This is a genomic window from Rhodopirellula europaea 6C, from assembly GCF_000338295.1.
GTDB lineage: Bacteria > Planctomycetota > Planctomycetia > Pirellulales > Pirellulaceae > Rhodopirellula > Rhodopirellula europaea.
The window spans coordinates 1-57,671 of sequence record NZ_ANMO01000074.1; the positions used below are offsets into that span (position 1 = coordinate 1).

Below are 57,671 nucleotides of genomic sequence, written 5' to 3' on the forward strand. Positions count from 1 at the left end.
GGGGCGATGAGAGGAAGTGATAAGCACCAGAGTAGAACAGTTGTCCCAAACTGTTCCGTCGGGAAGCGATCAACTTCCAAGTCTCATCGCACCGAGTTTACTTTCAAGCGATCGCGTACGCGGTGCAACAACGCTGCCTCTCCCAAGCCGGCCCCGTCCGGGGCGATGTGGCGTGATCGCAATGTGGGGCGAGGTGATTGCAAATTGCAAAATGGACATTGCAAATTGGCAATCGCAGGTCGGTGAAACAGGTGGCTTGCCAGACCGGAAATACTTTGCAATTTGCATTGATCAATTTGCACTTTGCAATCCACCCACCGCGTCCTCACGACTGCCCCGCTCGGGGCAACAAGCTACATCCTCGGCAAGTAATTCCGAAGGTAGTCGTGACTTTGTTTGAGGGCTCGAATTCGATTCTCGATCGAACCTTCGTAGGACCGGTCTTCGACTTCGACGCAGACCGGTCCGCTGTACTCGGTGTCGGTCAGAATCGAAAAGAACTGACCCCAGTCGACTTGACCAAGGCCCGGTAGCTTCGGAGTGTGCCACTCATTTGGATTGGCAAACACTCCGACTTGGTCGAGCATGACTTGGTCAACACGAACATCTTTCGCGTGGACATGAACCAATCGATCGGCGAAGGCTCGCATTGGTGTCAGGTAATCCATGTGCATGAACACTGGATGTGAGGGATCGTAGTTCAGCCCGAAGTGTTCACTTGGGAACGTTTCAAACATTCGTCGCCACACTGCCGGACTGATCGCCAAGTTCTTTCCGCCAGGCCATTCGTCGTCACCGAAGAACATGGGGCAGTTTTCGATGCCGATGCGAACATCGAATTTTTCGGCCGCTGCGATGATTGGTCCCCACACGTTTTCAAATCGGGGCCAGTTGTCATCGATCGTTTTCTTCGGGTCGCGGCCGACGAAAGTGGTCACTCGGCCAATTCCCAGTTGAGAAGATGCCTCGATCAGCCGGATCAAATGTTCCGCTGCGACTTTTGACTCGGATTCGTCAGGCGACAACGGGTTGGGGTAGTAGCCCAGAGAACTAATCGCGACATCGTACCGCTGGCAAAGCGACTGGATCTCTTCGATGCGTTTGTCGGTCAAGTCACTGATGTCGATGTGCGTTGTACCCGCGTACCGCCTTTCGGCTTTCCCGGGCGGCCAACACATGACCTCGACGCACTCGTAGCCGCACTGGCTCGCGACGGCGAAGACTTCTTCCAGATCGTATTCCGGCAAGATGGCGCTGACAAAACCAAGTTGCATCATGAGAATCGCTCGTGCAGGTGGCAGAGAGTTGAAACAAGCGGTGATTCAAAAAACGATTCGAACCAACCCGAATTTTGCTAAACTATAGCGGGTTTGATCGTCATCGGATTCATCGCGTTCCGGACGGTTGCCACGTCACGAAAATGAGATTCGCGAGTTTGAAATTGTGATCTCGCGAAATCAATTCAATTGTTCAACCACAGACTGACTCGTGAAACCATCTGAATCCATCGATCCTGCACCGCATGAACCCAACCGCGTTTGCGACGTGGTGGTGGTTGGTGGCGGGCCCATCGGAATCGAAACGGCGATCGAGATGCGTCGAAACGGAATTGACGCGGTGGTGTTTGAAGCCGGTCCGCTCGGACACACAATCTCGTGGTGGGCACCTCAAACACGATGGTTCAGCAGCAACGACCGTATCTCTATCGCCGGCGTTCCGCTGAACACAATTGACCAGGCGAAGGCGAGTCGGGAAGAGTATCTCACATACTTACGAAGTGTTGTCGACCAGTTTCGTGTTCCGGTGGAAACGTTTTCAAAGGTTGACAAGATCGAAGCCCGCCCGGATGACCCTCGTCGTTGGCAAGTCCGCGTCCGTTCGAAATGGATCGAAGCATCGGCGGTGGTGCTGGCAATCGGTGGAACGGACCATCCCAATCGATTGAATGTTCCCGGCGAAGATTTACCGCACGTCGATGGTTACTTGCGAGAGGCTCACCACTATCACGGACGCCGAGTGTTGATCGTCGGCGGTCGCAACAGTGCGGTCGAAGCAGCGATCCGTTTGCACCGCGTCGGCGCGAAAGTCACGCTGAGCTATCACCGAGAGGAATTGCCTGAGACGAGCATCAAGTACTGGCTGCGTCCGGAGATCGATGGACTGATTCGAAGCAAAGCGATCGAAGCGTTGTTTGAGAGTCGTGTGACCGCGATCACACCTGAGCGAGTCGACTTGGACCAGATATTGCCCGACGGTCGGCATCACACGTTGCACATGCATTTTGACGACGTGCTAACGCTGATTGGCTACGAACAAGACAAGACCTTGTTCAAGCAATTGGGGATCCGAATGGAAGATCCCGGTGGCAAGCCAATTTACGACGACGAGACAATGGAAACCGAATTGCCGGGTGTCTACGTCGCTGGTACCGCCGTCGGTGGCACGCAGAGCAGCAAGTATCAAGTGTTCTTGGAAAATTGCCACGTGCATGCAGTGAAGATCACCAAGCACCTTTTGGAGTATGGCATCGGCAGTCGCAACACCGAGGCAAAGACGCAGGCGAAGCCATCGGCGTCGCCTGAGTTGAACCGTCAGATTGAGATGAACCCCGAGAGCTGAGCTTCTTCGATCAAGCTCTCGATCGAATTCTACGCCCTGCAATCAGCCCGAATCGCAACCAGGCTGATTTGCAAGCGGCCTCACTCACTGGCCCGCGACCGCGGCAGCGAGTTGTTCGTACGTGCGTTGGTTGTTGACTCGAGCCCCACGATTGTCGCAAGCGATCTGGTACAGGTGCTGGCCAATCGGCGTTGGGTACTTACCGGTCACGCAGGCCTGACAGAGGTGTTCCTCCGGCAAATTGATGGCTCGTGCGATCGCGGACACTGGCAAGTATTGCAGCGAATCGGCACCGAGATCGTCGGCCATCCGTTGCTGCGATTCTTCGTCCAACTCGCCGGTCAACGAGAAGTATTTGGGTGCGATCAATTGATCGATCGTGCTCATGTCGATGCCGTAGAAACACGGAGCAACGATCGGCGGACAAGCCACACGAACATGGATTTCCTTTGCACCGCCAACGTCACGGATTCGATCCAAGAGTGCGTTCATGGTCGTGCTTCGCACGATTGAGTCCTCGACCAGGATGACGCGTTTGCCCTGCAAGACTTCGCGAAGCGGCGTGTACTTCGCCGCCGCCTTGGCTTTGCGAGCGCGACCACCTTCGATGAACGTCCGACCGGCATATCTGTTGCGGATCAATCCTTCGCGGCATGGGATCGACAACTCATAGGCCATCGAGTCCGCAGCAGCTTTGCTGGTGTCAGGAACCGGGACGATGATCGTGTCCGGATCGTCCAAAGGAACACGACCAAACTCACGTTCCGCGGTAGCCAGCTCACGTCCCAAGTTGGTTCGCGAAAGGTAGACGCTTCGGTCATCCAGTGTGCTGGCGACGTTGGCGAAGTAGATCCACTCAAAGAAGCAATGCTTGGGTGTTTCCGGTTCCGCGAATCGTTCCATTCGGAAACCTTCGTCCGGATCGATCAAGATCGCGTGACCGGGTGGCAACGATCGGATTTGATCCGGTTCGAACCCGAGGTTCAAAAGTGCAACGCTTTCGCTGGCACAGGCGAACAGCGGGCCTTCGTGGATGTAGCACATGGGTTTGATGCCCAGTGGGTCACGAGCGACCAACATCTCGCCTTCTGCGGTCAACAAGGCCATTGAGTAGGCACCGTCGAAACCGGCAGTGACTTGTTTCAGCACCTCGATCCAGTCAACTCGTTCTTGCGACTGAGAAAGCAAGCGAGCGATCTCGTGGAGAATGATCTCCGTGTCGGTGTCGAGTGCCAGGTGGTGGTCGCCATCGGCGAGCAACCGTTGCTTCAGAAGCGTGTAGTTGGCCAGCTGCCCGTTGAAGCAGAAGCTGAACCATTTGCGTTTGTGGATGTGCCGGCGCTCGAATGGTTGAGCGTAGTTTCGGTCATCGGCACCACAGGTGGCGTAGCGAACGTGTCCGATCGCGGCGCGGCCGGCCAGCGATTTCATCAGCGATTCGGCTTTGGCCCGATGGTTCAGGCGGAAGACTTCGGTCACCGTTCCGACGTCGCGACGCGTTTTCAGTAGCGCGGGACGATCAGGGTCGAAGGTCGACATACCAGCGGCAAGTTGCCCGCGATTTTGGATGTCGAGCAACATGCGGGGCAACAGACGCGAAATTTGTCGCGGTCCATCGTCCGTGCACACCGGGCTGCGCCCGCGACCAGAGAGGTGGTAGATCGCGGCAACGCCGCATTCGTGATTCAATTCAGCCATGAAATCTGCAATGAGGTGATCGCTGGGGCGAGGAAACTACAGTCTACCGATGAGAGGCGAGAACGCAATTCGCTGAACTGCCTGGTTTGCCAAACCCGCCACCAATCGGGCGGGTCAAATAACGGTTTCGAAGGGTCAGCGGGATCGTCTCGATCGAATCCCCAGAACGATCAGCACCACCAGCAAGGTCGCCAGCAATAGGGCTGGCCAAACAATGGAAACTCGGGAAAGGACAACCAATGGCATCGCAACGGTGATCATGCCACCGCCAACGAAGGGTGCTGACAAAGGAGCCGCCAACGCGTAATTCTCGGCCGCTCCGGACTTCAGGTCGGGGTCGACGACTCGCAACAGCACAAATCCGGTCGCGGTCGTGCCGGTCGACATTCCAAAGTTGATCAGCCCCAGAGGAAACCACTTTTCGGCGGGCAGGATTTTTCTGGAAAGAAACAGCAGGCAAAACGTCGACCAGATCGATCCGGCCACGAAGAGAATGGCCAAAGGCACCCACAAAGACGCCACGGCGGCCAAATTTAGAGTCGCGACGGCGGCGACGACCAACAAATCCATCGATGTGCCGGATATCCGGTGGATCGTCGTCTCGTCAATCAATCGGACTTGCCCAATCGCTCGGAGCAGCAACCGGACGATCAAGCCACCGAACAAAGTGTAAATGAACAAAGGAAACGAACCAACGATGCTGGCCAATGTCAATCGAGATCGCAGTTGAGACTCACCCGCATCGGTAGGCTCGCCGGTTTCAGCTGCAGACAGCTCAGGCGTGTTCAGCTCAGTCGGGGGCAGATCAGCGGCTTGGACGGCCGAATCGGTGCCGAAAGCTTCAGCGACCCAGCCGACGCCGGACTGCATCGCGACGCCGATGCCCATCGCGAGTGCCAGCCAAATGATTTGCAACAACAGCGGATCAATCACGCTCCCGTCGATCCGTGCCCGGCCTAGCGAAGCTGGTTCGGATTGTGTTTTCGGCCGTGGCTCTTTTGAAACGTTTTCGGTTTTGGGTGTGTCGGTTGTCGAATCCTCGGTGGAACTTTCAACTTGGATCCATCCCAGTCGGACGGCCAATTGGATCCAAACGATGCCGGAAACCAATCCGTAGACCAGACCACCGGTCGCCATCATGACGCCCAAATCCAATCCTTCATCCCAACCGATTGAAGCGTGCTTGAACACGTCGCCCATCGCCGCGGCGGTGCCATGACCGCCAGCGAAGCCGGTTTCGATCAACATGCCAGCGGAGGATGGCAAATCGAACTGCGGTCCGACCCACAACCATGTGACCCAAAGTCCCACCACGGTTTGGCCGAGCACGATGATCCAAACCATCAGGCCTTGTTGCATGACGTCTCGAACCAAATGCCGGTTGGTCGACGATGAATCCTTGTCGCTTTTCCCTAGCAACATCGCGGCGAAAACGACGGCGATCAGCGTCGAAGGCCAAGGCCCCAGGGCGGATGCTATGGGCTCCATCGTGTCGCGTTCATTCCAGCGAAACCACTGGATGACCGCCAAACCGAGAAAGCCGGCGATCAAGGATGCGGGGATCAATCCCAGCCGAAACCATGCGACTTGTTGACGCAACCAAACGCCAACAAGCAACAATGCGCAAACAAAAACGATGGCGTGAAGCATGGTCCTCAATCCGGTAGTTTCGGGCTCGGTCGACACCGATGCCGCGTGCGTGTGTTTTGCACCGCTGGCCCTCGACCATGGCTCGCACCGAAGGCGTCGCCCCAGTGTCGCCGGTGACGGAGTGCACGCAAGGTGACTCGAACCGATTTGGGGTGCGAGATGGGCAGTGACAAAATCCGGGATTAGCCCTACAACATTCGCTCCGGAGTCCGCCTCGGCGACTGCTTTTCTCCGTCCGCTCCGTCTTTTCGCAACCCAACATGCTCGCAAGAAAACCCCTGTTTCCCGGCGTGATCGAGTTGAACTTCCAAGCCGGTGAAGTGCTTGGGTGCAACGTCTACTTGGTCCATGATTCCGATGAATGGATCCTGATCGACATTGGTTACGAAGAGACCGTCGATGACTTCGTCGAAATCATTCGCGGATTGGACTTTCCGCTTTCGCGTTGCAAAACGCTGGTCGCTACCCATGCCGACGTCGACCACATCCAGGGTTTGGCCAAAGCCAAGCAAATCCTGAAGACGACCATCTCAGCGCATCCCAACGCGGTGGAGCCACTGTCAACGGGCGACACCCTCAAAACGTTGGCGGTGATCGAAGCGCAAAACCTAAAGATGGCGATGCCGCCCGTTGAGATCGAAAACCAAATCAACGACGGGGACATCATCACCGTCGGCAAGAAAGAAATCGAAGTCTGGCACACGCCCGGGCACACCGACAGCCAACTGGCGTTCCGCATCGGCGATGTGCTTCTGTCCGGTGACAACCTCTACCGAGACGGTTGCATCGGCGCGATCGACGCTCACCACGGAAGCGACATCCGTTCGTTCATCAAATCGCTCACCCGCATCCGCGATAGCGATGTGAAGTGGTTGGCACCCAGCCACGGCCCAGTGTTCGCGAAAGACAACGCGATGCTGGACAAAGTTATTGAGCGGGTCAGTGGCTACCTGCACATGGCCGATTTCGGAACGCTCGCGGAAGATTGGCCGCTGATGAACGAGTGGGATGATGAAGTCGAGCAAGGCATCCTGCCCGAGGGTTTGCAAACTCCAACGGAATGAAACCGATGGAGGTGGAACGACCGGATCAGTTTTCTAACGGAACCGTGATTCTGGGCGGCGGTTTGTGCGGCCTGATCCTGGCTCATGAGCTAGCGAAATCACTCCAATCTCGATCGGGTTCTGACGCTCCACGCGTGTGGGTTGTCGAAGCTCCATGCGGTGATGTTCCTCAAAGCGATGAGCAACGCCCGGTTCGCTGGTTGCGTTTGCTTGGCGGAGAAGCGGACTACAACTACCAAACTCAGCCCTCAGCCGAGTTGGCTGGTCGGTCCATTCCTTGGCCACGGGGAAAAGGTTTGGGTGGCAGCGGCCGAATCAACTCGATGATTTGGTTCCCGCCGACCGATACCGACTTCCGATCGTTGGCCCAGCCGCTTGTTTCGGAACGTCCACAGAACGAAGACACGAAAGATGACACGGAGCGGCAACTTCGTGCGGCCTTCGAACGGGCTCGTGAAATCGTTCGGCCCGAGCGTGCTCGTTGGATCAGTCCGACCAGCCGGGCGTTTTTGGATGTTGTATCGAACGATTCGGATCAAGAATTCCACGTCTACGATCGGCTGAATCGAAACGGACGGCGATGGACGGCGGCCAATGCCATCGCGGATTTGCAACGCGCCAATCCCGATGCGGCGAATCTGATTCGAATCATCCGAGCTAGCGTGTCGTCGCTGCGAATCGAGGATGGCACGGTCACCGGGATTGAATGGGCTGACGGAGGCACGAGTTCAGTCGGAAAGGATGTCGAAGTTGTTTCGGCACTCGGCGCGATCGGGTCGCCAACTTTGCTGCATCGAAGTGGGGTCGATGATTCAAATGTCGGTGGCAACCTGCACGACCATCTAATAATGCCCATTGTTCATTCTCACGATGGTTGCGCGTTCTCCGACGCAATGCCTGAAATGTCGGCTTTGGCGCAGTGGCAACACACCGGCGGCGGTCCGATCGCTTGCAACATTGCCGAGTGTGGTGGCCTGGATGCGGAGCAACGATGGCAATTGCACGTGACACCAACCGATTACCTTCGGTTCCCCAAAGACACCCGGCGCGGGGCGATGACCATCGGCGTCAACGTGACGCGTCCGCGATCAAGAGGTCGCATTCGATGGAGTGCCGATGAGACGATCATCGATGCTGGGTATTGGAACCATGATCGTGATCGAGTCGAGTTGCTCGAAGGAGTTCGCTGGGTCCGTGGGCTGGTGAAGCAATCGGGACTCGACCAGTGGCTTCGATCCGAGATGATTCCGGGGGCAAAGCGACAAACCGACGATGCGATTTGTGCGGCGATGGCCCGCTATTCACAAACGCTTTATCACCCCGCCGGAACTTGTGCCCTAGGAAGCGTCGTGGACTCCGACTTCTATGTTCGCGGAATGTCCAACTTGCGAATCGTGGATGCGTCGGTCTTGGCAGAGCCCACGACCGGTAATCCGACCGCCACGCTTGCAACGCTGGCTTGCTTCGCCGCGGAACGATTCAGCCGTGAATAGCTCGGCTGGTTGTCCGGCAGGCGGAAGTGTCGCCGGTGATTTGTATCAGCGAGGTTGTCGACGGTAGCGTTTGTTCGAAGCGACCAAGGTCACAAATTTGCCTTGTTGCAAAGTTCGGCCATCGTCGCTGATCAATTGGCGATGCCATGTGACCTTTGCCGCTCGACGTCCGTGGGCTTCGGTGGATTCGACGGTCGTGACCACGCGAACTCGTTCGCCGAAGAAGACCGGATTGTCGAAGTTCCAATCGCTGACCGATACCAATGCCAACGTTGCGGCTCGTGGATATTCAGTCGACAAACCCGCCAGCACGCTCAATCCCAACAACCCGTGTGCGACCGGTCGACCAAACGGGGACTTCGGCATGAGGCTCTCGCCGTTCTCGTCTTCGTCATGCAGTGGATCAAAGTCGCCCGTCAGCTCAGAAAACGCTCGGACATCGTTTGCTGAAATGGTTCGCCAGGGACTCAGCCACTCATCGCCAACTTGCAGGTCTTCACAGTAGAGCGTCTCGGTCGGTTCCGGAGAATCTTTCGCGATGACGACTGGGTCCGGGCGAGTCACATTCTGCGATGGGATGATCGCATTCTGAATTGGAGTCGAATCGGACATTGGCATCATTCCTTGTTTGAAAGTACTCCACCGTGAACCTCTCGGACCAAAGTCCGTCGGTTGGCCCCGCGTCAGCAGCGGCCGGTGCAGATCGTTCAGGCCTCGCAACCATGCGAGTCGAACCCATGGTTCGCCTAGGCGGCACTTTGGCCGAAAGAATTGCACGAAGCAATTCTGGGACCAGGCATTCGCTTAGAATATGCCAAACGCTGCTCAAGACAATCTGCCTGAGGCGATTGGGCGAACTATGCGGGCATGTTTTCAGGGCGAGAAATCATTTCGATAACGCCGTTTTGGGCTCGTTGGGATTGGTCAGCCGCCGGCGATTCTGACTGCGGATCCTGACTGCGGTTCTTCAGACGACAAGTTTCGCCTCATGGCGGCAAACTCTCAGCGAACCAAGAATTCTGACCGCGAAAGCCCCGATGGTTGGCGACGGCGTTCCGTTCAATCATACTCTCGAGCATCAAATTTGATCTTCGCCTTCCCCTCCCTCCCTTTGGATCCCACCTCGATGACGAAATTGCTTTTCGCAAACACCCTGGCTCCCAACAAGTTGACGACGATTGCATTTTGCCTCGCAATGGCTTTGGCCAATGTCGTCTCCGTTCGCGCCGAATCGCCCGTCACCGCACCCGCCGAAAGCGGTTTGACTTCAATCTTCAACGGCAAAGATCTGACCGGATGGAGCGGCGATGATCGCTTGTGGTCGGTTCGCGATGGCGTCATCCATGGCGAAACCACCCCTGAAAACAAAGCCAACGGCAACACGTTTCTGATCTGGGAAGACGGCAACACCAAGAACTTCGAAGTTCGCCTGTCGTTCCGTTGCAACGCGACCAACAACTCGGGAATTCAATATCGATCCAAGCACATCACCGACAAATCAGCTCGCAACAAATGGGTCGTCCGTGGGTACCAGCACGAACTTCGCAACGAGATGAAGTTCCCCAACATCGCGGGATTCATCTACGACGAAGGCGGACGTCGCGGCCGTATTTGCATGGTCGGCGAAAAGGCTGTTTGGAAGGACGGAAAGAAGAAAGTCCTGGAGAACTTCATGGATGAAGCCGAGTTCCAAGAGCTGTTTAACTTGGATGGCTGGAACGAAGTCGTCATCATTGGCAAAGGCAACCACATCCAGCACTTTATGAATGGAAAGCTGATCCTCGACTTCACCGACGAGCAACCTGAGTTGGCATTGCTCGATGGCAAACTGGCGTTGCAACTGCACGCTGGCAAACCAATGTGGGCTGAGTTCAAAAACATCCGCTTCAAATCATTGGACTGAAAACGATGACGTTGCAACGCTTTTGCATCGCGATTCTCGCGGTGATTTGTTATGTACCTGCGAACAATTTGCAGGCACAGAAAACGGTGACTGATTCGATCAATCCAGGCATCAACGATGCTTTCCTGGATCCCGAATTGGACGTCGATGCTTGGTTGCAACGCTTTGAAGTAGAGAGCCGCGAAGTCTACGCGGCCAAAGACGAGATCGTCGCGGCAATGAAATTGAAGCCCGGCGATCAGGTGGCGGACATTGGCACCGGGACCGGTTTGTTTGTGGAACCGTTCAGCGATGCCGTCGGAAAAGACGGCTGGGTTTTCGCGATTGATATCGCGCCCAAGTTTGTCCAGCGTGTGAGCCGAATTTCCGAATTGAAACGTCTCGGCAATGTCACACCCGTGCTCGGATTGCCCGACGACATTTGTCTTCCGCCGAACAGCATCACGGCGGCGTTTGTATGTGATGTTTACCATCACTTCGAGTATCCCGCGAATTCGTTGAAGTCGATCTTCGATGCGATGAAGCCCGGTGGGCAACTGGTTGTGATCGACTTCGAGCGAATCGAAGGCAAGTCCCGAGAATGGACGATGGGTCACGTGCGAGCCGGCAAGGAAACATTCCGCGAAGAGATCGAAGCAGCTGGATTTGTGTTTCGAGAAGAAGTCAAGCTGGATGGCTTTGACGAGAATTACTTTCTGCGATTCGGTCGTCCGTAGTTCGGTCGAAAGTTCTCACCGTCTCCTTTTCGTGCCAACACAACACTTTGGATGTCGAAGTGGGGTAAGCTAGACACCTGCGGAACTCGGTGCATCCCACCATCCGCGGTTTGTTGGCACTTTCAATGAGGATGAAGGTTTGACTTCCGAATCGGACCTTCCAGACGCGACTCAGCCTGGCAAGACTCAGCCTCCCTCGGAGACGTCGCAGGTTGATGCGACCATCGCGTCGGGCAAGGCGTTGCCCAAGATGGAAACTCCAGATTGGATTGGGAGATATCGGGTCGTTCGACGGATTGGCAGCGGTGGCTTTGGTTCGGTGTTCCAAGCCAAAGATGAGTCGCTCAATCGCGACGTTGCAATCAAAGTTCCGTTGCGGTCGTTGGAAGACGCCAGCGATGAATTTCAGTGGTCATCTGAAGCACGGATGGTCGCGAAGTTGGATCACCCCAATATCGTTCCGGTTTATGATGTAGGTAAATCGGACCAATTTCCGTTCTTTGTCGTCTCGCGATTCATCCAGGGCGTCGATCTTCGGGAGCGAATCCTTCGAACGAAGCCAACGCTGGAAGACGGTCTGATTTGGACCGCATCCATTGCCGATGCTTTGGACCACGCCCATTCGAACGGTTTGGTGCACCGCGATGTCAAACCAAGCAACATCCTGATCGACACGCAGGATCGGGCTTGGTTGACGGATTTTGGGCTGGCGATGAGTGACGACGCCCCGCGTCCGACCCGAGCTGGGGTACTGATCGGAACCTATTCCTACATGAGTCCAGAGCAGGCTCGCGGTGAGGGGCACCTCGTCGACGGTCGCGCCGACATTTTCGCGTTGGGGATTGTGCTGTATGAACTGCTGGTTGGTCGCCGGCCATTCGGTGGTGGATCGAGCCAACAATTGTTGCAAGACATCGTTCGTGCCGAGCCAACGCCGCTTCGGCAGTTCAACCCGCAACTGCCGGTCGAGCTCGAACGCATCTGTTTGAAGGCATTGGCCCAACGGGTGTCGGATCGTTATCCCAACGCCGCTGCGATGGCTGCCGATCTTCGCACGTTTCAGCTGGATGAAACCACAATTGACCACACCGATGATCTATCGGCTGAGTTTGTGTCGGCTGCCGATCAGTGGGCACCGCCCGGCGTTCAGGCAAATGCGAAGGGAGATGATTCAGAATCTCGCGTCATCCCAAAAGGTCTGCGAGCGTTTGATCGACACGACCGTCGGTTCTTTTTGCAATTGGTTCCGGGTGCCCGAGACGCGCAGGGAGTTCCCGAAGTTCTGCGCCAGCTCAAAATTCGAATCGATGCTCGCGAAGCCGAAGATGCTTTTCGCGTCGCATTGATCTATGGGCCGTCTGGTTCGGGAAAGTCTTCGCTGATGCAGGCTGGATTGGTTCCGCTCTTGGACCCATCGGTCGAAGTCGTCCTCGTGGAAGCCAATGCGAAGCACACCGAATCACGGCTGCTCTCGGCTCTCCAGAAGCTGGACTCGAGCACGGCGGCTGAGTCAACGCTCATCGGCGCAATGTCGTCGTTGCGAAAAAAAGGCGTTAGCGGCGGCAAGAAAGTGTTGGTCATCGTGGACCAATTCGAACAATGGTTGCACGCCCATCCAAAAATTCGAGACGAGGTGCTTGTCGATGCAATCCGGCAGTGTGACGGAGCCAACGTGCAATGCATGCTGTTGATCCGAGACGACTTTTGGATGCCTGCCACTCAGTTCTTTCACGAATTGGATTTGCGACTGGTTCAAGACGTCAACTGCATCGCGGTGGATCGTTTCGACTTGCGTCACGCACGCTATGTCTTGACCGAATTTGGTCGAGCGTATGGTTGCCTGCCCAATGATTTGAGTCGAATCACGAACGAGCAAAAAAAGTTCATCGATTCCATCGTCGACGCCGTTCAAGAAAGTGGGAAGGTCATCTCAATTCATTTAGCCGTTTTGGCGCAAATGTTGAAGGGACGCGAATGGAATTTGAAGACGCTGGCGGAATTTGGTGGCACCGAAGGCATCGACATCGGGTATCTGCAATCAACGTTTGAAGGATCAAACGCATCGCCGCACCATCGTCGTCTGCGTGATCCCGCGAAAGCAGTTTTGGCTGAATTGCTGCCTGATCGCGGCATGAAGATCAAAGGGCAAATGAAAGACATTGACCGGATTCAGCAGGTTGCATCGCTGGATGATGAAACTTTTGAAGAGTTGATCGAAGCTCTTGATGGAGAGCTTCGATTGATCACACCAACGGCGGCAATGGATGGCGTTGAATCGGATTCGACCCTGCGATGCTATCAACTGACACACGACTTCTTGGTGGAACCCATTCGTGATTGGTTGACTCAGAGTGATCGTCAAACCGTTCGAGGCCGGGCTCGACTTCGTTTGAACGATCTCACCGAGTACTGGAAGAGCAATCGTGAAAACCGATTCTTGCCCAGCGGTTTGGAATACCTTCGTTTTCTCGCGTTAACGCAGGCCGCTCAACGGACTGGAGACCAGTCCAAACTCATGGCCGCGTCGGCTCGCTATCACGGAACACGTTGGGCGATCGCCGCAATCGTTCTGTTGATCGCGGGATTGGCCGCCGCAGCGATCAACAAGGACATGTCCAATCGTTTGGCAAAACAACAAACGGATTCAACAGTGTCTCGTTTGTTGGCAGCCGACATGGAAATGATGCCGAATGTGATCAACACCATTCAATCGATGCGAGACGAGACGCATCCTCGTTTGAAAGCGGTTCTGGAGGATTCGAACAAGACACCGCGAGAGGTTCTGGCGGCGAGACTGGCGTTGGTGCAGGACGACCCCGCGCAGGTCAAACCATTGGTCGATGCGATCCCACAATCAGGACCTGACACGCTGGGTGTGATCGCCGAACGGCTTCGACTGCACTCCGAAACCGCGAAAGAGATGCTTTGGTCGCGATATCAATCTCAGGTGTTGGACGAAGACCAACAACTGCGATTTGCGTGGATGCTGTCACAGTTGGACGCCGAGAACTCGCAGTGGAAACTTCATGCCCCGCGGTTGGTGGAAGCCATCGTGAACCAGAACCCAACGCGAGTTGGTGAGCTCACGCCGGGCTTCACCAAAATCGCCCAGCACATCGTTCAGCCCGCTTCGGAATATTTTGGTCCATCAACTGATGGTGACCCATCCGAACAAGACAGAGACGTTCGATTGAATGCGGCGTTTTTGATCTCGAAATGCATCGAGCCGCTCGATCCCATCCTGAAGGACCTGCTCGTCGTCGCAGAGAAGGACGAATTTGAATTGCTGTTGTCAGTAGCAATGCAGAGCCCAGGTTACGTCTCGCAATCGCTCAACGATGAATTGATGCTGGAGGCCAAGCCAAAGTGGATCGACGAGACTCCACGCGAATCATTCAAGGAAGTTGGGACGGAACTGACCAATCAGATCCAGTCGCTGGACGGGTTTGTCACCCAAGATTTCGCAATGATTCAAAAGTGTCAACTCGATGATTTTGAGGAGATCGCTCGATCCTTGCAGCGCAGTTCGTATCGACCTGAATGCATTCGCGTTTACGCGATGGAGGGTCAACCGTATTTGGCTGCCGCCTTTAAACGAGATGGGCTGGACTGGAAATTCACTCCCGGTGTTGACCGAGAATCGATCGATACACTCCAGCAGGCAATGCGTGACGACTTGTACTTTCCCTGCGACGTGACTGCCATCCCAGCTGACCTGACGTCCGGTGAGACTGAAGAATCAGATGCACTTCAGAAATACGGGGTTCTTTGGACGGAATTGCCACACGACACGATTGACGCGAAAATCTACTTGGAACTTGCTGATTCAGAGCATCAATCGAAGGGATGGGGGCCTCTCATCCAAGGTGGTTTTGTGCCGAAGTCCAATCTGAAGCGGCGTGATTCCAGCGGAAACGATCGATACAGTTCCGTTCGTCATCGATTGGTGTCGTCTCCGATGGCCGAGGATACCTGGAACGACAGTCCCTACCATTTTCAATCGCGGTTGCAGCTTGAAAAGTATCAAACCGATATTCGTTTGAATCCGCCCGGCGAATTCGACGAAGACACGATCAGTTATTCGGGAGTTTGGTGGAATGGTTGGACCCATGAGTCACGGACCCTCAATCGATTGCCATCGGGCGAACATCTAGCGAAATCGAAAGAATTGGCTGCAGACGGGTTTCGACTGACCAGTTTGTCATTGGTGGAAGATGGCGACGAGACCGTTGCAGCGTCTGTCTGGAGCCGTCCGATTGTTTCCGACGAGCAAAAAGACCATGTTGCCAGTCGGAAAGCCAATGCCATTGTGGCGCTCACGCGGCTGGGATCTGCCAGCCACCTTTGGAAAGCACTTGAGAGTTCAAGCGATCCTCGGTTGCGATCCTTCTTGATCGATCGGATGGCATCATTGAGTGTGCCGCCGTCCTTGTTGTTGGAACAACTTCGCACCGAATCCAACATGTCCCGTCGCGTTGCATTGATCGCTGCGTTGGCTCGTTACCGACCGGAACAGTTGCCTGCGGACGAGTTGCAAACGCTGCGAGCAATGATCGAGGACTGGGGGACGAAACATCCAAACGCGTCGCTGCATTCTATCTGTCGCTACCTGACCAATCGGTGGGGCTGGGACGCTGTCACTGAGAGGATCGATCTGGCAGATTCACCACAAGTTGAATTGCAGTCGGGGGAAGTGAAGTCCGGCGATGGCGAGTTCGGACCGATTTGGAATCGGAATGGACAAGGTCAGACGATGATCCATCTTCGCGGACCTGTTGACTTTGTGATGGGATCGCCCGGGCACGAATTGTTTCGGGATCATTCGTTGGAATTCCCCATCCAGACAAAAATCCCGCGATCATTTGCGATTTCGGATTCGGAAGTGACCCTGGAGCAATTCCGTCGCTTTGATCCAGATACAGGTTATGCCACTCAGTACACGACGCAGCCGGATTGTCCGATGACGTCGGTTGGATGGTTTAGTGCGATCAAATATTGTCGCTGGTTGAGCGAGCAGGAACACATTCCGGAGTGGGAGATGTGTTACCCATCGATCGAGGAGATTGAACGCGACTATCAATCACCCGAAGGAATCAAGCGACCAAAGAACTTCCTAGAACGCACCGGGTATCGGCTGCCGACGGAAGCCGAGTGGGAATTTGCATGCAGAGCGGGAACAAACACGCCGCGTTACTACGGGTACGATCCCGAGTTGTTACCGCAATACGCTTGGACGACGGAGAGCTCTGCTCAGTCAGCTCAGGTTCTGTTCCGACCGGTGCGGCAGTTGCTTCCCAACTCGTTTGGCTTGTTCGATACGCTCGGCAATGTGATGGAGTGGTGCGAAACACATGATTCATCGCGCCGTCATGACAAACGGATGATTGTCGACAATAGCGATGGTCTAATTGACAACCAATCTGCTTATCGAGTCGCTCGAGGCAGTGCCGTTTTCTACATTCCAACAACGATGCGATCGGCCAAACGAGAACAAGAAAAGCTTTACACGTATCATCCCTATCTTGGGTTTCGTGTCGCTCGGACGTTGAAGGTAGAAGAAGCCGAGGCCGAGTGATCACGGCTGAATGCGTTTCAATTCGTCCCACTCGCCATTTGGCTTTTGTTGGTAGACCGATCCTTTGTCCGTGATCACTTGGATTTTGTCGTTGATCGTACGCAGGTCGACCGGTTTCAAGTTGTTTCGTGGTAGTGGGACGTTCAACCAATTCGCAGACGCGGATTCGTATTTGTAGAGCGTTTGATTGTCTGTCAATACATGAAGGGCTTGCGATTTCGCAGCGGCCATCATGCACACCTTTTCGTTGTCCAGTGGCGATCGACTGAGATGCGACCAGCTCACACCAGACAGGTCATCGTTCATTTGGTAGACGGTTTGGTCACGAGCAAGAAGGAACAGGTTTTTGTTATTGCACGCCAAGCCGTCGACTTTCCACGAGGCCGGCGAGATGATTTGGTTGCCTTCGTAAACTTTTCGGTCGTTTTTCAATGAAAAGTGACGCCAGACAATCGGTGGTCGCTGAACGAACGGATTGGCTGGATTGTCGCTATCTTGATCGGCCATCCAGGCATCGAAGGGGGCACTTTTCTTGACCTTCAACACGTGAGCTTCCGCGCACCAATTGTTTTGGTCGATCGTCGTGAAGTTGTCGTAAGATGCCCAGCAGTACCCTTGGTCTTTCCATTGCGTACCCCACGAATTCATTAGCAGCAGCGACTGCTTTTGATTGTCGTAGCCGACGGCCGTGACAGCGTGGTGGTTCACATCGTCCGATGAGTCGTTGGTCCAAACATAGGGAGAGGACAACGCCGCGTCGTCGCGAAAATCGGCCTTCATTCGAACGACTAGGACAACCGGATATCCTTCGTACAAGTACAACTTGATATCGTTCAGGTTGCGTGCCCGGGCGTTGTCCAGCAATTTGAAGGTGTTGGCTTCGACGACGGCGTTGGATGAGATCGGCCCGTTTGGTGTGTCCAGATTTGCTCGGGATGCGCAACCGTTCAGCTTCAAGAAATTGACGGCTTGAAGGATGGTCAAGCCACCGCCGTTGCTGGAGAGATTGTCGTAGACGTACTTGGGGCTGAATTGGTCGCTGGCAAACGTTGGCTTGCGTCGACGTTCTTGGCCGATTTGACAGGAGTAGGCTGAATAGGCGACGGCCCATGCCACGCAATCGTTCTGAGATTGCTTTCCCGGAGTTGGAAGATAGTCGCGTAGGTCGACTTGGTCGGGCAACTCAATGGAATCGTCCGGTCCCCAGTTTTGATCGATCCCAGGTGCTGCGCTGTACATCGCGTCTGCTTGGGGGAGCATCAATAGGGGACCGTCGCCCGGCGGAACGTCCGGCAAAGGTGCGACGTCGCTGAGCCCGCCCGCTTGGCTGACGGCTTCGGGTGACTCCGTCGTGGGAGCCAACGTCGCTCGAGAAACGGCTCTCGTCGGGATTTGGTCGTAGACGTCCTCGGGTATCAGCAGCACACCGGAATTGGTTTCGGCTTGAGCGGCTAAATCAAGTTGGCAGAATGAACTGTAGGCCAATGCGAGGCAGACCAACCAGAGACGCAGACGCATGAGTTCACCAAAATGAAGATCGGCGGAAAGAATCGAAAAACGTTCGCGCGTTCTTGTTCAACACGTGCTTGGAAACTTGCACGCGGTGTCGAAAAGGAATAGCCTTCCATGTCAGTGGGGCTAGCGAACCGTCCATCAGTATCTTACCCGAGGCCAACATGATGAGTAAAAGTCCCACGCAACTTCGCGCCATGGCTTTGTCTGGCACGATTTCTATTCCGCCTCGGTTTCCTGAGCTCGCCACCATCTCGTTTGAAACGTGTGACGATGGCACTCATCCGATGCTGGTCGTAGCTCATCAAAAGTTGTCGCCAAAGCTTTCGATCAAGCGGACCTTCTTTCCGCTCGATGTGAAGTCTTTGTTCGTGCCCAAGTCGACGACGGATGTTGATTTCGAAAAAGGAGAGTGGTTCGAAGGCGTGCAGCTCGGACAGAAAGCCAATTTGATGTTGGATCGCACGAAGGTGGAAGGCATTCTTTTTGTTCGAGAGCAGGCGCAGTCACTGCTTGAAATGGAAGCTGGCATGACGGCGGCGGAAAGCGCTGAGTTTTATCCACCGCTTCCGGAGGATCGGTCGGTCAACCACTACAACATGGATCCGCCAGGGAACACGGCTGGTTGTCATTGAGGCGGATAAATGAATTCCTTGCCTTCGATCGATCTGGCGTTGTTGACGCGAGACGACGGCCCGCTAAATGATTCGGTTCGCAACGCGATCAACTCGCAGGTCGGCGTTCGATTGAACGTGCATCGTGTTGTCGGCAGGCCTCTCGCTGGCGACGCCAGTCGGATTGCCACGATTGCTCGAACGCGAAATGAGGCGGTCCGGCGATCGCATTCTGACTTCCTGATGTTTTTGGATGACGATGTGGTTCTCGCCAAAGATTGCATCTCACGTTTGCATCATGGATTGATCGCACGATCAAACTACGGAGCGTTTGCGGCAGACTACCTGGGGGAATCATCAGCACATCGGCAATCGCGGCACGTGGCGATGGGGGCAACGTTGTTTCGCCGATCGGCGGTGCAGCGAGATCCGTTTCGATGGGAACCTGGGAAGTGCGAATGTCTTTGCCGGTGCGAGGATGTCCGCCGTCGCGGTGCGAGAATCGATTATCTAAACGGTGCAAAAGCTTGGCACATGTCGCCCAAGCATTCCTGGGGATGCTGCGAATTGGGCGACTCGTCGTCGGCGGAATCCTTGCGGGGTTCGTACAACCCGGACGCGATCAAGAACGCGAAAGTTTTGGTCGCGTTCAATCGCCGTGATGTTCATCGATTTCAGAATGTGTTTTTGCGAACACTTCGGGCTGCTGGCAACCATCAAGAAGTCATCGTTGTCGGATACGGTTTGTACCCGAGCGAAATCGACCGGATTCAACGCTTGCCGAATGTCCGTTTCATTCGCCGGCCTTTCAACGGACAACTTCCTCCCGTTAGACGATTAGTCGATTTCCGCGACATTACTTCTGGGCTGCCCGCCGAAACGCCGGTGGCATATTGGGATGCGGGCGACGTGCTGTTCCAAGGCCGACTGGATGCACTTTGGCAGCACACCCAACAGTATCCGGACAAGATTCTGGCGGTCAGGGAACCTCGAGGTTTCCCTTTCAACAATGCCATTCGCGGATGGACGCGAACGATTCAGAATCCGTCGATGCGGCGACGTGTATTTGAGCTGTTTGCTTCCAATCCGTTTCTCAACAGCGGTTTCGGCGCCGGAACGGCTCGAACTCTAACCCAATATTTTGGCGAAGCGATTCGATTGCGAGACAACGCGCTTCGCGGGACCACGGATTGGGGCGACCAAACTGCGCTGAACCTTTACTGCCACAACGACTCCACACGATGGATCGAAGTACCGGAGGACTGGAACTACTGCGTGCACGACCGTCAACGTGGCGAGGTTCGTGTCACGCCAGACGGACGTGTCGTCGATCGATCCGGACATTTGATACCGGTTGTGCATGGCAATGCTCGATCGTTGACACAATTCGCGATCGTTCGATGAGTCGTTCATGAAAAACATTGACGAAGACACACCGACCTTTGTCATCAGCACGCTCGACGAGCAGTCACATGACCGAGTCAACCAAATCGAGCAACATTTGCGACGTGCCGGTTTTCGGAATTCGCAAATCATCCAAGCGAAGACGCCGGAGACGGAAGACTTCGAACATCGAGGACTTCCTGACGTGCTGCAGGGACGCTGGCGAACGGATCTGCGGCATATGTGGGGAACTGCGGCGTGCACGCTGTCGCACCTTCAGTTCTACGATCGAACTGAGGGTCAGCTGCCGATCATCGTCCTCGAGGACGATGTCACGATTCACCCAAATTTCTTTCGTCTTTTAAACGACATTGAATTCCCCAAAGAAATTGAGTGGGATCTTTGTCATTTGTCCTACACCAATCCGCTTTTTTCCAGCCAAGCGAATCTGAATCGTCTCGTCGCTCCACATCTGCTGCTCTGTCCGCCCAACCAGATCACTGGTGCATACAGCTACATTGTCAATCGGCCATTCCTTGCTCGTTTTCTGCCATCGGTGGAAGAAGTTGATTGGCAATTGGCTCATCAAAGCGATGAAATTGCGAGCTTTGTCATCGAGCACGATCCTCCACTGACTGCTCCGGACTATCGTTTGGAAAGCGTGCGAATGGCGATTGATCATGTGTCCTGGAACCAAAACAATCGGACGCCTGATTAATCGACAATATGCGATGCCACGCTGCGTAGATTCGCTAATCTTTGTATATGCCGCCTTAGTTTGCCTCGGTTGCCATCTTGAATGCGAAAATTCGGAATGAAATTTCATCTTGGTGCGATCAAAGGGTTCTGCTAATTTTGGCCTCATCGCCGGTGAGCCAGGAAGGCCCCCGCAAACGGCGATGCGATCTTCACAGAACCGGAAGGGAGTCCGACGTGGAAAACACGCAAAAAACTGGCCTGAGTTCGACTGGGCAGGCCGCACATATCCGCTGGATGATTCGCCGCGATATGCCGGATGTCTTGGGGATTGAGACCAACTGCTTTGAGTTCGCTTGGTCCGAGGATGACTTCATCCGCTGTCTCCGCCAACGCAATTGCATCGGCATGGTGGCCGAGTGTGATGAACGCGTCGCTGGGTTCATGATCTATGAATTGCACAAAAATCGTCTGCACATTTTGAACTTTGCAGTTCACAGCGACTATCGTCGTCGCGGGATCGGGAACACGATGATGCGGAAGTTGTTGGGCAAGCTTTCCCAAGAGCGTCGCAACCGAATCATGTTGGAAGTTCGCGAGACGAACTTGGAAGCACAATTGTTCTTCAAGTCACTTGGCTTCAAAGCCATCTCAGTCTTGCGTGACTTCTACGACGACGCGACCGAAGATGCATACTTGATGCAGTTTCGCTACCAACCCACCGCGGAAGAATTGGCTGCACCCCACAACCGAATCACTCGCATGGCCGGCTGATCTGGCTCGAGTTCGCAGTTTCTGAATCAATGAAAAGGGTGTTGGCTTGCAAAGGCCAACGCCTTTTTTATGCCTCGCAACCTATTGCGTGGCGGATCTAAGTTCGGTTTCCAACTGCTCTTTTTTCGTTCGTTCCGGGGATACACCGTTGAATATCAGCGGGCAGCGTTTGGGCGTCGTGTTCGTCCGACGTCCGAGGTTGGATGTTCAGCACGAGGGCGCGTTTCTCGGTGCATCGTCACGAACTAGTCGGATTCATTCACGATCTTTCTGGCGCAGCAATCTTTCTGGCGTAGCAATCTTTCTGGCGTCGAATCCCGCAGGAACGGACTCGTCATCTGGATGAAGATGTTGTTGTGTGGTGCTACTTCTGGAACCTCTTTTTCGGCAACTGATTCAAGCGAGAGATTGTAGAGCGACGACACGTGAGCAAGTTCAACGACTGGGCGTGCCTCGAATCTTCACGGAGAGTTCGTGAAATGCATCGAGCCAGTTTGCGGTGATTGCTTCGGCGATTCCCGCGTCATCTTTCTCCCGAAGTTGCTTCGCAGTTGCCCCCCAGTAAAAACTGATCCATCCGTCGACATGTGATTGGGATTCAAGGATGAATGTGGTCAGCTCGTCGATTCCGCTTTTCAGTGGGAACATCTCTTCAACAACCAACGGTTTGCCAACCTCGTAAGCTTGCAATGATTTTAAAGCGTGATCGATCTTTCCTTTTTCGGGATAGAAATGAACGGATGCGAAGTCCAGGCGTTCGCCAACGGCGGGCGAATAGAACAGTGGCTTTCCCCCGCCGAATGCGAACACCCACGGGATCACGCCGACGGTGATCATCGTGTCGGAGTCATGCTCGCGAATGGCGTCGACCATTTGGTTGACCCAGGCTTCAGCGATCTCTTCACGACTTCTGCCTCTGCGGTCCAAAGCCAGACGTTGCACAAAGAATTTGCCGCCGAGCTCGCCCGCCAACCAATCCGACTCGGGTTGATCGCCGGGCAGGATGGGTTCGTTCATTAAGTCGTAACAGAAGACAACCGGGCTGTCCGCGCAAACTTTCGCGACCTCGGACCAGAAAACTGCTTGTGCTTTCCAGCGTTCTGTTTCATCCAGTTCGCCCAACCAGTGGGGGATATTGGCTTTGTGGTAGCAAGCCAAGCCGGTGATGTCCAAGTACAGTTGGTTTGAGTCAGCGAGTTCGAGTAATCGTTTGAGTTGCTCGGCTTGGGCGGGCAAAGCTTTGTCGGGCGTTCGCATGAAGAGCCCATGCTGCAAATGAATGCGGACGCAGTTGGCTCCAAGTTGTTTGATCTCTTCAAAGTCCTCGACCACCTTGTCCCACTCATCGATCCAGTATTCGTCTAGCAGGCGACCGGACTCGTCGTGATCGTAGTTCACTCCCCAAATCGTGAATGGTTTCTCTGAGCCTTCTTTCACGAACGTTTGGCCATCGTCACTGACTCGCAGTCGTCGCAGCGGTTGTTGGGCTTGGCAGGTGACCGCGAATGTCGACGTGAGTATCAGCGAGATAAGGAGTTTTGCAGACGGCGCGATCCAGGATGGGGAATCATTCATCGGATGCACCAGTGAGTTGTTGATGGGCCCGGAAGTATCGACGTCCAAATTCGCGATAGGCTTCTGCAGAAAAATGAGTCTGGTCGCCTTTGTGTTGCAGGCCATCCGAATGAACGAAGGCGGTGTTCGTCATTCGCTCGGGTAAAGTTTGATGAGCCTGGTCGACCAGTTGGCGGGATTCATCCCAGGGTTTTTCGGGGAATTGTCCGAGTTGCCCGATCACGATCGGAACGTCGGGTGAGTCGAATTCCTTCCGGAATCGCTCGAACAGTTCATCGAGTTTGGATTGGTAAGTTTTCGACTTGGTAGGGGTCGAATCCGATTCGCCTTGGTGCCATAGGATTCCTTTCAATTCGCCCGCGTTCAACGCTTGCCGCATCCGCTTCATGCAATCGTCGTAGGGATGTGATTGGGTCGATTTGTGGAAACCACCCGGTTGCCATGCGTCCAGTGATGAACCGCCGACAGCACATGGAATCAGACCAACCGTGATTTGCGGATTTTGCTCGGCGTAGTCGATCGCGAAAGTTCGGCCGAGGCCGACGCCTGCGATCCCGGGTTTGTCGAAGTGAAGCGGAGCGACCGCTGGGACCCATTCACCCGCTTTGTTGAGGACCAGTACTCGCGGGTGAGGTTGAAGGTCTTCGTCGGAGATCTTTCCGCGTCCAGCCATATTGGACTGGCCGGCCAACAGAAAAAGATGAAGGTCCGTCGGCTGGAGTTGCTCCGGAACGCTGGCTTCCGCATCGGGCGGGGCGTCTTCCTGGGCGGTTCCGATGGACGGAAACGCGATGCCGACAAGAATTGGAAGGCAGAGGGCTAAGACGAGCTGGCAGGGCAATTTGGATGGCATTTTGGGTCCTTTCAAGTGGAAAGGCGATGATACCATCCTCAGTGACTCAAGGTTTGGATCATGAGACAGGTCAAGTTCAGGCGTTTGGAAAGCTAGATCGCTTCGCCACCGCGTTCGCCGGTTCGAATCCGGACGCAGTCGTCCATTGGTAGGACGAAGATCTTTCCATCGCCAATTTCGCCGCTCTCTCCGCTTCGGCCGCCTTCCAAAATCGCGTCAATGGTTGGTTGAACGAACTCTTCGTTCACGCCAATTTGCAATTGCACTTTACGTAGCAGGCTGACGCCATAATCGCGACCACGCATGGATCCGGTTTGGCCGCGTTGACGTCCAAACCCTTGGCAATCCACGACGGTCAAGCGGTGTACCTCCACGCGGGTCAACGCCTCTTTGATGGCGTCCAATTTGGAAGGCTGAACGATGGCAATGATCAATTTCATGGACGGTACAAACCAGAAGTCGCGAGCGGGCGATTCGAGCAAGCCAATCGAGCGGGCGGGGAAAGTGCCCTTTCGGCAATCAGGTCCGCTCCTGATCGCTGACCGAAAGCTGATGGCATCGATCGCCAATCGCTGAATTTAGACGATCGCATGTTTTTCGCGTAGACCGGGTGAGAAAACCACCGAGGGCGCAAAAAAAAGACCCCGATCCGCAACAGGTGAGGCGGACACCTGTCACGGACCATTGGGGCTTCTTCTGGCCCAGGCAAGAGCCGAGAAGTTCAAAAGCACCGCGCTGCGACGCCGCCGGGTGTGTAACGGCACATCCGGCGACATCACTGCGGTGGGTAGAACTAAACCACCGAGCCGCCAGCGACGGCGTCCGATGGGTAAGCGTGCATTCCATGCTCGCTGATGTCCAAGCCTGCTTGTTCTTCTTGAGGCGAAACTCGCAGCATGCCTACAGCTTTGAGAACACCGAAGACGACCGACATGGTGATGAAGGCCCAAGCACAGATCGAAGCGGTTCCGATCAATTGAATCATGAAGCTGGTCGAACCAGATTCGAGGTGAGCGTTTGGCAAGATGCCGAGAGCCATGCAGCCCCAAACACCACAAACACCGTGGACAGGGAAAGCACCGACTGGATCGTCGATCTTGGCTTTGTCCAAGACAACGATGCTGAGTACGACCAAGGCGCCGGCGACGGCACCGACAACGATCGACATCGAGTTGCTCATTGCGTCACAGCAAGCCGTGATACCAACCAATCCGCCCAGTGCACCGTTCAGGCCCATGGTCAAGTCTGGTTTGCCGAACAGGCCCCAGGAAACAGCGGTTGCAACAATGACGCCGGCAGCAGCGGCGAGTGTGGTGTTCACAGCGATGAAGACGGTTGCGTCAATATCAGCCGACGATTGGAAAGCCAATTGGCTACCAGGGTTGAATCCGTACCATCCCACCCACAGGATGAACACACCCAGAGCAGCGAAAGCAACGTTGTGACCTGGCAATGGAACGCTCTTGCCTTCGGCGGTGTAGCGACCCAGGCGAGGGCCGAGGAAGATTGCACCGGCCAAGCCAGCGAAACCACCGACTGCGTGAACCACAGCCGAACCAGCGAAGTCTTGGAAGCCCATGGCGAAGCTGCCGTCGGCGGATTGTTCACCGAACTGCATCAACCATCCGCCGCCCCACTTCCAGAAACCGCTGATCGGGTAAATCAAGCCGGTGAGGATGGCACTGTAAACCAAGTAAGCGTTGAATTTCATGCGGCCGGCAACAGCACCCGAAACGATTGTTGCGGCGGTTGCGGCGAAGACGGCTTGGAAGAACCAGTCGACTTGTGGTGAGAATGTTTGGTCAGGACTGGAGTCGTAGATCCCGGTACCACCGAAAGCGAAGTAGCCGTTCGTGACGTCGCCGTAGCTGCCGGGATACATCAACCCGAAGCCGACGAAGAAGAACAACAACGCTCCGACGGACAAATCCATCAAGTTCTTGGAGAGAATGTTGATGGTGTTCTTGGAGGAGTTCAGTCCCACTTCGACCATGGCGAAGCCGGCCTGCATGAAGAGGACCAGAACGGCACAGAGAAACAGGAAGCCATTGTCGAAGGCGTACCCTACTCCCGCGTCTGCCGCGGGCTCCTCTGAATCAGCGTCACCCGCGTCGGCGACTTCTGCAGTATCCATTGCAGCCGCTGGCTCTTCCTGAGCCGAAGCTACCGACGCGAGTGAACCGCCGATCCCCATCATCCCCACAAGGAGAACCATTGTGAGCCAAGCAAAGCGGAACCTTGTCGGCCCGCCGCTAAACTCTTGTGTTGTAAATGCTGAGATCGAACTCATGTGGTCTTCCTTCTCGTAAGACAGTTGGTGTGACACGACACGTTGCCTTCGGCACCCATTGCCAAAGTGAATCTTTCACCATGCCGAATCGTTTCGAACCAAGTGCTGCGCCGCCGTCCACCGTCCAACTCCTGCCCGGGCCATCCTGAATCGCTCGTGAGTCGTGCGTTGTCCTTTTGGGAAGCACTTCTTTTCGGAGAATAGCTATTGGCACACATTGGGCCAAAAGCAAAGAAGTGTTTTTGGAAAAGGTTGTAAGTTGCTGTTGGGTAAAGAGTTAAAAGTTAAAGAAAAGTTGGTCTTTGCAATCTGAGCCCCATGCCAAAACTTTTTGTGCCTAAGTCGCAGGCATCCGGCGCAGGTCGGAGCCTAGAAAATGAGCAGGGCGTTTGGCCGCCGGAGGGAGAGTGGAAGGCAGCGCTGCTGGCGCTCGCAGAAACGGACCCTACTCTGCGTCTGGTTTGGCAACGTTTGGGCGATCCGCCCTCCTGGCGACGCCCCCCAGGGTTCGAGACGTTGGCACGGATCATCCTTGAGCAGCAGGTTTCTTTGCGGTCGGCAGAGTCCACTTTCCACAAATTGCAGCAGTTGCTCGACGGACCGCTGACGCCACGAGGGATCGTCCAACTGTCGGCTAATCAAACGCGAGCTTGCGGTGTCAGTCGGCAGAAGCATCGCTATCTGAATCAATTGGGCGATGACATTGTGGATGGACGCTTTGATCTTGATCGATTGCCCGAGTTGACTGACCGGGTGGCTCTGGCTCAGCTGACGGCGCGTCTGGGGATTGGCCGTTGGAGCGCCGAGGTTTACCTGATGTCAGCACTCAACCGTCCCGACATTCTCCCATTTGGTGACCTGGGACTGCTCAAGGGAGTGGAGGAACTGGACGGCGGCCGGTACGACGACTTTGAGGCTGTTATCCGGAGAGCGGACCAGTGGCGACCCCACCGCTCGATGGCGACGCGACTGGTTTGGGCTTTGTACCTGGACAATCGCGGACTTCTGAACCTCAATGGCGGTTCCAATGTCTAAAGAGGTGTGCCCAACGTCTGTTGAGGCGAGGCCGAGTCGGTCGCCGATACGGGCGAAAACCTCCGCCAAATCACCTAAGGCACACAAATGGCCGAAGCCGATGCTCTGTGGTGTTTGTGACGCCATCTTCTCAGCGCCCTCATAATTACGCCTGACAGGGGGCATGTATTCGTTTAAACTGTGACTTGCGGCGTTGGCAATCCGGCGTCGCACCCCTCCCGGATGGCTCTCATCCGTCCTCCTCTCTTTTCATCCTACCGATTTGGTTCTCTCCTCATGGAACCTTCCTCCACGCCGGGTCCGGCGCGCAATGCTCGACGCAGCAATCGCCGTATGCGCCACCCAGACAAAGATGTTGATAAACGTGTTCGCGAACTAGACGCGGAACGCGATCCGCTGTCATTGCCCGAAGAAATTGTCAGTGAAGTGACGCGAGCTGGCGGTCGAGTCGGCATTCCCGCGAAAGATCAATCGCCCAAGCAAGCGTTGAATATCAACGATTTGCAAAAGCTCGAGCATGACGATTTGTTGGCGCTCGCCGAAACTGAAGGGCTGCAAGAGATCGCTGCGCTTCCTCGACAAGAGCTCGTCTTTCGTTTGCTGAAAGCGCGAATGAGCGCGAACGGTTTGATGTACGGCGAAGGTACGCTTGAAATCTTGCCCGATGGGTTTGGTTTTTTGCGTAGTGCCCAGTACCACTACCTTTCCTGTCCCGATGACATCTATGTGTCGCCCAGTCAAATCCGGCGATTCGGATTGCACACGGGATCGCATGTTGCCGGGCAGATTCGTCCACCAAAAGAAAACGAACGCTACTTCGCGCTGCTGCGAATCGAGGCGATCAATCACGCTGATCCGATGCAGCGACAACGGCAGAAACCGTTCGACGATCTGACGCCGCTGCATCCGCGCACTCGAATTGTGACCGAGCACGACTCGCAAGAACTCAGTACGCGAGTGGTGGATCTGTTCACGCCAATCGGATTTGGCCAACGTGGTTTGATTGTCAGCCCACCTCGTGCCGGCAAAACCATGTTGATGCAAAGTCTCGCTCGTGGAGTGTTGAGCAACTATCCCGATGCCTATGTCGTGGTTTTGTTGATCGATGAACGTCCCGAGGAAGTGACGGACATGGAACGTGAGATCCAGTCGCCGCAGTGCGAAGTGATCAGCAGCACGTTTGATGAGCCACCGGCGCGACACATTCAGGTCGCTCAGATGGTCGTTGAAAAAGCCAAACGAATGGTCGAATCGGGAACCGATGTTGTCATCTTCCTCGATTCCATCACCCGCCTCGCGCGAGCGTTCAACAGCGACAGTGATTCCGCAACAGGCAAGCTGCTGACAGGCGGCTTGGATGCGGGGGCAATGCAGAAGCCCAAGTCGATCTTCGGTTCTGCACGCAAAGTCGAAGAAGGCGGTTCGCTGACGATTCTCGCAACCGCTTTGGTTGACACCGGCAGCCGAATGGACGATGTGATCTTTGAAGAATTCAAAGGGACCGGCAATCTAGAAATTGTTCTGGATCAAGACTTGGTCACTCGGCGAGTTTGGCCAGCGATTGATTTGACTCGCAGCGGAACGCGCCGGGAAGAAATGTTGCTGGATCAAGAAGAGCATCGCCGGATCGAAACATTGCGTCGCGATTTGGCCGAACATTCGCCGGTTGATTCCATGACGGAGTTGACCAAACGCATGCGGAAGACGCAAAACAACGCGGAGTTTCTGATGAGTGTTCGGCCTCAAGACTGAACGATCGCAGAGACAATTTGCAAACCTACCTCCTCCAATTCTTTCCCAGAGAATTTGAATGCCCTCCATCGATGGAACCACCGGTAATTTGCCCAGCGGACGCGTTGCGATCATCGCAAGCCGCTACAACGCGAATATTTGCGACTCGATGGTGCAGGCAGCTTTGCAATCGCTGAGCGACGCTGGCATCCCCGAGGACAAACAATGGTTGATTCGTGTGCCTGGTGCTTGGGAATTGTGTTGGGCGGTTGAACAAGCGTTTCAGCACGCTGACGTGATTGGTGCAATCACGCTCGGTTGCGTCATCAAAGGCGAAACCACCCACGACGAACACATCAACCGCGCCGTCAGTGATACTCTGATGGAACAATCGGTTCGAAGTGGTCGTCCCGTTGGCTTTGGTTTGCTGACCTGCAACACCGTCGAACAGGCGATCCAACGCAGCGGCGGGACAGTTGGCAACAAAGGCCACGAGGCTGCTGACGCGATGCTGGAAATGCTGCGTTTGCAGACCAAGATGCGGTAACTGATTTCAATCGCTGCGACCGGAGCCGTGCATGACTCGTTTGTTCATCCAGTTCTACTGCGGCGTGCTTCTGATTTTGATCAGTGCTTGGATCATCCAGGCATACGTGTTTCGCGGCACCACCGAGGCACAGAACATCTCGGTCATCGAGACCGCGCTCAGCGGTGGCGCGTTGCTGGCCCGCGATGAGATCGCCGCCGGCGGTTTGCAAAAGTTGGATGAAACGGTTGCCAACGTGCAGGCTCGATTTGACTATCCGGTCACGGTGGTCGATCGTTCGCAGCGAAAGTTGTCCGACACAGTGTTGCAACGTCTCGACGATGGCGAGGCGGTCTTGTCCGGAGACAACATCGAAGTGGCGCTCACCGGAACATCGTTGCTCGTCGAGCTTGGGCCGCTCCCACGTTTTGCCGGACCACGACGCAGCGACATTCTTCTCGGTCTCGGCAGTGTGTTCTTGTTGGTCGCCATTGCGATCGCGATTTTGATGCGGCCAATCGCGAGTCAGCTTCGCAGCGTGGAACGAACGGCATTGGCCATCGCGGACGGTGACTTTAGTGCGAGGATCAAAGACACCCGCCGTCGTCGAAGCTTTCCAATTGTGGATGCGTTCAACACGATGGCCGAACGTGTGGAATCGTTGTTGAGTTCGCAAAAAGAACTGCTGCAAGCTGTTTCGCATGAGTTCCGAACACCGCTTGCTCGCATTAAGTTTGCGACTGAATTGGTGCGATCTGCTGACTCCGACGAGAAGCGGAATCAGCGAGTCGATTCGATCGATGAAGCCACTGACAAACTGGACGACTTGGTTGCCGAGTTGCTCAACTACACGCGCACCGATGAGCAATCGCAAATCGCACCTCGCGAGCGCGTCTCCGCTCACAAAATCGCGATGGAGGCGATCAGTCAACATGCTCCATTGCATCCCGACATCAAGTTTGATGAGCCGAAAGACTCAAATGACATCGACTTGGTGACCTATGAAGCCGGGCTGGTGCGGGCTCTCGGAAACCTCATCGGCAACGCGGGTAAATACGCCGAGTCCAAGGTACGCGTTTCGATCGAAAATGAATCCAATCGCGTCCGGTTTTTGGTGGAAGACGACGGGCCAGGCATTCCCGAAGCTGATCGGAAATCTGTGTTCGATCCATTTCATCGACTCTCGGGCGATTCTCAGCCCGGCACGGGACTCGGATTGGCACTTGTTCGTCGGATTTGTCGTCGCTTGGGCGGCAGGGTCACCATCGATGACAGTCCTTTGGGCGGAGCCGCGTTTCTGATTGATTTGCCGCAGAGTTTGCTGCCCATGGCCGGCAAGTCGTCGCAGAACTGACACTCCTTTCACGCACATCGTTAAGATGAATGCAGTGGAAGCGAGTTGATGCGGCGTTGTTCTCGTCGCAATGAAACGTCCATCAATTTTGAGGCGGCATCATGAACACGAAGGAAAACTCTTTGCGTCTTCGTCGACGTCTGCTCTTCAGCGTCGCGCTCGTCGTCTTTGTTGGCGTCCCCGCGTACGTCGAATTCAAACTTCGTCGACCGGTGGGAGACGGACCGGCGGGACCCGCGATTGAGGCCGAACCATTCGCAAGCACTTGGACGGATCATAAAGTTCATTTGCTAGGCATTGGTGACAGCGTCACTCGTGGTCTCGGTGCGAAGTCCAACTCGCATTCCTATTTTGAGCGACTGCGTGTCAATCCGAAGGATGAATGGTCGGGCATGAAAGGCAAGCACTTGACCGCGGTCTTGCCAAATTTGTCCGCTTCCAATGTCGCGATATCTGGTTCAACGTCGTTGGATCATGAACGGATCATCGAGACCGAATTGGAGCCCTTTCCCGATGATGTGTTCGGTCTGGTGGTGATGACCACCGGAGGGAATGATTTGATCCACAGCTATGGTCGTCGCCCGCCGGAAGAAGGAGCGATGTACGGCGCGTCGCTGGAACAATCGCGACCATGGATCGCCGCGTTTGAATCACGACTGAGTGGGATGCTGCAGTCGATCAGTGATCGCTTTCCCGCGGGATGCCAAATCTTTTTGGGGGACATCTATGATCCAACAGATGGTGTTGGCGACGCACCCAGCATCTTTCTTCCGGATTGGCCCGATGGTTTGGCCATCCACGCGGAGTACAACAATGTTATTCGACGTGTTGCGGAAAAGTTCGAGCACGTGCACATCGTTCCGCTGCATCAGACGTTCTTGGGCCACGGTTCGCACTGCCGGCAATTTTGGCGAAGTGCATACGACTGGGACGATCCCACGTATTGGTTTTACACCAACATTGAAGACCCCAACGATCGCGGCTATGACGCGATTCGAAGGGTATTTTTGCAGGCCATCGTCGATCAGCGGCACGCACTGACTGCATTGAACGAACGAACGCCGGAACAGAATCTTGAAGAGGACTTTGATCCGGCCTCGGTCGATCGCGTGGGGATGCCTCAGTCTGATATCGAAATCAAGCTGGTTGGTGTGCCTTCGCATTTGAACTTGGCTTGCACCGATTGATCGGTCAGCGAGATCACCCAAATGCTTGCGTCGCCCGGGTTGGTAACCGCGATCTGGCGTCCGCGAGGAAGGAAGACGGCGTCGTGATGTCCAAAGTGGCCTTCGATCTGGCTTGGTCCGACCTCAATCGGTTCACGAGCCTTCGCGTCTGAGTAGTCACCGTTACCGTCGGGATCCAAGTCCACGACGTACAACTGATCGGTTTCCGGTGCTTCTTTGGATTCGGCAAAGCACAATGCGATGGGGCGTCCGCCTGATCCTTTGCCGATGATCGGCGTCTTCAGCGACTGATCGCTCTCCAGTTCCATCGACAACGATTGGACGGCGGGTGTGTCGCAAGATGCATCGATGAAACAGAGCTTTGACTGTTCCGCCTTGCCGCTTGTGAAGACCACCGCGTGATCGATCGTGGTGAACGCACCGGTTCGAAGCGGATTGCCTTCTGGGTCGGTGCCGATTTCCAAGTGGTTCACTGTCACTGAATCTGCCGCGTCATCGACCTCCAAATCAGCATGCACCCAGCACACACCGTCACTGGGGGCGAAGAAGACCTTGTCGTCGCAGTAGGTTGCTCCATGAAGGGCGCCGGTTGGACAAGTAATGTGATAACCCTTTTCTGCATTTTCACCCAAACCGACGACATCGACTCGGCCAGCGTTCTCGCCCTCGCGGTCGATCCAGGTGCTGTAGGCGACCTTTCCTTCAGCGACCGCCAATGTGATGTGGCCACCACCGCCTTCGTAGAACCGGCCGGCTTCCGCGGGTGAATCGGAATCCCGAACGCTCTTTGAATTCAACACAGTGAACCCGTTGCGTTGATCGTTCGCCATCACAAACGATTTCCCGTAGCGATACAAATGGGCTGGGTTGCCTTGGCCGCTGTCAATCAGCTTCGAATGCACAGACGGTGGCTCGGGAAAACGCCAATGGAAGTGGTCGCCATGTGCTTCTTGCGTCGCCCCGGTTTCGATCGCGACCCATCCGCTACCGATGTCGCCGTTGGCTTCGTCACGCACGCCGACAATGAGCAAGCCGTCATCGACTTGCATCTGAACAAGCGTTTGATCGTCCGTGTCGAGTTCGGGGAATCCGCTGATATCGTTTTCAGACAGCGCGTAACCGTCCTTCGATTTCTGCAAGTCGGCCCACTTCAGTTTGGCACTTTGATGGTCCTGCCAAAAGAGGCGAGCGACGGTGCGACCTTCGGCGTTCACGGACGACGAGCCCATCAGTAAAAGAGCGACAAAGGTCAATATGAATGATCGAATGGTCATGATTGTTGGTTTCGTAGATTCAATGGTTGGATGTAAGTGATTGAACGGCGCGCCGTGGCAGTTCGATTGTTTGGTGAGGTGATTCGGAGAAAGGTTTCAAACGAAGCGAGTCGCCGAGTTTCTTCACGACAGATGGATTGAGCATCCACCCGCCGTCACTGATGGATTCCATCGCGACGATGTAGTCCTGTGGTTCAGGACTTGGTAACTCGGAGACGTATGCAAAGCCTCGTTCGTTGGTGATTGCACGAGCGAGCGGGGCGCCGTCGGCGGTTTGCTTCAACAGCACTTGCACATTGGCAAGCGGTTTGCCGTCGTAAATCACCTTCACGTAAGTGTCAGATTCAGTTAGTGACGTGGTGGATGAGTCATCGCAGCCGACGAGAACGACGGCGGCGCAAAGCATTGACCAGATTGAGACGCGAGCGATCATGGCCACTGGACAACCTCCCGCCCGTCTCGCGAAAACAGCGAGTGATACAAGGTGCGATCGATCGACTCGGTCATGAAATGAACGCTGCCATCAAGCATCGCGTGCATCGATCCGCCGGTGTGATACGACCGCGATGAGTAGAAGCCCCTGCCGTGCATGCCGACGTCGGGGATTCTGGAGTTAGGTGTCATATACCCGTTGATCACCGTGGCGTACGGAACGCCTCGAATCCAAGTTGAGCCGCGGTTGCCGGTGTACGAGCTGATCTTTGCCGGGAACACCGTCTCCAAATCAGGGTTCTGGATCAGCGTTCCGCCTTCGAGGAATCCTGGGTTGGGTGCGGTGTTGCCGCTGGTTCCACTCCAGTTTGCGATTCTGCGGTGTGGGCCGGCGGGCGTGGGTTCGGTCATCCCGCTGGTTTGATCGCCCATGACCGTCTCGGCCAATAACACCGTCTGGCTGGTGCCGTCCAAGCAGTCACGGAACTTCGCCCACGAGTTTTCCCAAACCATTCCGTCGGTTCGATAGCGATCGTCGTAGTTGGTGTCCGTACCGCTGCCGTAGCTGAACATGTAGCTCAGTCCGCCTGAAAAGCCATCGGAGCCATCGGCGAAGGTGGTGCTGAACCTCGGATCGCCGACGTCGCTTGGGCAAAGAAATGTCGGCACGACTGTTTCAACCGCATCGCGAAGAACCGGGTTGAAGGATGCGGCCCATGGAGGGCCAACTAACAGTGGCTGCTCAAAGTCAATCAGCTCGCTCAGGCCCGCTTGTTCGATGAATGGCAACACTCGAGCTTGTACGGAATAGCTGCTTGATCCCGTCATGGCGGGAATGCGTTTGAACGAACTCTCGTAGTTGTGAGTTGCCAATGCAATCTGTTTCATCTGGTTGCTGCATGACATTCGTCGTGCCGCTTCGCGGGCGGCCTGAACAGCCGGCAGAAGCAATCCGACCAAGATGCCGATGATGGCAATGACCACCAGCAATTCGACCAGTGTGAACGCGCCGCGAGTGTTTCTATTACGCATGTGGAGTGGTGTGGATATCATTTGATTTGGTTTCAGTGAGTGCGCAAGAAGATTGAAAGGGCCCCGCGCGGCGCGCACGTCGATCGACACAGGTTTGGTCGGACCGGGCGTCGCTCGTCGCAGACGCACACGCGGGGCAATGGATGGATTCAGATTGCGTTACGAGCCTGCAGTCACAACCAACAACAACCATCCGTTTCAGGACGTTGTGCGGTTTGGCATGTGCCGACCCTCGCTGGTCCGTCAATCGCGAAGACGTGATTGGACAAACAACGGGATGGACCTTCGGTCAGAAAACCAAGGCAAACGGCGAATGCGGAGTGACTGAAACTCAGGCGAGACGCAGTGGAGGGCCACGAAGAGGCGGCCAAGAAATGGACGGATCAACATCCGCCGATGGGCACATAGGCCAGGAAGCAAATTCAATCCATTCGCACGTGATCAAGGTTCGATCGTGATCGATCAAACCGGTGGGAGCGGCAAGGGATTGGCAGATCCAGCACGAATGGGAATCGTGTTGCGATCGGTTGTCTTTGACGAACTCAAGTGGCGCTGCCGGCGACTCTCTCTGGGGCGAAGCCTGCTCGGTTTCTGTACAACCATGCAAATGGCAGCATTGCTGATTCAGGTCGTCAGTCGCGTCGGAAAACTCTGGCGGAAGAGACGCGATGTGTCCGTGATCCGCATTTCCGTGGGCTGTATGCCTGGCAGAATCATGCCCGTGATCGCAGAGACCATGATGACAGACGTCATGGTTGCACGTGGCGACATGCAACCAAGCCGGTGCATGGCCAAGCAACAGCGTGACGCTGAGCAAGAAAGTCGTGAATGGACGGATCGACGGGATCACTGTTCACCCAAACGGGAGACAATTGAAACGGAAATGGAGGTCCGACCAAAGACTCAGAGCCGGATACGATACGGCGTTGCGACCGGTTCGACAAGTTCGAAGAATTGTTCTTTGTCTTGATTGAGCGTGAAAGTTGAAGTCGGTTCCGGACAGATCGGCGAATACCAGAATCTCAACCGTTCCTGGCTAAAGCACCGCATCATTCGCGGAGTCAGTTGCCAACACTTTCGATCAATCGTGGTCATCGATCAAGGAACCGACGGTTGTAGCTTCGCCACAATGGTAGAGTTGGATTGCAGTGTGCTGTACTGGTGGCGACGATCGGCGTTCTCGCCGCCACGCAATGGGCAAGGCTTCGAAGGCGGATTCAGGCAGGCACCAGATTGGCTGGGCCGTTCTGCAAAAGGCTGTCTCGTGCTGCGGAGAGCTCGACGATGTTCCAGCCAAGTGTTGAATTCGGGCCCCGTTCCATCGTAGGTTTGCAGACAACACAATCAGACAATGCAAGGTGCTTCCTCGGATGGCTTCGGCACAGAGCGTCCATGGTTTGCCAGACTTTTCACAATCAACGAATTTTCGATCGATCTCCACTATGCTCCCTCCAAAACTGTTCCCCGACGTTGAACCTGAGCCCGGTGAGCGTCTCAACACTGAGATGGCGATTTCGGAGTCGTACAGCAGCCGGAACATCACGATCCCCATTCACGTTCGACGCGGAATCAATGATGGGCCTCGAGTTTTCGTCACCGCGGCCCTGCACGGTGATGAGCTGAACGGGACCGGAGCAATCCGGCACCTTCTTGCCGACTCGTCTTGGGAACTGCATTCGGGAACGCTGATCTTGGTCCCGGTACTCAACATTCTCGGATACGAGCGTCATTCGCGTTATTTGCCCGACCGCCGCGATTTGAATCGGTGTTTTCCCGGATCAAAGACGGGAAGCATGTCCTCGCGAATGGCACGAACGATTTTTGACCAGTTGATTGAACCGTGCGACTTCGGAATCGACTTGCACACCGCCGCCGTCCGTCGTACCAACTACCCGAATGCTCGAGCGGACTTGTCCAATCCGAGGTGCGCTGAGATGGCAGAAGCATTCGGCGCTGGGATTATCTTGGACGCTCCCGGGCCGGAGGGGTCGCTTCGTCGATCAGCGACTGATCGCGGCGTGCCCACGATCGTTGTCGAAGGCGGTGAAGTCTGGCGAATGGAATCCGCCGTCATTGACTGCATGACCCGCGGGGTTCTCAATGTGCTTCGAAAGCTGGAGATGGTCGATGGCGAAATCGATGTGCCGATCAAGCAAACCGTCATCAGCCACACCAAATGGATCCGTGCCGAGCGTGGCGGCCTGATGCAAATGCATGTTGCACCGGGAGAGACCGTCAAAAAGGATCAGCCATTGGCAACCAATTGCAGCTTGCTCAACGAAGGCCAAAACCAATTGCTAGCACCGTTTTCCGGTGTGGTGCTCGGGGCCAGCACCTTGCCCTCAGTCAAACCAGGTGAACCAGTCGTTCACATTGGCAAGCTTGGGACTCGGAAGCAGACGAACGCATACGAAAAACGCTCCGAGAACGATTCGGTTCAGCAAGACGCGATTGAGCAGTTTTCATCGAGCGTTCATGTCATCGCGCCCGAGTCGATCACCAACACGGATGAGGCGGATTCGTGAATGATCTGATGGTTGCCGGCGGTCGGTGTCAGCAAACTCGAATGAGACACGCTTCGGCAACCTCGCTCTTACCTGAGTGTCGTGAAGTGACTCATCGCTTCAGTTGGTCAAAGTAGGTCTTCCAATCCAAATGTTCACGTCCGGCGGCCTGGGCGAAGTGGCTTGGGTTGTCGACCGCACCATTGCGGATCCCTTCGTAGATGCCCGCGATGATGTTCCCCATGAACTCACCCAGTTCAGCCGTTCGATCGTCGCGATATTCTTCGACTGACATCGATCGATACTTCAGATCGGTTCCGAATGTTTCATTGAGGTAATTCGTCAACTGTTGCTGCGTGATCGCTTCGCCGTGCAAGTTGTAAGTTTGCCCGTCGTGTTTTGATTCCGTGAGCATTCTGGCATAAGCGTACGCGAGTTCGGACCGCGTTGTGTAGCCGCACTTTCCATCACCGGCGCAGTTGGCGACTTCGCCGCGCTGTTTGTATTGGTCGATGTAGTCGACGTCGGGCTCGATGTAGATGCCGTTGCGGCCAATCGCCCAATCAAGCCCACTGTCACGGACGTCTGTTTCGGTTTGGCGATTGCTCTGCACCACCGGTGTGAATGCGGTTTCTTCTTCGGCTCCTTGGATGCTGGTGTAAACAATCTTGCTCACACCAGCACTCTTGGCAGCTTCGATGACATTGCGATGTTGCTCAATCCGTTTTTCGGGAGCATCCATGCCCGACACCAACAAGAGATGGTCGATGCCCTGAAGTGAGTTCTCCAGATCAACCGGCGAATTGTAATCACCTGGACGAACTTCGATGCCGAGCGAGCTTGCTTTTTCGGGAGTCCGCGCCAAACCGATCACGTTGTCGCCGCCGACCAATTTGACCGAGGCTTCCACGATGGCGGCACCCAGCTGACCGCTGGCGGAAGTGATTGCAATCTTCATCATCGAGTTCCTAGTTGATGTCAGGAGTTGGGTGCACCGGAAGGTTAGGCGATTGTCGGGACAATACCACCATCGCTTCGCAAAGCGGCACCGTTGATGGCCGACGCGAGCGGGCTGGCAACAAACGCGACGAGGCTCGCGATCTCATCTGGATCGATGAGGCGTTGGATCAGCGATGTGGGGCGGTTCTCTGCCATGAATCGCTTTTCCGCCGACTCGTACGGTTCGTCCGGAAACAAATCGCCAACAAACTTCTGAACACCCGGTGTCGCGGTCGAACCTGGCAAAACTGAATTCACCGTCACGTTGGTTCCTCGCGTCAGTTGAGCAAGGCTTCGCGAAAGAGTGAGTTGAGCGGTCTTGGTCATCGCGTAGTGAGCCATTTCTGGCGAAGGCACGATGGCCGATTCGCTGCTGATGAACACGATCCGTCCGGAATCTTGATCGAGCATGCGTTTTAGATAGTGACGTGCCAATCGCACACCGCTCATCACGTTGATCTCAAAGATCTCGTTCCATTGGTCGTCGGTCAGGTCGAAGAAATCAACCGGCTCAAAGATACCGAGATTGTTGACGAGGATATCCACGTTGGGATGTTCATCGATCGTTTTCGCGATGCCTTCCGTGGTGCCGTTGTCGGCGACCAGTCCAACCAGCTTCGCTTCCGGCAGTTCTTTCTGTATCTCATCGATTGCTTTTTGAACGCTCGAAGTGCTGCGAGCGTTGATGATCGTCGTGGCTCCTTCCGCCGCGATTTTCTTTGCGATTGCCATCCCGATGCCGCCTGAGGATGCGGTGACAAGTGCGGTCTTGTTGTTGAGTTTTAGATCCATGATTCGTTGCTTCTTGTTTCTTTGCTTCAATGAAGTGAGCCGAGCTCACTGATGGGAGGGGAATGTCCGTTGCAGATCGGACTCCGCAACGAGCATTCACGATGCGGCGATGCGCGTTGCAGCAATCGAAGCGTTGCAGCGGTTGAATCTGTGCGAAGCAAACACGATGCCGCGAAGATTGGTCCGCCGGTTTGGATGAGCCATGCGTCCGCCGGGCTTTTCCGCGGAGGCCTATCCGTTAGCGCACAAAAAAAGCCTGGTCGTCAAATCTTGCGATTCAAAAACCAGGCTTTGAAGTGGAGGCGGGGAGGATTGAACTCCCGTCCCGCGATGCATCCACGATGCCGTCTACGTGTGTAGTCAAGCTATTTGCAGAATCTCGAAGATTCCTTTTCGCTTCATCGGGCGCTACCTGACAGGCTCCCAAATCCGCTAACTCAAATCTTGTTTAGCGACCCGCGTCTTGAGTAAGACGGGTCACGATCCGACATTGTGACGGACATTCAGGCGACATCGGCGATCCCCATCAGTCCGGGCTACCTGTAATTAGGCGGCCAGTGCAAAGTTTTCTTCTGCAACTAAAAGTTTTTGATCAGCTTTTTACGTGGCCAACTGATCAACCACGACACGCAGGCATACGCTTCTTGACATCCGGTCGATTCCAAGTCGCCCCCTTACTTCTTCATCAGACGTTCATTCTACCCGATTGGTTCACTCTTCGTCGTGGGGTTTGTCGTGATTTCCAACATGATTTGTTCATAAAACGCTGGAATTCGCCGGCAAAATCAACGCTGCAACGCTATGTCGACCAATGACGACAATCCGCCACTTTGGCTCTCACGGACGACCAAGCGGTCACCAGCACGCAGTGCGTAGTCGGATTCGGGGCGAACGTCCCCGGCACCGCGTTCAGCAAATTGGACTTCCATGCGATGGCCTTCGACTGAATCGGTTGAATGACGATAGAGCACCGCTTCCATGCGTCCGAAACGCTTGTCGACACCGGTTTGCTTGAGCAGCGTGCTGACGAAAACGGATGGGCCCTGCGGGTTCGCGCCCGAAGCCGGTGGCAACGGAAGCACGCGAACGGGCGTTTGGTCGCCGACAATCTGCAACACGATCGAGGAGTTCGCTTTGGCTTCGCGAACTTTGTGATAGACCTCTTCGTTGAATGTTCCGGTCGTCATCATCGCTCCGGAACCGACCGTGTCGAAACGCGATTCTGGATCACTGCCACCGGGCGCCAACCCACTCATTTCGCTGAGTTTGGGTGGTTTCATGCTGGGCATCTTCAGTGCGCTGAGCTGCAGCGGAGCACATCCACCCGCGACGACGGATAGGGCTGCCACAACACAGGTGAGAAGCAGGGTTCCGCTCAGTTTTTGTTGGGTGGGGCGTGTCATGGTGGGAAGGCTTCGTCAGGCGAAGAATGACCTTGAGGGTCGCGGAAATTAGATCGTCTGGGAAGATAATCGGCCTGCCTGCGAAGTTTCTTGAGCAATCTTTGAACATTTCCTCAACCCAATCAAATTGAAGTCAACGCCCATCTCACCGGGCTGACACGTGCAAAACTGTTGGCAGACACACGAAAAAGCGGGACCATCTGAATCCAATCCAACGGTTATCTCGCGCCACCATCGCGGATCGTGTTTGTCCGCGGAGTGCAACTGGGGTGGCAAACGATCCTGGGGCTCTGGTATCGAAAATCCTCTCGAATCGCTTCCTCCCAGGAGTCTTCTCTTATGTTCGAGTTTTTGAAACGCTTTCCTCTGCGTCGTCGGTCTCCCATCTCGCCGACTCCTTTGACTCATGGCGGCGATTCGTCCCGCGATGTCGTGCTGAGACTGCAGCTTCCGCCGGCTGCCGATGAGCTTGCCGCTGCTGTTCAATCCACCGCCGCTGCACCATCCGTCGCGATGGCCAACGCTGTCGAAACCCGATTGGCGTCCGGCACGATCCAGGCTCAGCCCGTTCCCAATAAGGCGACCACCAACCGGCCGTCTCGAGTGCGAAGCAGTCACCGCGAACGCATTTTTGCAATGCGGATCGAACACTTGCAGATCTGCAATGAGAAACGAGTTCGATTGTTGGCGAAAGTCGGTGTCGTGACCGCCGGCGATTTGGCTTGCTGCAATCCAGAACAAATTTCGCGTCAGTACAAATCGCCTGGACGAGCCCTTCGTTCGATCAAGCGACTTCGGGCTGCGGTTCGTTTGGCCGTTGCCATCGATGGCATGATGCCTCGTGATGCGCTGATTTTGGTCGCGATTCATCGCCGCAGCGTCGCATCATTGGCTCGCGAATCGGCGGCTGTTTTGCATCGCGATTTGGAACGATTCTCACTGAGCAGTCGTGGTCAGCGATTGGTCGGACACCGGGGCGTTCCGAGTTTGCGCCGGGTGAAGAGTTGGGTCGGGCAGTGCGAGCAACTGGTTGCTCATTGGATTCAAAACCATCCCGCCGAAACGCAAGTTGCCGCCTAACGGCAATTGGTTTTCGAGGCACTCGCTACGTCACTGCATCTTCAACACCGGCAATCGGCCTCTCGTGTCGATTCGATTGCGAATCGATTCCGGTGTGGCGTCGGCGGGCCGAGGCCGGTCACTTGGTTTCACCTCAGGCGGCACATAGCGGTCGCCCTGCCGTGAATCGCGACGTTCAAATTCTGCTTCGATTTCTCGGCGGATGTTCTGTTTGTCCGCGCACCATTTGGGTTCGATCAGATAATTCGGAGGTGCGTCTCCGCTGACTCGTTCCACGATCACTTCCGGTGGAACGAGTTCCAAGAAGTCGACCACGGTACGGACGTAGTCTTCTCGCCGCATCATTTCGACTTTGCCGGCCAAGACCTCTTCGCCGAGTGGTGTGCCGCGAACGCTGTACAGGTTGTGAAGCTTGATCGCATCAAAACCTAAGCGACCGATCTCGACGGCTGATTCCATCATCATCGCGTGGTCTTCGCGAGGAACACCCAAGATGATGTGCGAGCAGCATTCGAAGCCGCGATCGCGTGCTCGATCAATCGCGTTGATCATGTCCGCGTGGGTGTGGGCTCGATTCATCCAAACCAAAGACTCATCGTGAACGGTTTGCATACCAAATTCGAGCGACACGTCGTGGTCAACCGCGAGTTCTTGCAGGAGATCGAGAACGCTATCGGGAACACAATCGGGACGCGTGCCAACAGCCAGTCCCACGATTCGATCGTCCGAGTTCAGCGCGAGATCATAGATCTCTCGCAATTGATCGATGGGGGCGTAGGTGTTGGTGGCTGGTTGGAAATACGCGATGTAACCGCGGACATCGCTGTATCGCTTTTGAACTCGCCCAATCTGTTCGGTCAATTGATCCGCGACTCGCTGCAATCGAATGCGTCGCGATGGGCTGAAGGATCGGTTGTCGCAGAAATTGCATCCTCCCGTCGTGACCGCGCCGTCGACGTTGGGGCACGTGAACCCGGCGTCGATGCTGACCCGCTGAATTCGCCCGCCATGACGTCGGCGCAGAGCCTTCCCGAACGCGTTGAATCGCGCACCTTCGGCTTGCCAGGCCAACCGAGATCGATCGGGAGTGGTGGCCGAGACGGGATCAGAACCAGCGGAGTGGTCGGTGGAGGATTGCATCGGCGAATTGTACCGCGGCAACGATCGAAACCAACCGGCAACGCGGCGGCGGAAAGATGGACGCCGCGAGCCAGCCATGACCGTCCCGCCGACAATTGGGACTCTTTCGACAGATTTCCGCGATCCTTCTGATCGGAACAAGCGTCAAAATGGGTAGAAAGGGCCACGGATTGTCTTCGAACGATCCCCGGCGGGGGGTGCGAAGTCTGGCCTGACGCTCATCCCGAGAATACAATGGAGCGTTTCTAGTCATCATCCCCATCTTTGAAACTCAACGCCACTATGAGTGCTGAAGACGCCCCTCGATTCGCTGGCGCATTCGGACAACTGACGCCTTTGGGCGGCGGCGATCCGATTCCACTGATCAAAGACAAACTCTTGATCGGTCGGCGGCGACACTGTGATATCTGCTTGGACTTCTCGAACGTGTCCAGTCAACATTGCCGAATGACCCTGGAACAGGGCTATTGGTTCATTCGTGATTTGAACAGTCGCAACGGAACCAAGGTCGACGGTCGTGGGATCATGCGGAAACGTGCCGATCCCAATTGCAAAATCTCGATTGCCAAACACCACTACACGCTGGAGTACGAACCGCAGTTGTTGGGCGCCTACGGCCCGCCGCCAGCGGATGACGACTACATCGAAGAGGTCATGAAGAGCTCGCTGATGGATCGTGCCGGCATCAGTCGGCGAGATCCCAAGAAGGGCTTCTTCAACCGGAAATCAGAAGACTGATTGGCCGTCTCGGTTCAGCACTGCTCGGCGATCGTCGAGCGGTCAGGATCCTTTGGACAATTCCAAAACGAAAAACGGCACGTGCGGGAAATTCTCGCACGTGCCTTTTTCGATGATTCACTTTATCGTTTGGAATTTGCCTTGTTGGCTTTCCCAAAACGGTGTCCTGATTAACCGCGACCCAAGGTGGCGGTGACTCGTTTGATCAACGAGCGGACTGGTTGAACGGGTTGGTAGCCGGTCAATTTGCGTCGGCTCCAACGCCCGTCTTCGGTTTTGCTGTAGAGGATGATTTGCGGAATCATCTTCTCGTTTTCCATCAACGTCTTAGCCAGTTCTGGTTCCGCGTCGCGGTCGACCAGGGCAACACTGACTCCGTCGAGTTCTCCGCTGTTCTGCATATTCGCGATGGTTGTTTTCTTCAACGTTTCGCAAGCGGGGCACCACGGCGCACCGACCACGACCATCAGAGGCTTGTCTTCCTCCACCGATTTTTTGTAGGCGAGTGTGTAGTTCTGGTCGGGCGTCTGAGTCGACGCCTGGTGGGTGTTGGGCGTAACGGAGCCGCTGGGCGCCATTGCGATAGTAAGACCCAAGAACAGTGACAGCATTCCAAGCTTCCTCATACAACGTGTGAAGCGTCGACGGTTGCGGCAACATGCCGGCATTCGAGCTGGGCGACCGATTGACTGACCGCCTCAGAATCCTGAGGGCTGCAGATCATCCGCAAACCACGTCCTAGCTCAAGAAAAGTTCGATGAGTGGTACCGCCGAAACGCTTGTGCTGCGAAGCACGCCAAACCGTTTTCGAGTTCCTCTCGAAGGCAACAGCGAGTCCGCGTAAACGCTGAAAGTCGGCTCCAGTCGATAACTTCCTGATCGACGATGGAAATGACCTTGGCCCGAAAGGAAAACGTCCGACTCAGTTCGCTACCCACCAAGGGGGGGTAGCCAAACTGTGCCGATCGCGTTGACCGGACAGGCTGGGCGGGATTCTAGGACTGCAGCAAATGCGTGCAAGTATCCGCACCAGTGTTTTGCGAATTTCGCATTAATGTACGCTGGGGCACCGCTAACTGGTGGCTAAATGGGCGGGAAGCTGCCCTTGGGGTGTCAAGATGGGTAAGCCTGCTCGAGTCTCCATGAAGAATTGGCCAGACAAACGCGAAATTCTTGCTGGCGAGCTGCCGCTCGACCGGCGTCGGTGGATTCTGGAAGTCTCGTTCGCTCTGTTCGTTAAAGCATCAAATTTGCTGGTTGGGTTGCCTGCTTTTCGCCTTTCGCGGGTTGAGAAACGGAGTGAATGCTGGCAAAGTTCTTCGGCGTTCCGCCCGCTTCTTTCGATTTCGTGGCTCTGTCTGTCGATCGAGCACGTCTCTCTCAATTGCAAACATGTCCATGCAACCGCCTTCCGTTCCGGCCGTTCCTCCCGATCACCCCGGCCTCGAGGCATTGCTTCGGCGGATGGGCGAAGCGGTCGGGATCATGGACGACACCGTGTTTGAGAACGACAAGTTCGTCGGCTTCTTCCAGTCGTTTCGTCCCGATGGAAACGGTTTGGATGGTGTGTTCGACCAGCTCGAATGCGGCGAAGAGTTGCGTGAGCGACTGAGCCACTTGTTTGAAGTCGCCGGAGATGACCGGAGGCCTCAGGGCGGCCGAGATGCCTTTTTCCTGGTTCGTTCGCCCACGCCAATCGATCCGGCGGTGGTGGAATCCAAAGCGGTTGATTGGGTCGAACGAGTGACCGAGTTGGCGGAGAAGCTTGGTCATCCAGAAGCGGCTGAGCGCTTGCGCGGCATCACCAAACATCGGGTGCTGGAAGGCATCCCGCCGAAACATCCCAAGCAGGACCATGAGAAGACCAATCTGCTGAAAACGTTCCAGGACGTTGTCGAGAAGTTGGTCACCGACATCGCGATCCCAGATCCGTTTGCGGAAACGCTCCGTGCTCCGTACTACTTTGTCAGCTGTGACGCGGGAGTCCGTGATCACTTGATGTGGCCGCTGTATCGCGATCATGTCGACGTGGAAGAACCGTTTCAGCCGTACTTTGACCTGTGGTCGCATGGCGTGAAATTTCGCGTCTACCAAGAAAATCAGGTTGATTGGTACATGCCACGTCTATAGTGGGCCTGATGTCCTCTTCGCCTCCTCAGCCAACGTTTTCGAGCACCGATTCTTCGGGGCCCGACGCGGTCGTCGTTTCCTACGATGCGACGGAAGCAGACGCATTTTTGGACGGCAACTATCCAGACGGCGATCGCGAGCGGATCGACGAATCGGAACCTCCATTGTCCGGCGGTCCTGAAGCCGCATCTGGCGGAGGAGGCTTGGTCACCACGATTGTTTTCGTGCTCGTGATGCTGGCGATGTTCATTAATCCGATCGAACCCAAAACCAGCGCGGAATTCGATCGCGCAACCAGCAGTCTGAACGTGCTGACGCTTGCGAAGCTTGCCCTCGCGGCGGCGGCGACTGGGTTGGGAGGAATCGCGGTGCTGCTCAGTCCGCGAACGCGTCAATTGCTCGGCAGCCTTCCCGGAATTGGGTTGCTCGCTTTGGCGGGGCTATTCTGCGCCACCAGTCTATTCGCCATCGAAAGCAACGCGATGATCAGTCGCGCATCGGCGATGATCTTTGTCGGCTATTTGTTGTTCACTGCGATGGCACTGGCAACGCTCGGGCCGCGAAAATTATTGGCGGCCATCGTGGCGGGAACATCGTTGTACATGTTGGTGACGTGGGGGCTGTTTGTTCTCGTTCCTGAAATGGGCACGTTCGAGGAATACATCAGTGCGACCGAAACGGTGCGCCGGATGGGAGGCACCGGTCACCCCAACAACATCGCAAAGACAGCGATCGCAATCGTGCTGGTTGGTGTGGCGATGTACCTGGGACGCACCGACACTTTGATCTCGGTTGGAGTCCGCGGACCGTGGCAGCGATTGGTGCTGATCGCGATCATGATTCTGGCAGCAGCGACCGTTGTCGCGACGCTCAGCCGGACTGCCATGCTCGCGGGGATGGCCGCCGGAGGTATTCTGCTGATCGACCGGCTTTATGGGCGAGGTGGATTGGCACTTGGAATCATCGGAATCGCTTCGGCCGCGACGCTTGTACTCGCAATCTCATTGGTCACCGGTGAGGGGCCGTTTTCTGAATCCGCGGTCAGTGCGGTCACCAAGAGTGGCGACGTTGAAGAGCTCACATCACTGACCGGTCGAACAACGATTTGGGAAGAAGCAATCAGCTTCATCGTCAAGCGACCGCTGACCGGTTACGGAATGGACAGTGCCGCCAGCGTGATGAGCCGTGAAGCGACCGGGACTCACAACTTGTTGTTGCACGTCACTTTTTCGGCCGGCGTTGTTGCCTGCTTGGTGATGGTGTTGATGCTCGGATGGTCGCTCGTATTCGGAGCGACATCTTCCAATGAATGGATTCGAACTGTGCTGACCTATGTCCTGGTTTCAGGACTGGTCGAAGACACGATCATCGAATCCTTTCCAACCACGCTGACTGTCCTTTGGATGGCCGCGTTGTTGGCGCCCGCCTTAGCCAGTCGTCCCAAGCCCTGACGCAATCGCGTTGACGCTTAGCAACAAAGCCGGCAGCAATGCATCTGCTTGAGTGTGCTCGCCCATTTTGTTGTAGCTGCGCCAGCGTTGCAGCAACGAAATTTGTTGACGGTGCAGCAGACGCAGCCCTTCGCTTCGAAGTGCAATCATTCGCTGAACGTTGGGGCGTTGCGATTCCATGGGGCCGCCGTAAACGGCTTCGACCATCTCGCAAGCCAGCTTCCACTGGGTTTCGATGTCGGTGACGAAGCGTTCACGCAACGCTGGGTTTTCGACCAACGCCGCGTACTGCTTCATGACTTCGATGTCGACCGCCGTGACACTGGTGGCAACGTTGCTGATCAAGTAATGAAGCGGCGCCCAATCTCGCAGTGCTTCTTTCACCGCGTCGAACTCATCGGGGCATTCCGTTTGCAGTTTCTTGAGTGCCGTTCCGACGCCATACCATCCAGATAGATAGCAACGCGCTTGACCCCAACTGAACACCCACGGGATCGCTCGCAAGTCATCCAATGTTTGCTGCCCCGTGCGACGCGCCGGACGCGAGCCGATGCGACTTTGTTCGATCGCATCAATCGGTGTGGCTTCGCGAAAGAACTCGACGAATCCTTCGCTGTGCAACAACTCGTGATAAGTTGTCCGAGCCCATGCGGCAAGCTTCACCAAGGTTGGTTCGAGTGGGTGATCGGGTTCTTCCGATCGTGAATCGGCCAGCGATTTTCGAGTGACTCCCGCTAAGAACAATTCCAAGTTGTAGATGGCCGTGGGTTCGTGAGCGTACTTCTGTGCGATCGTTTCGCCTTGCTCCGTCAATCGCATGTCGCCGGCGATCGTGTGATCGGGCAGGCTCTTGATAAAGCGATGTGTTGGACCGGCACCGCGGCTGATCGTGCCGCCACGACCGTGGAAGAACCGTGCCCGAACACCGTGTGAACGAGCCACTTGGGTCAGCTTTCGTTGAGCGTGTCGCAATCCAACGAGGCTGGCCAAGATGCCGCCATCCTTGTTGCTGTCGCTGTAGCCGATCATGACTTGTCCAACCGGCGCGGTGGCTCCTTCACGCTGTGCGATGGCGGTCAAGCTGTTTCGGGTGATCGGATGTTGAAGGAACCCATCGTAGATTTCTGGTGAGCGTTCGAGATCGTCGATCGTTTCGAACAACGGAACAACCGGCAATGGGCAAACGGCTCCGGACTCAGTTCGTTGCAGCAGACCGACTTCGCGAGCGAGCAGGTAAACGGCCAACAGATCGGAGGTCTTGCGTGTCATGCTGACGATCAAAGCACCCAATCCATCGGCACCGTGTTTGGATCGGTACTGAGTCACCACACGCAATGCACCAAGGACCGCGTCGGCTTCTTCGCCGGCGGAGGAGTCTGGGTGGGTCAGTGGTCGCGAATTGGCGAGTTCCTCGTTGAGGAACTTCATCCGTTTGTCTTCGTCCCAGCTGGCGAACTTCCAATCGGCCATGCCAGCGGCCCGTAGCAACTGCTCAATCGCGGTGTCGTGTTTGGCACTGTTTTGGCGAATGTCCAGCACCGCCAAGTGGAATCCAAACGTTTGAGCGATTCGCATCGTCGGTGCAACCGCGCTGGTGGCGACATCGCCCAAGTCGACCGCGACTAAGCTCTCGTGCAAACAGCGAAGGTCGGCGAGCAATTCTCGCGAGCGTTGGTAGGTGTGTTGCTCCTTGCCGCTGTTCATGGTTTTTTCAGACGGCAAACTCGCAAGCATCAGGTTGATGAACTGACGCCACGGCTCGTTCGGATTGCGAGCGATCGCGGCTGCGCCGGCCGGTCCCATCGCCTGAGCTCGTTCGGCGATGCGGGTCAAGAAATCGCTGGTTGGTGGCAACCAATAGGCTGACACGCTGGTCAATCGAGCGAGCTGGATCAGCTCCTCTCGCATCAGTTCCACCGCACCGCGACGCAGTTGCATCAGCGTCTCTTCGGTCACCTCGGGAGTGACGAGCGGGTGGCCGTCACGGTCGCCGCCCACCCAGGTTCCAAATGTCAGTCGCGGCAACGCCAATGGGTCTGCGATCGCTTTTTCGCTCAAGCCAACTTCTCGCCAAGCCTGACGCAGTCGCTGGTCGAGCGGTTGGAGTGCCTTCGGGAAGACCACAGTCAAGTAATCCATCACGTTGCGGCGTTCGGATTGCAAATCCGGCTTGTCGAGGTAAATCTCGCCCGTTCGCCACAGGATGCTGAGGACGGATTCGATCGCTTCCTCGTTTTCAGATCGTCGCCATGGTGGAAGATCAGTTTGGTGACGCAATTGGAAACGACGGAACAGGCGGCGGTGGTGAGCCAAAACCGTTGCCCGTTTCGCTTCGGTTGGGTGAGCAGTCAAAACCAGCTCGACACGCATCGATGGCAGCTCCGCAGCGATCATGTCAGCGGTCCAACCACGATCGATCAATTGCTGCAGGCTCTCGCCCCACAACGCTGGCAGGTCGGCCATGCCCGATTCCGATTCAATTCGATCGCGAAACTGTGCGGCGGAACTTTGTTCGGCCATGCTCAGCAATTGGAACGCGATCGAGTACGCCTGAGTGAGCTGAACTGAATCGGCCGGCGCCTTTGCGGGATCGAGTTTGCATCCGGGGACGGGAAGCAGTTCGGCCAGCTTTTCATCGCCGCCGCGTTGCAACACGCTTTGCAGTGCCGAGAGCATCCACTGCCAATCACGGTTCAGTTGGTCGACGTCAAGGGCGAGAATATTGGCTGATACCATCGTGACAGTTCGTTGTGGTGAAAAGGGAAGAGAGCGGCGGCAATCCAATTGAATGATCGGTGCTCGTACACCCTACGATTTTGCAGACTGAGGGCTGGAGCAACAGTGGCGACGATCCAGTTCTGATGCCTTGGGTTGATTCCTGCCCGCAGTTGCGACACTGGGTGCCGAGTGCGCATAAAAAAACGAGCACTGTTCGTGAACAGCACTCGCTCTTGTGTCGGTAAAACGCCGTTTCCAATTCAACGCGGAAACGAACGAATTCCGTTGATTCAGTTGCAGCAAGGATCTGGGCAGCACTTTTTGGCTGCGAAACGAGCCTTGATCTTTGCGAACAAGCCACACTTTGGCTTTGCACATGGGTCGCAGCAAACTGGTGCTGGTTCTGGGCAGCAAACAGGTGCTGGTTCGCAGCAAACTGGAGCTGGAGCAGGTTCGCAGCAAGGTGCTGGAGCTGGAGCTGGTTCGCAGCAAACGACTGGTGCAGGTGCTGGTTCGCAGCAAACTGGTTCTGGAGCTGGCTCGCAGCAAACAGGTTCTGGTGCTTCGCAGCAAACTGGGGCAGGTTCGCAGCAGCTTTTCTTCTTGAAGCAACCGAACAAGCCAGCTTCGGCTTGTGGAGCAACAGCAACGCTGGAAACAGCGAACAGGGCGACGACCATGATCGATCGAATCATCTAAACTCTCCTAGGCTAGGTGGAAATGCCTCAAACACGCGCGGAGGCAATTTGGGCAGAGTTTAGGTGTCACGCAGCTTGCGTCAACCATAGCAAATGCACCGTAAAAAACGGTTAAAACGACTTTTCGGGCAGTTTGCTTGCGGATTTTGAGCGTTTTTACGCGACTGTGCTCAAATCGGGAACACCACCGCGTCAGGATGCCGCACCTGGCACCCTAGGCAATTTAGACGTCCAGACCGCTCGGTTCCGCAAAATTCATGCGGAACATAGATCAATAAGCGGAGACTTTTGCAACCACTGGCTGAACAGCGTCAGTGGGATCAGGCAGCGCGGCGAGCTGGCGTTCCGGCAGCCTCGCGTTTAGTTGGCTGGCCAACGCGGCGTCGTGGAATCGCGAGCGGTCCACGTTCATCGGCACCGGCGTACGAGTACCAGGCTCGTTCGTCGATCGCATCCAAGATCGAACCGGCAACACGAACCGCTCGAGCTCCGGCGGAACCATCGACGATTGGCGACGATCCGCTGTCAACGCTGATGACGAAATCATGCAGCTCGTCGAGGATCGCGTTTCGCGGTTGCAGTTCGTTGACTTCGCACTGCAAGTGTTCGCCGAACAGTGTGTCGGCGTAACCGAGTGGGTTGTCGGTTTGTTCGTTCAGGTCGAACTGGCGAGTCGACAGTGTTTCGCTGGCACGCACTGTGGCGAGCGAAGGTTTGCCGAAATCGATCTGTGCAAATCCTGCTGGACTGAACAGTGTCATGTCACGAGCGGGCAGTGGGCTGACCCGTGATGCCTTCAAGTTGGCAACCATTCCGCATTCGAATTCGATGCGCGCTTCGGCGATGTCTTCGTGATCACTGACAACTGAGATGCCGCTGGCTGAAATGGATCGAACGGCGGACTGTGTCAGTGACAGTACCAAATCGAGGTCATGGATCATCAAGTCCATCACAACGCCGACATCCAAGCAACGTCCGGGGAAGCGAGATGCACGAGTGGCTTCGACGTACTTCACATCGACGCCAAACTCTTCCAGCGCCGTGAAGGCTGGGTTGAATCGTTCCACGTGGCCAACTTGAAGCACGACGTTGCGTGTCGATGCCATCAATGCCAATCGGCGAGCGTCGTCGGATTCGGCGGCCAATGGCTTTTCAACCATCAAGTGCTTGCCGGCTTTGATCAAAGTCGACGCGATGTCCGCGTGATAATCGGTGGGAGCCGCGATGATGGCGGCATCGATGTCTTCAATGACATCGCGGTAATCAGAGTGAGCTGCAACACCGTGTGTGTCGGCGACCGCCTGACACGCGGCTTGCACCGGGTCGCAGACCGCGACGAGGCGAGCACCATCGACTTGTGAAATCAATTTCGCGTGGATTCGGCCTAAGTGACCTGCACCAATGACGGCGACTCGCAATTCCCGGTTCATGCTGCTTTCTTTCTTCTATCTCGGCCTCGGCCGGCACGACCAAGGCAACTGTTGTCTAAACAATCAAACAGGTGCCGCAACACGGGGCGGATTGGACCAGTCGCGAACAATTGATCGCGAGCGGGTTCCACGCCGATACGTTTCCGATACAGCAAACGAAACGCCTGCGTCAACACTGCAATGTCGTCGTCCGTGTAATCGTGGCGTTTCAGTCCCACCGTGTTGATGCAGCGAGGACGAGCATCGGCACCATCGACGATCACAAATGGAGGCACGTCTTGCAGGATGCGAGTCATCGCACCGACAAAGCTGAGTGTTCCGATCGACACGAATTGATGAACGCCTGCTCCACCGGCGATGGTGACATCGTCAGCGATGTGAGCGTGACCACCGATCATGCAGTTGTTGGCCAGCACGATTCGCGAACCGATGTTGCAATCGTGAGCGATGTGGGTGCCGGTCATCAGATAGTTGTGGTCGCCAACTCGTGTGACTCCGTCTTCCTTTTCGCTGGCACGATTGATCGTGACTTGCTCACGGAACACGTTGCCGTCGCCGATCTCAACTCGCGTGGGCGTGTTGCGATAGCTGACGTCTTGTGGATTGGTTCCGATCGAAACGTGCGGGAAGATTTGGTTGTCGCATCCGATCGATGTGACTCCATCGAGCGTGACGTGATCTCCCACACGCGTGCGGTCGCCCAATTTGACATTGGGGCCAATGACGCAGAAGTGCCCGATTTGGACGCCTTCGCCAATCTGCGCACGAGGATCGACCACGGCGGTTTGAGCGATACTAGCACTCATAGTTGGATCCTTGGTGCGTTATTCTTAGGTTGAGATGCGTAATGGTTTCGAGTCGTCGTTCCGAAGCGATTGATCATGCTGCTCGGTTTCTCCGCTGACCAGCGAATGGAATCGAGGTGTGCGTCAGTCGTTGCTGGTGAGCCAGTTGTGCGAGTCGAACGGCGACCTTGCCGTTGAGCTGATGCCCGCCGCGAACAGATGAGAACTGTCCTATCAAACCGACGCCCGCGAGCGAAAGATCACCAATTAAATCGAGTGTCTTGTGGCGAGCACACTCGTTTCGGAAGCGGTATTCATTGTCGACCGGGCCGTCGTCGCCGATCACCAATAGATCTTGATGCGTGACGTGCGATGCAACTCCCGAGTCGCGAAGTTGTTTGGCTTGTTCGGCGGTCACAAAGGTGCGAGCCGAAGCGACTTGCCGAGCAAACGTGAGCGGTGTTTGCACGCATCGGAACTTTTGTTCTCGGATGGTGCTGTCGGGACCGTAGTCCAGGCTGTATTCGAACGTCGATTCGTTGCTGGTGCTGGGCGAAACGTCGACGTATCCGCCGCTGTGTTCGATCCGGAACGATTCGCGAATGATCAACGGTTGCGATGTTGCGGCTTGAATGACCAATCCGGCTTCTTGCAGCGCGTCGACATAGGCCAGCGAGCTACCGTCCAGTCCGGGCAGTTCTTCGGCGGTGATCTCGACCCGACAATTGTCGATTTCGAGTCCGGCCAAGGCTGCCATCAGATGCTCGACCATTTCGAAGGTGGCCGGGCCGTTGGCGAGATTCGTTCGGAACGAGATGCCAGTGGCGTATTGGGTGGTGGCTGGGCATTCAGGTTGGCCGGGTAGATCAGCTCGGACGAGCACGATGCCGGTTCCTGCGGGCGCGGGGCAACATGTGACGCGAACGTCTTTGCCGCTCCAGTAGCCACGTCCGCTGATTTCGCAGCACGACGCGATCGTATGTTCGTTGCGAATCCCCATCACGCTGCGAGCCTCCTTGCACGCGAGCGAAGCCTATCCATCGGCATCGAGATGCTGACAGACCCCATTTTTGTTCTTGGACGTCGCCGCGAATCCTTCGCGACGCTCAACTGGTGGTTCGAAGCAAGTTCGAACCACCGTTTAAATGCTTCAGCGGTGAAGCTGAATTACTGACGGTTTGGTGTTCCGGCAGGATTCGTAGCGACCAATTTCTTGTCGAGGTATTGCATGACAGCAGGTGTCATGTCCAACTTCTCGTCGTGATAAACGATGTTTCGCATCACGCCGCGAATGACCGACTCGCCTTGCTCGAGGTCCATGTCTTCGCTGTTGTAACGCAAAACCAAGCTGATTTTGTGGTACTCGGCGATGGCTTGAACGCCAGCTGAAATGAGTTGGTAGTTGTCGTAGTAGATTTTGGCTTCGCGGTCAGCGAGCTCTTTGCGTTTGCGAGCCATGTCCAAACGAAGTTTGGATTCCATGGAAGCGACGCGTTCTTCCTGAGCGGTGTACTCAGGTGAGTTTGCTTGGAAGGTTTTGAGCTTCTCAGCAGCAGCTTTCAGCTCTTCTCGCCTAGCAGTCAATTCGGTATCGAAGGCCTTCAGGTTGTCTTCGACAGCCTTTACTTGGCGTTTGATACCTTCATTGTTTTTGAAGATGTAGGCGACATCGACGACGGCGATGCGATGCCCTGCGTCTTGGGCCGAAGCTTGCGCCGGTGCCAGTACACTGACGGTGGTCATGGCCATGGCGATGGCCGAAAGAACGATGGTTCGCACGTCCGCTACTCCTTGCGTGGTGAATGCGATTGTCTGATTCATGCCCGCTTGAAAGACTCCGGTTTCCTCACCGAAAACAAGCGTTGCTGCCGGTCATTGTGTCAATCCGCCCCAACCGCTTCAAGACGGATCATGGCGGTTTCAACTGCAGATTGGCATTTTTCTGGCGTTTTATCTCGCCCGGAGTCGAACATCCAAATCCATCTCATTTCCGTCTCGCTGGATGGTCAATCGCAGTGAGTCTCCGGTGACTTCGGTCGAAGTTCTTCCCGCAAAATCGTTGGTGGATCGGATCGTTCTGTCTCCGGCCTTGATCAATTGATCGCCCACTTGGATGCCACCTTGCTTCGCAGCACTTGGATCCATCACCGCGGCAACCGAGTTGGTGTCAGGTTCCAATCGGATTCCCAAAACCACAGACAGTTGACGTCGGATCTGAAAGTCTTTGTTGGTCTGCGTGTACGAAGGTCGCTGCTCCATCGTGGCGACACGATTGGCGGCCTGAGAAACGATATCGGTTATGCGGGTCATCCCATCCAGGTTTAGTTTCTCAAAATCATCACTTGGACGGTGATAGTCACTGTGAAGGCCGGTGAAGAAGAACAAAACCGGCACTCCAGCTTCGTAAAAAGACGCGTGATCGCTGGGGCCATACCCGGTTGAGACGAGGTTGAGTTTGAATGGCCGCGAAGTTTGCTCCATGTCCGAGTTCAAGCCCTGGATCAACGATTCGAACCCGTCCGAGGTGCCGGTCCCGTAAACCGTCAGCTCGTTGTCGCGAAGCCGGCCGACCATATCCATGTTCAGCATCGTGACGGTTTTCGACATCGGAAATCTCGGCTGCGAGCAGTAGTATTTGCTGCCCAGCAGTCCGCGTTCTTCACCCGTGAAGGCAATGAAAACGATGCGGCGATGATCGGATTCATCTGATAATTCGCTGACGACTCGGTTCGCAACGGCCAGCATGGTGGCCGTTCCCGATGCATTGTCATCGGCTCCGTTGTGAATTTCGACGGTTCCCGGTGCGAGCGAGCCAATGCCACCCATTCCAACGTGATCGTAATGGGCTCCGATGACGACGGTTTCGTCGGCTAGTTTGCCTTTGCCTTCCAGCACACCAATCACGTTGGGGCTGGTCGCGGTCGCGTTGGTCAGTCCAACCTTTAGCCGACCACGCAGTCCAGGCGAATCAATCGCCCGTGGTTTGTAGTCTGAGTCGATGGCGGCTTCGACCGCGGCGAGGCCTTTCGCAAAGAGGGTTCGTGAGTCCTCGCCATCCAAGTTGGAACCTTCGTCATCGTCAGCGGCAGAGATCGATGCCATTTGCTTTAGCAGCCGATCGGCGGCTTCTCGAGAAATGGATGCGACCGGGATGGCGGGGCGTCTGGTCGACTTGCCGGTTTGTGGGTCCGTGATTTTCTCGTCGCCTTTGCGGGGTCGAGTGCCCGCTTCCGCAACGCCGAGTAATCCCCAGTTCGCCCGAGCCCGTTCGCGTTCTCGATTGCCAAGCATTTCTTGGACTTGATCGATCTTCTCGGTGAGCGATGACCGCAGGTTGGTCGCTTCGGCGGGCAAGGCATTGCGCTGAGCCAACAAGGCGTTGAGACGTCTGTCTTCGGCGGCGTATTGGTTGTCGACTGCCTTCAATCCAAGTTCGATGCTCGCCGGATCGTTGACAAACAGCACCCCAACGGCTCCTTGATCGATCGCGGTGGAGATCTTTGTGTCGAAGAAGGCGTGACGCGTGTTCTTGACGCCATCGAATGGGCTTTTGGGATCGGCAAAACCAGGTTCCTTGCGAAGCATCATCACGATTTTGCCTTCCACGGAGCCCTCGCCATCGGCGGTTTTGACGCTTTGGGATTCCTTCACGGCCGCGTAGTCGTCGTACCCAAGGTCCGGAGCCTGGATGCCGTACCCCACCCACACGATGTCCGCCTCGACATCTCCTTGGGTGGAACCGATCGCGAGTGGCATGAATTGGTCATCGAGCTGGATCTCCGATGGTTCCTCCCCTGGCGTCCACCATCGCAACCCGTTGTCTTCCGCCGAAGTTGGTTGCGATCCCGTTGCCATTTCAACCGGCTGCATCGGCGAATCGCCATACAGACGGGTTTCCAAACCCATTTCGCGGTAACGATCCGCGATGTATTCCGCTGCTTTCAGGATTTCTGGCCCCACCGCACTGCGGCCGGCCAGTTCTTCGCTGGTGAGGTAACGAAGGTCTTTCGCGATTGAATCCGCGACCAACAATGCCGCGTTTGGGTCCGAAGCGGATTCTGTTTCCGAGGCAGCATCGGAGCCCGAAGCTCGCTCCTCGGCGTGAACTTCCTCGGCATGAAAACCGTGTGCCGCGAACCCAATTCCGAGCAACGCGATTCCCACGCGACTGAGTGAGCCAAGCTGGCGAATCGTTTGCGTGAGGCGGTTCCCAAACATGCTAATCGTGTTCCTTCGCGTCATCATTTGCTTCCGGAGGTTGTGACTGGGATCGTTTCGCGAAAAGGTGTGGGGCACTTCGTTATACATGTTGGCGTCGGTGGTTTCTGGACCCAGCCCGGCGGACTTGCGACGTTCAATCGAAACTTAGTTTGATGCAACCGAGCATTCTCGTTGCCAAAATGGCCTTTCTCTAGATAGAATTGCCGTCCGGCGAAGGAGATGTGATCGCTCCAATGGATCCATTTCCTCCCACCAGTCGCTCACCGGTGGCCGAGACAGCCCTTTGTTTCGGTCACCGGCGCGGGACTGAAGATTTGACACTCCTGTCGTTTCTTCCCATCCCAATCCATGAGGTCTCCCTGCGCGTGTCAGCCCAGTCCCCGAAATCTTCTCGTGATCCGTCACGAGAATCGCTCTCGTCATCGGCGATGCCATCCAACGAGGCGGACTCGATCGATATGGAGACTTCGTCGTCCAATCCGGAGGACGGTTTGCAAGCGATTCGATTGGTCGATGCTTCCGACGACGAGCCCTACGCCGACGCGGTCGCAAAGATCCAGCGTTGCCAAGAAATTCTGGGTTACGAATTTCAGGAT

Annotated in this window: 45 protein-coding genes and 1 other RNA gene (1 of these 46 running past the window's edge); 22 read left to right on the forward strand and 24 right to left on the reverse strand. The window is 55.6% G+C overall.

Features of this window, described 5'->3' with window-relative positions:
• Positions 1 to 353: 353 nt before the first annotated feature.
• Positions 354 to 1,277 (reverse strand): sugar phosphate isomerase/epimerase family protein, encoded by a 924-nt coding sequence (locus tag RE6C_RS06150; RefSeq protein ID WP_008654841.1) that lies wholly within the window; start codon positions 1,275 to 1,277, stop codon positions 354 to 356.
• A gap of 211 nt (positions 1,278 to 1,488) precedes the next feature.
• Between RE6C_RS06150 and RE6C_RS06155 the strand changes: the two genes are divergently transcribed.
• Positions 1,489 to 2,619 (forward strand): NAD(P)-binding domain-containing protein, encoded by a 1,131-nt coding sequence (locus RE6C_RS06155; RefSeq protein ID WP_008654842.1) that lies wholly within the window; start codon positions 1,489 to 1,491, stop codon positions 2,617 to 2,619.
• An 84-nt stretch (positions 2,620 to 2,703) separates the two neighbouring features.
• Here the strand turns inward: RE6C_RS06155 and RE6C_RS06160 are convergent, their stop codons facing one another.
• Both RE6C_RS06160 and RE6C_RS06165 read right to left on the reverse strand, forming a co-directional pair.
• On the reverse strand, positions 2,704 to 4,317 hold the full coding sequence (locus RE6C_RS06160) for an amidophosphoribosyltransferase (RefSeq protein WP_008654844.1): 1,614 nt from the start codon (positions 4,315 to 4,317) through the stop codon (positions 2,704 to 2,706).
• 135 nt (positions 4,318 to 4,452) lie between these two features.
• The gene (locus RE6C_RS06165; RefSeq protein ID WP_039961335.1) at positions 4,453 to 5,967 is read right to left on the reverse strand and encodes a sodium/glutamate symporter; all 1,515 of its coding nucleotides are present in this window, start codon (positions 5,965 to 5,967) and stop codon (positions 4,453 to 4,455) included.
• 260 nt (positions 5,968 to 6,227) lie between these two features.
• Between RE6C_RS06165 and RE6C_RS06170 the strand changes: the two genes are divergently transcribed.
• Both RE6C_RS06170 and RE6C_RS06175 read left to right on the forward strand, forming a co-directional pair.
• Entirely contained in the window at positions 6,228 to 7,031 is an 804-nt protein-coding gene (locus RE6C_RS06170) for an MBL fold metallo-hydrolase (protein WP_008654848.1), read from the forward strand.
• A gap of 5 nt (positions 7,032 to 7,036) precedes the next feature.
• Positions 7,037 to 8,524: a GMC family oxidoreductase gene (locus RE6C_RS06175; protein ID WP_236617979.1), complete on the forward strand. Its 1,488-nt coding sequence runs from the start codon at positions 7,037 to 7,039 to the stop codon at positions 8,522 to 8,524.
• 45 nt (positions 8,525 to 8,569) lie between these two features.
• Here RE6C_RS06175 and RE6C_RS06180 read toward each other — a convergent pair whose 3' ends face one another.
• Positions 8,570 to 9,136 (reverse strand): MaoC family dehydratase, encoded by a 567-nt coding sequence (locus RE6C_RS06180; protein ID WP_236615744.1) that lies wholly within the window; start codon positions 9,134 to 9,136, stop codon positions 8,570 to 8,572.
• A gap of 514 nt (positions 9,137 to 9,650) precedes the next feature.
• On the opposite strand from RE6C_RS06180, the gene RE6C_RS06185 reads away from it, so the two are divergent.
• From RE6C_RS06185 to RE6C_RS06195, 3 genes are all read left to right on the forward strand, one after another.
• Complete coding sequence (locus tag RE6C_RS06185) at positions 9,651 to 10,427, forward strand: 3-keto-disaccharide hydrolase (RefSeq protein WP_039961352.1); 777 nt, start codon at positions 9,651 to 9,653, stop codon at positions 10,425 to 10,427.
• Positions 10,428 to 10,432: 5 nt separating this feature from the next.
• Positions 10,433 to 11,143: a class I SAM-dependent methyltransferase gene (locus RE6C_RS06190; RefSeq protein ID WP_008654853.1), complete on the forward strand. Its 711-nt coding sequence runs from the start codon at positions 10,433 to 10,435 to the stop codon at positions 11,141 to 11,143.
• Positions 11,144 to 11,282: 139 nt separating this feature from the next.
• Positions 11,283 to 16,718, forward strand: a complete 5,436-nt coding sequence (locus RE6C_RS06195) for a bifunctional serine/threonine-protein kinase/formylglycine-generating enzyme family protein (RefSeq protein WP_008654855.1) — start codon at positions 11,283 to 11,285, stop codon at positions 16,716 to 16,718.
• On the opposite strand, the gene RE6C_RS06200 is transcribed toward RE6C_RS06195, so the two are convergent.
• Positions 16,719 to 18,236, reverse strand: coding sequence for a C1 family peptidase (locus RE6C_RS06200; protein ID WP_008654856.1), 1,518 nt, complete (start codon positions 18,234 to 18,236; stop codon positions 16,719 to 16,721).
• 158 nt (positions 18,237 to 18,394) lie between these two features.
• Between RE6C_RS06200 and RE6C_RS06205 the strand changes: the two genes are divergently transcribed.
• From RE6C_RS06205 to rimI, 4 genes are all read left to right on the forward strand, one after another.
• Complete coding sequence (locus RE6C_RS06205; RefSeq protein WP_236617980.1) at positions 18,395 to 18,865, forward strand: hypothetical protein; 471 nt, start codon at positions 18,395 to 18,397, stop codon at positions 18,863 to 18,865.
• Positions 18,866 to 18,874: 9 nt separating this feature from the next.
• Positions 18,875 to 20,248, forward strand: coding sequence for a glycosyltransferase family 2 protein (locus tag RE6C_RS06210; protein ID WP_008654858.1), 1,374 nt, complete (start codon positions 18,875 to 18,877; stop codon positions 20,246 to 20,248).
• Between the two features lie 7 nt (positions 20,249 to 20,255).
• Positions 20,256 to 20,945 carry a glycosyltransferase family 25 protein gene (locus RE6C_RS06215; protein ID WP_008654859.1) on the forward strand — a complete coding sequence of 230 codons (690 nt, stop codon included), beginning with the start codon at positions 20,256 to 20,258 and terminating at the stop codon, positions 20,943 to 20,945.
• Positions 20,946 to 21,220: 275 nt separating this feature from the next.
• The gene (rimI, locus tag RE6C_RS06220; RefSeq protein ID WP_007327259.1) at positions 21,221 to 21,697 is read left to right on the forward strand and encodes a ribosomal protein S18-alanine N-acetyltransferase; all 477 of its coding nucleotides are present in this window, start codon (positions 21,221 to 21,223) and stop codon (positions 21,695 to 21,697) included.
• Positions 21,698 to 22,132: 435 nt separating this feature from the next.
• Here rimI and RE6C_RS06230 read toward each other — a convergent pair whose 3' ends face one another.
• The 4 genes from RE6C_RS06230 to RE6C_RS06245 all read right to left on the reverse strand — a co-directional run bounded on the left by RE6C_RS06230 (position 22,133) and on the right by RE6C_RS06245 (position 26,322).
• Positions 22,133 to 23,272 carry a cellulase family glycosylhydrolase gene (locus RE6C_RS06230; protein ID WP_008654861.1) on the reverse strand — a complete coding sequence of 380 codons (1,140 nt, stop codon included), beginning with the start codon at positions 23,270 to 23,272 and terminating at the stop codon, positions 22,133 to 22,135.
• Positions 23,265 to 24,125 carry a sialate O-acetylesterase gene (locus RE6C_RS06235; protein ID WP_008654863.1) on the reverse strand — a complete coding sequence of 287 codons (861 nt, stop codon included), beginning with the start codon at positions 24,123 to 24,125 and terminating at the stop codon, positions 23,265 to 23,267. Before RE6C_RS06235 ends, RE6C_RS06230 begins: the two co-directional genes overlap by 8 nt.
• 92 nt (positions 24,126 to 24,217) lie before the next feature.
• A complete protein-coding gene (locus tag RE6C_RS06240; RefSeq protein ID WP_007327264.1) occupies positions 24,218 to 24,565 on the reverse strand; it encodes a P-II family nitrogen regulator in 348 nt (115 codons plus the stop codon).
• 353 nt (positions 24,566 to 24,918) lie between these two features.
• A complete protein-coding gene (locus RE6C_RS06245) occupies positions 24,919 to 26,322 on the reverse strand; it encodes an ammonium transporter (RefSeq protein WP_008654867.1) in 1,404 nt (467 codons plus the stop codon).
• 411 nt (positions 26,323 to 26,733) lie between these two features.
• Here RE6C_RS06245 and RE6C_RS06250 point away from each other — a divergent pair, with 411 nt between their 5' ends.
• The 5 genes from RE6C_RS06250 to RE6C_RS06270 all read left to right on the forward strand — a co-directional run bounded on the left by RE6C_RS06250 (position 26,734) and on the right by RE6C_RS06270 (position 32,248).
• A complete protein-coding gene (locus RE6C_RS06250; RefSeq protein WP_236617981.1) occupies positions 26,734 to 27,450 on the forward strand; it encodes a DNA-3-methyladenine glycosylase family protein in 717 nt (238 codons plus the stop codon).
• Between the two features lie 333 nt (positions 27,451 to 27,783).
• Positions 27,784 to 29,202, forward strand: a complete 1,419-nt coding sequence (rho, locus tag RE6C_RS06255; protein WP_008654869.1) for a transcription termination factor Rho — start codon at positions 27,784 to 27,786, stop codon at positions 29,200 to 29,202.
• Positions 29,203 to 29,260: 58 nt separating this feature from the next.
• Positions 29,261 to 29,728, forward strand: coding sequence for a 6,7-dimethyl-8-ribityllumazine synthase (gene ribH, locus RE6C_RS06260; protein ID WP_007327269.1), 468 nt, complete (start codon positions 29,261 to 29,263; stop codon positions 29,726 to 29,728).
• A gap of 31 nt (positions 29,729 to 29,759) precedes the next feature.
• Positions 29,760 to 31,061 carry an ATP-binding protein gene (locus RE6C_RS06265; protein WP_008654871.1) on the forward strand — a complete coding sequence of 434 codons (1,302 nt, stop codon included), beginning with the start codon at positions 29,760 to 29,762 and terminating at the stop codon, positions 31,059 to 31,061.
• 101 nt (positions 31,062 to 31,162) lie between these two features.
• Positions 31,163 to 32,248 (forward strand): SGNH/GDSL hydrolase family protein, encoded by a 1,086-nt coding sequence (locus RE6C_RS06270; RefSeq protein ID WP_039961337.1) that lies wholly within the window; start codon positions 31,163 to 31,165, stop codon positions 32,246 to 32,248.
• Here RE6C_RS06270 and RE6C_RS06275 read toward each other — a convergent pair.
• Genes RE6C_RS06275 through RE6C_RS06285 form a run of 3 tightly spaced genes read right to left on the reverse strand, consistent with a single transcriptional unit; the run spans position 32,182 to position 34,986 of the window.
• Complete coding sequence (locus tag RE6C_RS06275; protein ID WP_039961339.1) at positions 32,182 to 33,522, reverse strand: hypothetical protein; 1,341 nt, start codon at positions 33,520 to 33,522, stop codon at positions 32,182 to 32,184. The two genes, RE6C_RS06270 and RE6C_RS06275, sit on opposite strands and share 67 nt — an antisense overlap.
• Positions 33,523 to 33,541: 19 nt before the next feature.
• Positions 33,542 to 33,961 (reverse strand): hypothetical protein, encoded by a 420-nt coding sequence (locus RE6C_RS06280; RefSeq protein WP_008654875.1) that lies wholly within the window; start codon positions 33,959 to 33,961, stop codon positions 33,542 to 33,544.
• On the reverse strand, positions 33,952 to 34,986 hold the full coding sequence (locus tag RE6C_RS06285) for a DUF1559 domain-containing protein (protein ID WP_008654876.1): 1,035 nt from the start codon (positions 34,984 to 34,986) through the stop codon (positions 33,952 to 33,954). The genes RE6C_RS06280 and RE6C_RS06285 overlap by 10 nt, the downstream gene beginning before the upstream one ends.
• A gap of 1,442 nt (positions 34,987 to 36,428) precedes the next feature.
• Here RE6C_RS06285 and RE6C_RS06310 point away from each other — a divergent pair.
• On the forward strand, positions 36,429 to 37,511 hold the full coding sequence (locus RE6C_RS06310; RefSeq protein WP_039961344.1) for a succinylglutamate desuccinylase/aspartoacylase family protein: 1,083 nt from the start codon (positions 36,429 to 36,431) through the stop codon (positions 37,509 to 37,511).
• Positions 37,512 to 37,602: 91 nt separating this feature from the next.
• Here the strand turns inward: RE6C_RS06310 and RE6C_RS06315 are convergent, their stop codons facing one another.
• From RE6C_RS06315 to RE6C_RS06330, 4 genes are all read right to left on the reverse strand, one after another.
• The gene (locus RE6C_RS06315; protein ID WP_008654881.1) at positions 37,603 to 38,451 is read right to left on the reverse strand and encodes an SDR family oxidoreductase; all 849 of its coding nucleotides are present in this window, start codon (positions 38,449 to 38,451) and stop codon (positions 37,603 to 37,605) included.
• A gap of 41 nt (positions 38,452 to 38,492) precedes the next feature.
• On the reverse strand, positions 38,493 to 39,281 hold the full coding sequence (locus RE6C_RS06320; RefSeq protein ID WP_039961345.1) for an SDR family NAD(P)-dependent oxidoreductase: 789 nt from the start codon (positions 39,279 to 39,281) through the stop codon (positions 38,493 to 38,495).
• 294 nt (positions 39,282 to 39,575) lie between these two features.
• Positions 39,576 to 39,955: a transfer-messenger RNA gene (gene ssrA, locus RE6C_RS29970) on the reverse strand.
• 111 nt (positions 39,956 to 40,066) lie between these two features.
• Complete coding sequence (locus RE6C_RS06330) at positions 40,067 to 40,684, reverse strand: hypothetical protein (protein ID WP_008654884.1); 618 nt, start codon at positions 40,682 to 40,684, stop codon at positions 40,067 to 40,069.
• Between the two features lie 351 nt (positions 40,685 to 41,035).
• Here RE6C_RS06330 and RE6C_RS06335 point away from each other — a divergent pair, with 351 nt between their 5' ends.
• Positions 41,036 to 41,764, forward strand: a complete 729-nt coding sequence (locus RE6C_RS06335) for a DUF4332 domain-containing protein (protein WP_236617983.1) — start codon at positions 41,036 to 41,038, stop codon at positions 41,762 to 41,764.
• 30 nt (positions 41,765 to 41,794) lie between these two features.
• Here RE6C_RS06335 and RE6C_RS06340 read toward each other — a convergent pair whose 3' ends face one another.
• The gene (locus RE6C_RS06340) at positions 41,795 to 43,045 is read right to left on the reverse strand and encodes a tRNA modification radical SAM protein MnmL/YtqA (RefSeq protein ID WP_039961347.1); all 1,251 of its coding nucleotides are present in this window, start codon (positions 43,043 to 43,045) and stop codon (positions 41,795 to 41,797) included.
• A 141-nt stretch (positions 43,046 to 43,186) separates the two neighbouring features.
• Between RE6C_RS06340 and RE6C_RS06345 the strand changes: the two genes are divergently transcribed.
• On the forward strand, positions 43,187 to 43,642 hold the full coding sequence (locus RE6C_RS06345; RefSeq protein ID WP_008654894.1) for an FHA domain-containing protein: 456 nt from the start codon (positions 43,187 to 43,189) through the stop codon (positions 43,640 to 43,642).
• Between the two features lie 170 nt (positions 43,643 to 43,812).
• On the opposite strand, the gene RE6C_RS06355 is transcribed toward RE6C_RS06345, so the two are convergent.
• Entirely contained in the window at positions 43,813 to 44,253 is a 441-nt protein-coding gene (locus RE6C_RS06355; protein WP_037250124.1) for a thioredoxin family protein, read from the reverse strand.
• A 781-nt stretch (positions 44,254 to 45,034) separates the two neighbouring features.
• On the opposite strand from RE6C_RS06355, the gene RE6C_RS06360 reads away from it, so the two are divergent.
• Both RE6C_RS06360 and RE6C_RS06365 read left to right on the forward strand, forming a co-directional pair.
• Positions 45,035 to 45,772: a hypothetical protein gene (locus RE6C_RS06360; RefSeq protein ID WP_039961359.1), complete on the forward strand. Its 738-nt coding sequence runs from the start codon at positions 45,035 to 45,037 to the stop codon at positions 45,770 to 45,772.
• A gap of 8 nt (positions 45,773 to 45,780) precedes the next feature.
• Entirely contained in the window at positions 45,781 to 47,223 is a 1,443-nt protein-coding gene (locus RE6C_RS06365) for an O-antigen ligase family protein (RefSeq protein ID WP_039961361.1), read from the forward strand.
• Here the strand turns inward: RE6C_RS06365 and RE6C_RS06370 are convergent.
• The gene (locus RE6C_RS06370; RefSeq protein WP_008654900.1) at positions 47,200 to 49,959 is read right to left on the reverse strand and encodes a phosphoenolpyruvate carboxylase; all 2,760 of its coding nucleotides are present in this window, start codon (positions 49,957 to 49,959) and stop codon (positions 47,200 to 47,202) included. The genes RE6C_RS06365 and RE6C_RS06370 overlap by 24 nt on opposite strands.
• Positions 49,960 to 50,317: 358 nt before the next feature.
• Here RE6C_RS06370 and RE6C_RS06380 point away from each other — a divergent pair, with 358 nt between their 5' ends.
• Positions 50,318 to 50,548, forward strand: a complete 231-nt coding sequence (locus tag RE6C_RS06380; RefSeq protein WP_008654901.1) for a hypothetical protein — start codon at positions 50,318 to 50,320, stop codon at positions 50,546 to 50,548.
• A gap of 411 nt (positions 50,549 to 50,959) precedes the next feature.
• Here RE6C_RS06380 and RE6C_RS06385 read toward each other — a convergent pair whose 3' ends face one another.
• The 5 genes from RE6C_RS06385 to RE6C_RS06410 all read right to left on the reverse strand — a co-directional run bounded on the left by RE6C_RS06385 (position 50,960) and on the right by RE6C_RS06410 (position 57,072).
• Entirely contained in the window at positions 50,960 to 52,069 is a 1,110-nt protein-coding gene (locus tag RE6C_RS06385; RefSeq protein ID WP_008654903.1) for a Gfo/Idh/MocA family oxidoreductase, read from the reverse strand.
• Positions 52,066 to 52,875 (reverse strand): acyl-ACP--UDP-N-acetylglucosamine O-acyltransferase, encoded by an 810-nt coding sequence (lpxA, locus tag RE6C_RS06390; RefSeq protein WP_007328498.1) that lies wholly within the window; start codon positions 52,873 to 52,875, stop codon positions 52,066 to 52,068. Before lpxA ends, RE6C_RS06385 begins: the two co-directional genes overlap by 4 nt.
• 73 nt (positions 52,876 to 52,948) lie before the next feature.
• Entirely contained in the window at positions 52,949 to 53,857 is a 909-nt protein-coding gene (lpxC, locus tag RE6C_RS06395) for a UDP-3-O-acyl-N-acetylglucosamine deacetylase (RefSeq protein ID WP_008654910.1), read from the reverse strand.
• Between the two features lie 164 nt (positions 53,858 to 54,021).
• Positions 54,022 to 54,675 (reverse strand): OmpH/Skp family outer membrane protein, encoded by a 654-nt coding sequence (locus tag RE6C_RS06405; protein WP_008654923.1) that lies wholly within the window; start codon positions 54,673 to 54,675, stop codon positions 54,022 to 54,024.
• 129 nt (positions 54,676 to 54,804) lie between these two features.
• A complete protein-coding gene (locus RE6C_RS06410) occupies positions 54,805 to 57,072 on the reverse strand; it encodes a M28 family peptidase (protein ID WP_236617984.1) in 2,268 nt (755 codons plus the stop codon).
• A 368-nt stretch (positions 57,073 to 57,440) separates the two neighbouring features.
• Here RE6C_RS06410 and rnc point away from each other — a divergent pair, with 368 nt between their 5' ends.
• Positions 57,441 to 57,671: the 5' portion of a ribonuclease III gene (gene rnc, locus RE6C_RS06415; protein WP_008654927.1), read on the forward strand. It continues 660 nt past the right edge of the window; 231 of the gene's 891 nt are visible here — the first part of the coding sequence; it begins with the start codon at positions 57,441 to 57,443; its stop codon lies beyond the right edge, outside the window.

Bases quoted from the DNA above. Each gene is read 5' to 3' on its own strand.
- RE6C_RS06150 (WP_008654841.1), bottom strand. From the start codon at position 1,277: ATGATGCAACTTGGTTTTGTCAGCGCCATCTTGCCGGAATACGATCTG.
- RE6C_RS06160 (WP_008654844.1), bottom strand. From the start codon at position 4,317: ATGGCTGAATTGAATCACGAATGCGGCGTTGCCGCGATCTACCACCTC.
- RE6C_RS06165 (WP_039961335.1), bottom strand. From the start codon at position 5,967: ATGCTTCACGCCATCGTTTTTGTTTGCGCATTGTTGCTTGTTGGCGTT.
- RE6C_RS06170 (WP_008654848.1), top strand. From the start codon at position 6,228: ATGCTCGCAAGAAAACCCCTGTTTCCCGGCGTGATCGAGTTGAACTTC.
- RE6C_RS06175 (WP_236617979.1), top strand. From the start codon at position 7,037: ATGGAGGTGGAACGACCGGATCAGTTTTCTAACGGAACCGTGATTCTG.
- RE6C_RS06180 (WP_236615744.1), bottom strand. From the start codon at position 9,136: ATGTCCGATTCGACTCCAATTCAGAATGCGATCATCCCATCGCAGAAT.
- RE6C_RS06185 (WP_039961352.1), top strand. From the start codon at position 9,651: ATGACGAAATTGCTTTTCGCAAACACCCTGGCTCCCAACAAGTTGACG.
- RE6C_RS06190 (WP_008654853.1), top strand. From the start codon at position 10,433: ATGACGTTGCAACGCTTTTGCATCGCGATTCTCGCGGTGATTTGTTAT.
- RE6C_RS06200 (WP_008654856.1), bottom strand. From the start codon at position 18,236: ATGCGTCTGCGTCTCTGGTTGGTCTGCCTCGCATTGGCCTACAGTTCA.
- RE6C_RS06205 (WP_236617980.1), top strand. From the start codon at position 18,395: ATGATGAGTAAAAGTCCCACGCAACTTCGCGCCATGGCTTTGTCTGGC.
- RE6C_RS06210 (WP_008654858.1), top strand. From the start codon at position 18,875: ATGAATTCCTTGCCTTCGATCGATCTGGCGTTGTTGACGCGAGACGAC.
- RE6C_RS06215 (WP_008654859.1), top strand. From the start codon at position 20,256: ATGAAAAACATTGACGAAGACACACCGACCTTTGTCATCAGCACGCTC.
- rimI (WP_007327259.1), top strand. From the start codon at position 21,221: ATGATTCGCCGCGATATGCCGGATGTCTTGGGGATTGAGACCAACTGC.
- RE6C_RS06230 (WP_008654861.1), bottom strand. From the start codon at position 23,272: ATGAATGATTCCCCATCCTGGATCGCGCCGTCTGCAAAACTCCTTATC.
- RE6C_RS06235 (WP_008654863.1), bottom strand. From the start codon at position 24,125: ATGCCATCCAAATTGCCCTGCCAGCTCGTCTTAGCCCTCTGCCTTCCA.
- RE6C_RS06240 (WP_007327264.1), bottom strand. From the start codon at position 24,565: ATGAAATTGATCATTGCCATCGTTCAGCCTTCCAAATTGGACGCCATC.
- RE6C_RS06245 (WP_008654867.1), bottom strand. From the start codon at position 26,322: ATGATGGGGATCGGCGGTTCACTCGCGTCGGTAGCTTCGGCTCAGGAA.
- RE6C_RS06250 (WP_236617981.1), top strand. From the start codon at position 26,734: ATGCCAAAACTTTTTGTGCCTAAGTCGCAGGCATCCGGCGCAGGTCGG.
- rho (WP_008654869.1), top strand. From the start codon at position 27,784: ATGCGCCACCCAGACAAAGATGTTGATAAACGTGTTCGCGAACTAGAC.
- ribH (WP_007327269.1), top strand. From the start codon at position 29,261: ATGCCCTCCATCGATGGAACCACCGGTAATTTGCCCAGCGGACGCGTT.
- RE6C_RS06265 (WP_008654871.1), top strand. From the start codon at position 29,760: ATGACTCGTTTGTTCATCCAGTTCTACTGCGGCGTGCTTCTGATTTTG.
- RE6C_RS06270 (WP_039961337.1), top strand. From the start codon at position 31,163: ATGAACACGAAGGAAAACTCTTTGCGTCTTCGTCGACGTCTGCTCTTC.
- RE6C_RS06275 (WP_039961339.1), bottom strand. From the start codon at position 33,522: ATGACCATTCGATCATTCATATTGACCTTTGTCGCTCTTTTACTGATG.
- RE6C_RS06285 (WP_008654876.1), bottom strand. From the start codon at position 34,986: ATGCGTAATAGAAACACTCGCGGCGCGTTCACACTGGTCGAATTGCTG.
- RE6C_RS06310 (WP_039961344.1), top strand. From the start codon at position 36,429: ATGCTCCCTCCAAAACTGTTCCCCGACGTTGAACCTGAGCCCGGTGAG.
- RE6C_RS06315 (WP_008654881.1), bottom strand. From the start codon at position 38,451: ATGATGAAGATTGCAATCACTTCCGCCAGCGGTCAGCTGGGTGCCGCC.
- RE6C_RS06320 (WP_039961345.1), bottom strand. From the start codon at position 39,281: ATGGATCTAAAACTCAACAACAAGACCGCACTTGTCACCGCATCCTCA.
- RE6C_RS06330 (WP_008654884.1), bottom strand. From the start codon at position 40,684: ATGACACGCCCCACCCAACAAAAACTGAGCGGAACCCTGCTTCTCACC.
- RE6C_RS06345 (WP_008654894.1), top strand. From the start codon at position 43,187: ATGAGTGCTGAAGACGCCCCTCGATTCGCTGGCGCATTCGGACAACTG.
- RE6C_RS06355 (WP_037250124.1), bottom strand. From the start codon at position 44,253: ATGCTGTCACTGTTCTTGGGTCTTACTATCGCAATGGCGCCCAGCGGC.
- RE6C_RS06360 (WP_039961359.1), top strand. From the start codon at position 45,035: ATGTCCATGCAACCGCCTTCCGTTCCGGCCGTTCCTCCCGATCACCCC.
- RE6C_RS06365 (WP_039961361.1), top strand. From the start codon at position 45,781: ATGTCCTCTTCGCCTCCTCAGCCAACGTTTTCGAGCACCGATTCTTCG.
- RE6C_RS06370 (WP_008654900.1), bottom strand. From the start codon at position 49,959: ATGGTATCAGCCAATATTCTCGCCCTTGACGTCGACCAACTGAACCGT.
- RE6C_RS06380 (WP_008654901.1), top strand. From the start codon at position 50,318: ATGGGTCGCAGCAAACTGGTGCTGGTTCTGGGCAGCAAACAGGTGCTG.
- RE6C_RS06385 (WP_008654903.1), bottom strand. From the start codon at position 52,069: ATGAACCGGGAATTGCGAGTCGCCGTCATTGGTGCAGGTCACTTAGGC.
- lpxA (WP_007328498.1), bottom strand. From the start codon at position 52,875: ATGAGTGCTAGTATCGCTCAAACCGCCGTGGTCGATCCTCGTGCGCAG.
- RE6C_RS06405 (WP_008654923.1), bottom strand. From the start codon at position 54,675: ATGAATCAGACAATCGCATTCACCACGCAAGGAGTAGCGGACGTGCGA.
- RE6C_RS06410 (WP_236617984.1), bottom strand. From the start codon at position 57,072: ATGTTTGGGAACCGCCTCACGCAAACGATTCGCCAGCTTGGCTCACTC.